Annotated in this window: 51 protein-coding genes and 1 pseudogene (1 of these 52 only partly in view); 27 read left to right on the top strand and 25 right to left on the bottom strand. The window is 61.4% G+C overall.

Annotated elements, in window-relative coordinates; translation table 11 throughout:
* The 9 genes from tssM to K0P33_RS00220 all read left to right on the top strand — a co-directional run.
* Positions 1-3,105 carry the 3' portion of a type VI secretion system membrane subunit TssM gene (gene tssM, locus K0P33_RS00260; protein WP_242153497.1) on the top strand. It extends 396 nt beyond the left edge of the window, so the window shows 3,105 of its 3,501 coding nt (coding positions 397-3,501); its start codon lies off the left edge, out of view; the stop codon is at positions 3,103-3,105.
* Entirely contained in the window at positions 3,102-3,755 is a 654-nt protein-coding gene (gene tagF / locus K0P33_RS00255; protein WP_094948690.1) for a type VI secretion system-associated protein TagF, read from the top strand. The genes tssM and tagF overlap by 4 nt, the downstream gene beginning before the upstream one ends.
* On the top strand, positions 3,756-4,475 hold the full coding sequence (locus K0P33_RS00250; RefSeq protein WP_242153494.1) for a protein phosphatase 2C domain-containing protein: 720 nt from the start codon (positions 3,756-3,758) through the stop codon (positions 4,473-4,475). It begins immediately after the preceding gene.
* Positions 4,472-7,456, top strand: a complete 2,985-nt coding sequence (locus K0P33_RS00245; RefSeq protein WP_242153491.1) for a serine/threonine-protein kinase — start codon at positions 4,472-4,474, stop codon at positions 7,454-7,456. Before K0P33_RS00250 ends, K0P33_RS00245 begins: the two co-directional genes overlap by 4 nt.
* Positions 7,456-8,160: an ABC transporter ATP-binding protein gene (locus K0P33_RS00240; RefSeq protein WP_094948693.1), complete on the top strand. Its 705-nt coding sequence runs from the start codon at positions 7,456-7,458 to the stop codon at positions 8,158-8,160. Before K0P33_RS00245 ends, K0P33_RS00240 begins: the two co-directional genes overlap by 1 nt.
* Entirely contained in the window at positions 8,160-9,344 is a 1,185-nt protein-coding gene (locus K0P33_RS00235; protein WP_094948694.1) for an ABC transporter permease, read from the top strand. The genes K0P33_RS00240 and K0P33_RS00235 overlap by 1 nt, the downstream gene beginning before the upstream one ends.
* On the top strand, positions 9,337-11,049 hold the full coding sequence (locus K0P33_RS00230) for an SUMF1/EgtB/PvdO family nonheme iron enzyme (RefSeq protein ID WP_094948695.1): 1,713 nt from the start codon (positions 9,337-9,339) through the stop codon (positions 11,047-11,049). The genes K0P33_RS00235 and K0P33_RS00230 overlap by 8 nt, the downstream gene beginning before the upstream one ends.
* Before the next feature lie 84 nt (positions 11,050-11,133).
* The gene (tagQ, locus tag K0P33_RS00225) at positions 11,134-12,057 is read left to right on the top strand and encodes a type VI secretion system-associated lipoprotein TagQ (protein ID WP_094948696.1); all 924 of its coding nucleotides are present in this window, start codon (positions 11,134-11,136) and stop codon (positions 12,055-12,057) included.
* A gap of 124 nt (positions 12,058-12,181) precedes the next feature.
* Positions 12,182-12,562, top strand: coding sequence for a helicase (locus tag K0P33_RS00220; RefSeq protein WP_094948697.1), 381 nt, complete (start codon positions 12,182-12,184; stop codon positions 12,560-12,562).
* A 141-nt stretch (positions 12,563-12,703) separates the two neighbouring features.
* On the opposite strand, the gene K0P33_RS00215 is transcribed toward K0P33_RS00220, so the two are convergent.
* From K0P33_RS00215 to exbB, 6 genes are all read right to left on the bottom strand, one after another.
* On the bottom strand, positions 12,704-14,098 hold the full coding sequence (locus K0P33_RS00215; protein WP_242153488.1) for an aminoacyl-tRNA deacylase and HDOD domain-containing protein: 1,395 nt from the start codon (positions 14,096-14,098) through the stop codon (positions 12,704-12,706).
* Between the two features lie 77 nt (positions 14,099-14,175).
* Entirely contained in the window at positions 14,176-16,251 is a 2,076-nt protein-coding gene (gene recG / locus K0P33_RS00210; protein WP_242153485.1) for an ATP-dependent DNA helicase RecG, read from the bottom strand.
* A gap of 8 nt (positions 16,252-16,259) precedes the next feature.
* A complete protein-coding gene (locus K0P33_RS00205; protein ID WP_094948699.1) occupies positions 16,260-17,180 on the bottom strand; it encodes a hydrogen peroxide-inducible genes activator in 921 nt (306 codons plus the stop codon).
* 142 nt (positions 17,181-17,322) lie between these two features.
* Complete coding sequence (locus K0P33_RS00200) at positions 17,323-18,072, bottom strand: energy transducer TonB (RefSeq protein ID WP_094948700.1); 750 nt, start codon at positions 18,070-18,072, stop codon at positions 17,323-17,325.
* A complete protein-coding gene (gene exbD, locus K0P33_RS00195) occupies positions 18,069-18,494 on the bottom strand; it encodes a TonB system transport protein ExbD (protein ID WP_094948701.1) in 426 nt (141 codons plus the stop codon). Before exbD ends, K0P33_RS00200 begins: the two co-directional genes overlap by 4 nt.
* A gap of 6 nt (positions 18,495-18,500) precedes the next feature.
* A complete protein-coding gene (exbB, locus tag K0P33_RS00190; RefSeq protein WP_094948702.1) occupies positions 18,501-19,481 on the bottom strand; it encodes a tonB-system energizer ExbB in 981 nt (326 codons plus the stop codon).
* A gap of 188 nt (positions 19,482-19,669) precedes the next feature.
* On the opposite strand from exbB, the gene K0P33_RS00185 reads away from it, so the two are divergent.
* Positions 19,670-20,521, top strand: a complete 852-nt coding sequence (locus K0P33_RS00185; protein ID WP_094948703.1) for an SDR family oxidoreductase — start codon at positions 19,670-19,672, stop codon at positions 20,519-20,521.
* A 123-nt stretch (positions 20,522-20,644) separates the two neighbouring features.
* Here the strand turns inward: K0P33_RS00185 and K0P33_RS00180 are convergent, their stop codons facing one another.
* The 6 genes from K0P33_RS00180 to K0P33_RS00155 form a co-directional block, all read right to left on the bottom strand.
* Entirely contained in the window at positions 20,645-21,388 is a 744-nt protein-coding gene (locus tag K0P33_RS00180) for a hypothetical protein (RefSeq protein ID WP_094948704.1), read from the bottom strand.
* Positions 21,389-21,444: 56 nt separating this feature from the next.
* Positions 21,445-21,825 (bottom strand): RidA family protein, encoded by a 381-nt coding sequence (locus tag K0P33_RS00175; RefSeq protein WP_003176922.1) that lies wholly within the window; start codon positions 21,823-21,825, stop codon positions 21,445-21,447.
* Positions 21,826-21,863: 38 nt separating this feature from the next.
* Positions 21,864-23,969, bottom strand: a complete 2,106-nt coding sequence (gene spoT / locus K0P33_RS00170; RefSeq protein ID WP_017735756.1) for a bifunctional GTP diphosphokinase/guanosine-3',5'-bis pyrophosphate 3'-pyrophosphohydrolase — start codon at positions 23,967-23,969, stop codon at positions 21,864-21,866.
* Positions 23,970-24,029: 60 nt separating this feature from the next.
* Positions 24,030-24,293 (bottom strand): DNA-directed RNA polymerase subunit omega, encoded by a 264-nt coding sequence (gene rpoZ / locus K0P33_RS00165; RefSeq protein ID WP_003176920.1) that lies wholly within the window; start codon positions 24,291-24,293, stop codon positions 24,030-24,032.
* 167 nt (positions 24,294-24,460) lie between these two features.
* Positions 24,461-25,081: a guanylate kinase gene (gene gmk / locus K0P33_RS00160; RefSeq protein WP_010168203.1), complete on the bottom strand. Its 621-nt coding sequence runs from the start codon at positions 25,079-25,081 to the stop codon at positions 24,461-24,463.
* 10 nt (positions 25,082-25,091) lie between these two features.
* Positions 25,092-25,955, bottom strand: coding sequence for a YicC/YloC family endoribonuclease (locus tag K0P33_RS00155; RefSeq protein WP_094948705.1), 864 nt, complete (start codon positions 25,953-25,955; stop codon positions 25,092-25,094).
* 217 nt (positions 25,956-26,172) lie between these two features.
* Here K0P33_RS00155 and rph point away from each other — a divergent pair, with 217 nt between their 5' ends.
* Together rph and K0P33_RS00145 are read left to right on the top strand one after the other, a co-directional pair.
* Positions 26,173-26,895, top strand: a complete 723-nt coding sequence (rph, locus tag K0P33_RS00150; protein WP_094948706.1) for a ribonuclease PH — start codon at positions 26,173-26,175, stop codon at positions 26,893-26,895.
* A gap of 22 nt (positions 26,896-26,917) precedes the next feature.
* Entirely contained in the window at positions 26,918-27,286 is a 369-nt protein-coding gene (locus K0P33_RS00145; protein WP_094948707.1) for a DUF4870 domain-containing protein, read from the top strand.
* A 58-nt stretch (positions 27,287-27,344) separates the two neighbouring features.
* On the opposite strand, the gene K0P33_RS00140 is transcribed toward K0P33_RS00145, so the two are convergent.
* Positions 27,345-28,124 carry an exodeoxyribonuclease III gene (locus K0P33_RS00140; protein WP_003195493.1) on the bottom strand — a complete coding sequence of 260 codons (780 nt, stop codon included), beginning with the start codon at positions 28,122-28,124 and terminating at the stop codon, positions 27,345-27,347.
* 82 nt (positions 28,125-28,206) lie between these two features.
* Here K0P33_RS00140 and pyrE point away from each other — a divergent pair, with 82 nt between their 5' ends.
* Complete coding sequence (pyrE, locus tag K0P33_RS00135) at positions 28,207-28,851, top strand: orotate phosphoribosyltransferase (RefSeq protein ID WP_063033848.1); 645 nt, start codon at positions 28,207-28,209, stop codon at positions 28,849-28,851.
* A 186-nt stretch (positions 28,852-29,037) separates the two neighbouring features.
* On the opposite strand, the gene argB is transcribed toward pyrE, so the two are convergent.
* The 4 genes and pseudogenes from argB to coaBC all read right to left on the bottom strand — a co-directional run bounded on the left by argB (position 29,038) and on the right by coaBC (position 33,294).
* Positions 29,038-29,943: an acetylglutamate kinase gene (argB, locus tag K0P33_RS00130; protein ID WP_015886532.1), complete on the bottom strand. Its 906-nt coding sequence runs from the start codon at positions 29,941-29,943 to the stop codon at positions 29,038-29,040.
* Between the two features lie 19 nt (positions 29,944-29,962).
* Positions 29,963-31,360, bottom strand: a pseudogene (locus K0P33_RS00125) (phosphomannomutase/phosphoglucomutase); the annotation flags it as partial.
* 264 nt (positions 31,361-31,624) lie between these two features.
* A complete protein-coding gene (dut, locus tag K0P33_RS00120; protein ID WP_016975923.1) occupies positions 31,625-32,080 on the bottom strand; it encodes a dUTP diphosphatase in 456 nt (151 codons plus the stop codon).
* 5 nt (positions 32,081-32,085) lie between these two features.
* Positions 32,086-33,294: a bifunctional phosphopantothenoylcysteine decarboxylase/phosphopantothenate--cysteine ligase CoaBC gene (gene coaBC, locus K0P33_RS00115; protein WP_048723622.1), complete on the bottom strand. Its 1,209-nt coding sequence runs from the start codon at positions 33,292-33,294 to the stop codon at positions 32,086-32,088.
* 129 nt (positions 33,295-33,423) lie between these two features.
* Here coaBC and radC point away from each other — a divergent pair, with 129 nt between their 5' ends.
* Positions 33,424-34,098, top strand: a complete 675-nt coding sequence (gene radC / locus K0P33_RS00110) for a DNA repair protein RadC (RefSeq protein WP_094948710.1) — start codon at positions 33,424-33,426, stop codon at positions 34,096-34,098.
* Between the two features lie 30 nt (positions 34,099-34,128).
* On the opposite strand, the gene K0P33_RS00105 is transcribed toward radC, so the two are convergent.
* Entirely contained in the window at positions 34,129-35,721 is a 1,593-nt protein-coding gene (locus K0P33_RS00105) for an ABC transporter substrate-binding protein (RefSeq protein WP_242153482.1), read from the bottom strand.
* 458 nt (positions 35,722-36,179) lie between these two features.
* Between K0P33_RS00105 and rpmB the strand changes: the two genes are divergently transcribed.
* Together rpmB and rpmG are read left to right on the top strand one after the other, a co-directional pair.
* On the top strand, positions 36,180-36,413 hold the full coding sequence (gene rpmB, locus K0P33_RS00100; protein WP_003176907.1) for a 50S ribosomal protein L28: 234 nt from the start codon (positions 36,180-36,182) through the stop codon (positions 36,411-36,413).
* Between the two features lie 11 nt (positions 36,414-36,424).
* Positions 36,425-36,580 (top strand): 50S ribosomal protein L33, encoded by a 156-nt coding sequence (gene rpmG / locus K0P33_RS00095; RefSeq protein ID WP_003176906.1) that lies wholly within the window; start codon positions 36,425-36,427, stop codon positions 36,578-36,580.
* A 106-nt stretch (positions 36,581-36,686) separates the two neighbouring features.
* Here rpmG and K0P33_RS00090 read toward each other — a convergent pair whose 3' ends face one another.
* Entirely contained in the window at positions 36,687-37,049 is a 363-nt protein-coding gene (locus tag K0P33_RS00090) for a cupin domain-containing protein (protein ID WP_094948712.1), read from the bottom strand.
* A gap of 230 nt (positions 37,050-37,279) precedes the next feature.
* On the opposite strand from K0P33_RS00090, the gene K0P33_RS00085 reads away from it, so the two are divergent.
* Both K0P33_RS00085 and K0P33_RS00080 read left to right on the top strand, forming a co-directional pair.
* Positions 37,280-38,773: an aldehyde dehydrogenase gene (locus K0P33_RS00085; RefSeq protein WP_242153479.1), complete on the top strand. Its 1,494-nt coding sequence runs from the start codon at positions 37,280-37,282 to the stop codon at positions 38,771-38,773.
* Positions 38,774-38,951: 178 nt separating this feature from the next.
* Positions 38,952-40,094 carry an MFS transporter gene (locus K0P33_RS00080; protein ID WP_094948714.1) on the top strand — a complete coding sequence of 381 codons (1,143 nt, stop codon included), beginning with the start codon at positions 38,952-38,954 and terminating at the stop codon, positions 40,092-40,094.
* 123 nt (positions 40,095-40,217) lie between these two features.
* Here K0P33_RS00080 and K0P33_RS00075 read toward each other — a convergent pair whose 3' ends face one another.
* Together K0P33_RS00075 and K0P33_RS00070 are read right to left on the bottom strand one after the other, a co-directional pair.
* Entirely contained in the window at positions 40,218-41,786 is a 1,569-nt protein-coding gene (locus K0P33_RS00075; protein WP_094948833.1) for a phospholipase D family protein, read from the bottom strand.
* A gap of 60 nt (positions 41,787-41,846) precedes the next feature.
* A complete protein-coding gene (locus K0P33_RS00070; RefSeq protein WP_094948715.1) occupies positions 41,847-43,271 on the bottom strand; it encodes a PLP-dependent aminotransferase family protein in 1,425 nt (474 codons plus the stop codon).
* A 166-nt stretch (positions 43,272-43,437) separates the two neighbouring features.
* Between K0P33_RS00070 and K0P33_RS00065 the strand changes: the two genes are divergently transcribed.
* A complete protein-coding gene (locus K0P33_RS00065; protein WP_094948716.1) occupies positions 43,438-43,662 on the top strand; it encodes a DUF1127 domain-containing protein in 225 nt (74 codons plus the stop codon).
* On the opposite strand, the gene K0P33_RS00060 is transcribed toward K0P33_RS00065, so the two are convergent.
* On the bottom strand, positions 43,663-44,955 hold the full coding sequence (locus tag K0P33_RS00060) for an FAD-binding oxidoreductase (protein ID WP_242153476.1): 1,293 nt from the start codon (positions 44,953-44,955) through the stop codon (positions 43,663-43,665).
* A 115-nt stretch (positions 44,956-45,070) separates the two neighbouring features.
* Here K0P33_RS00060 and K0P33_RS00055 point away from each other — a divergent pair, with 115 nt between their 5' ends.
* A complete protein-coding gene (locus tag K0P33_RS00055) occupies positions 45,071-45,424 on the top strand; it encodes a YkgJ family cysteine cluster protein (RefSeq protein WP_003176897.1) in 354 nt (117 codons plus the stop codon).
* 66 nt (positions 45,425-45,490) lie between these two features.
* Here the strand turns inward: K0P33_RS00055 and K0P33_RS00050 are convergent, their stop codons facing one another.
* A complete protein-coding gene (locus K0P33_RS00050; RefSeq protein WP_003176896.1) occupies positions 45,491-45,979 on the bottom strand; it encodes an Lrp/AsnC ligand binding domain-containing protein in 489 nt (162 codons plus the stop codon).
* A 156-nt stretch (positions 45,980-46,135) separates the two neighbouring features.
* Between K0P33_RS00050 and dadA the strand changes: the two genes are divergently transcribed.
* The 7 genes from dadA to K0P33_RS00015 all read left to right on the top strand — a co-directional run bounded on the left by dadA (position 46,136) and on the right by K0P33_RS00015 (position 53,398).
* On the top strand, positions 46,136-47,437 hold the full coding sequence (dadA, locus tag K0P33_RS00045) for a D-amino acid dehydrogenase (RefSeq protein WP_242153472.1): 1,302 nt from the start codon (positions 46,136-46,138) through the stop codon (positions 47,435-47,437).
* Complete coding sequence (locus K0P33_RS00040; protein WP_034116404.1) at positions 47,409-47,762, top strand: RidA family protein; 354 nt, start codon at positions 47,409-47,411, stop codon at positions 47,760-47,762. Before dadA ends, K0P33_RS00040 begins: the two co-directional genes overlap by 29 nt.
* 79 nt (positions 47,763-47,841) lie before the next feature.
* The gene (alr, locus tag K0P33_RS00035; RefSeq protein WP_242153469.1) at positions 47,842-48,915 is read left to right on the top strand and encodes an alanine racemase; all 1,074 of its coding nucleotides are present in this window, start codon (positions 47,842-47,844) and stop codon (positions 48,913-48,915) included.
* 116 nt (positions 48,916-49,031) lie between these two features.
* Complete coding sequence (locus K0P33_RS00030) at positions 49,032-49,580, top strand: cupin domain-containing protein (protein WP_094948720.1); 549 nt, start codon at positions 49,032-49,034, stop codon at positions 49,578-49,580.
* A 181-nt stretch (positions 49,581-49,761) separates the two neighbouring features.
* Complete coding sequence (locus tag K0P33_RS00025; protein WP_176462875.1) at positions 49,762-50,214, top strand: c-type cytochrome; 453 nt, start codon at positions 49,762-49,764, stop codon at positions 50,212-50,214.
* 136 nt (positions 50,215-50,350) lie between these two features.
* Positions 50,351-52,273 (top strand): acetyl-CoA hydrolase/transferase C-terminal domain-containing protein, encoded by a 1,923-nt coding sequence (locus K0P33_RS00020; protein WP_094948721.1) that lies wholly within the window; start codon positions 50,351-50,353, stop codon positions 52,271-52,273.
* A 96-nt stretch (positions 52,274-52,369) separates the two neighbouring features.
* Positions 52,370-53,398, top strand: coding sequence for an IS110 family transposase (locus K0P33_RS00015; RefSeq protein ID WP_242152133.1), 1,029 nt, complete (start codon positions 52,370-52,372; stop codon positions 53,396-53,398).
* A gap of 379 nt (positions 53,399-53,777) precedes the next feature.
* Here the strand turns inward: K0P33_RS00015 and K0P33_RS00010 are convergent, their stop codons facing one another.
* Both K0P33_RS00010 and rep read right to left on the bottom strand, forming a co-directional pair.
* Positions 53,778-54,350, bottom strand: a complete 573-nt coding sequence (locus K0P33_RS00010) for a xanthine phosphoribosyltransferase (protein ID WP_094948722.1) — start codon at positions 54,348-54,350, stop codon at positions 53,778-53,780.
* A gap of 58 nt (positions 54,351-54,408) precedes the next feature.
* A complete protein-coding gene (gene rep, locus K0P33_RS00005) occupies positions 54,409-56,418 on the bottom strand; it encodes a DNA helicase Rep (RefSeq protein ID WP_094948723.1) in 2,010 nt (669 codons plus the stop codon).

The raw sequence follows: 56,418 nt of genomic DNA, 5'->3' as shown, positions 1-56,418 counted from the left end.
GGCAAGACCACGGCGCTGGTCAATTCCGGCCTGCATTTCCCGCTGGCCGCACAGTTGGGCGCCGGAGCGGTGCGTGGCGTCGGCGGCACGCGCAACTGCGACTGGTGGTTTACCGATCAAGCCGTGTTGCTCGATACCGCCGGGCGCTACACCACCCAGGACAGCAACTCGACGGTGGATAAAGCCGCGTGGCTGGGCTTCCTCGACCTGCTGAAAAAGCAGCGCTCGCGCCGGCCCATCGATGGTGCTTTTATCGCCATCAGCCTGTCGGACCTGTTGCTGGGCAGTGATGCCGAACGTGCCGCCCATGCTGCGGCGATCCGCTTGCGTATCCAGGAGCTGTACACCCAGTTGGGCGTGCGTTTCCCGATCTACTTGATGCTGACCAAACTCGACCTGGTGCCGGGTTTCATGGAGTTCTTCGACAACCTGAGCAAGGAAGACCGTGCCCAGGTGTGGGGCATGACCTTTGCCCTGGATGACGGCAAAAACAGCGACAGCCCGTTGGCGGCGCTGCAAAGCGAATTTGCCGGGTTGGAACAGCGCCTCAACGAACGCTTGGTGGAGCGCTTGCAACAGGAGCGCGACCCCGCGCGGCGCGACCTGATCTACGGCTTCCCGCAGCAATTCGGCGCGTTGAAGGATTGCCTGCAAAGCTTCCTCGAAGGCGTATTCAAACCCAATGCCTTTGAAGAGCGCGTGCTGCTGCGCGGCGTGTACTTCACCAGTGGCACCCAGGAAGGCAGCCCGATTGATCGCTTGATCGGCGCCATGGCCCAGAGCATGAACCTGGACCGCCAGCACCTGGCGCGCCAGAGCGGCACCGGGCGCAGTTACTTCATCGAAAAGCTGTTCACTGCCGTAGCGTTTGCCGAACGTGGGCTGGTGGGGGTGAACCCGAAGGTCGAGCGTCGGCGCAAATGGATCGCACGGGGTGTGTTGGCGGCCACCATCGCTTTGGTGGTGGTGGTCAGTGGCCTGTGGTGGGTGAGTTACCGCGCCAACCAAGCCTATATCGCCCAAGTCGACCAGAAGGTCGCGCCACTGGGCCAGACGGTGCAGAACCTCAGCCCGGCGCAGCGTGAGGTTCTCGCTGTGCTGCCGTTGCTCAATGCGGTGAAGAACCTCGCCGGTGAGTCGCCAAGCTGGTCCGAAGGGCTGGGCTTGTATCAAGGCGACATGCTCGAAGCCGAGTCCGCCAGCGTCTACCGCAAGCTGTTGATCGCCGTCTTCGCGCCACGCCTGGTGACGCGCATCGAAGAGCAACTGCACGGTGGCGGCAGTTCCGACTTCCTGTACGAGGGCCTTAAGGCTTACCTGATGCTCGCCGACGCTGAGCATTACGACCCGGACTTCATCAAGGCCTGGATCGCCCTGGACTGGGACCGCAACCTGCCGCGCGACCTGCCGGCCGATCAGCGCCAGGCGTTGAGCGGGCACTTGCAGGCGCTGTTCGAGCGTCACCCGCCAAACGCGCGGCTTGACCCGCGGCTGATCGATGACTTGCGTCGGCAACTGCAACAACTGCCGGTGGCCCAGCGCGTGTATGACCGAGTTAAACGTCAGAAGCTGCCCGAAGGCATCCCGGACTTCCGGCTCAACGAAGCCGCTGGCCGCGATGCTGCGCTGGTGTTCAGCCGCAAAAGTGGCAAGCCGTTGGGTGAGCCGCTGAGTGGGTTCTTCACCGCCAAGGGCTATCGCCAGGCGTTCCTGCTGAGCAGCCTGAACCAGACCGGCACCCTCGCCGAAGAGCAATGGGTGCTCGGGCGTGAGCAGGCTGACCAGCAGAACGTGGTCAGCCTCGCCGCCGACGTGCGCCGCCTGTACTTCCAGGATTATCAGCGCCAATGGGACGCCTTGCTCGCGGACATCGACTTCGTGCCGATCACCAGCGTGGCCCAGGCCGCCGATGTGCTGCGGGTGATTTCCGGCCCGACCTCGCCGCTGAAAAAGCTGCTGGTGGCCGTTGCCAAGGAAACTGACCTGCAAGCCGAAGAGCGCCAATTGGCCGCCAAAGGCGTGCCGGTGGAAGGCGGCGTCGACAAGCTCAAGGAGCGCCTCGGCAGCCTGCTTGGCCAGGAGCAACCGACGGCCAATGCGCCGCAGGCAGCGGATGATCCGGTGACCGCGCACTTTGCCGAACTCAACAGCATCGTCAGCAAGAATGAAGGCGAGCCGGCCGCTATCGACGGCCTGTTGGCAGACATGAACGCGCTGTATGTGCAGGTCAGCGCCATGGTCGGCGCCAGTGGCGATGCCTTGCTTGGCGAGGCGAAGAACCAGGCGGCGGCAGCGGCCACGAGGGTCAGCCTGAATGCCGAACGCCAGCCGCCGCTGGTGCAGGGCATGGTCAAGTCGGTGGTCAACTCCACCACCAACAGCATGATGGGCGGCGTACGTAATCAACTGAACGCGGCCTGGGTCAGCGAAGTGGTCAACGTGTACCGCCAGTCGCTGGCCGGGCGTTACCCGATGTCGCCGGGCAGTGCTCGCGACGCGACGCTGGATGACTTCGGCCAGTTCTTCGGCGTGGGCGGGGTGATGGACAACTACTTCCGCAAATACCTGCAGCCTTACGTGGACACCTCCGCGCAGACCTGGCGCTGGCAGCCGGGTGCGGCGCAGAAGCTCGGGATTGCGCCGGGTGTGCTGCAAACCTTCCAGCGTGCAGCAACTATTCGTGACGCGTTCTTTAGATCGGGGGGCACCCAGCCGATTGTGCGTTTCGAGCTCAAACCGGTGTCGATGGACCCGACCATCACTCAGTTCCTGCTCGACCTCGACGGCCAGCAAATCAGCTACGACCACGGCCCAAGTCGCCCGGTGGCGATGCAATGGCCGAACCCCGGCAGCATCGGTGTGGTGCGCATTTCGATCATGCCGCCATCGGCCAGCGGCCGTTCGGGCGTGACCCTGGACGGCCCGTGGGCCTGGTTCCGCTTGCTGGAGCAATCAGACCTCACCGCCGGCAACTCGCCGGACCGCTTCAACCTGCGCTTGCGGGTGGACGGCGCGAGCATCGCCTACGAGCTGCGCGCCAACAGCGCCTTCAACCCGTTCAGGAGCCGCGTGCTCAGCGGCTTCAGCCTGCCGGAGCGGTTATGACCACGCTGGGTTTCTACGGCAAGTTGGCCAGCCGCGGTGACTTCGTCAGCCGCGCCTTGCCGCAGAGTTTTATCGGCCCGTGGGACAGCTGGCTGGCGGCGGGTTTGCTCGCCAGCCAGAACAGCTTGGGCGGCGACTGGCTCAACGTGTACCTGGTCAGCCCGCTGTGGCGCTTTGTGTTGGCGCCGGGTGTGTGCGGGCCGGATGCGGCGGCGGGCGTGGTGATGCCGAGCATCGACCGGGTCGGGCGGTACTTTCCGTTGGCGGTGGTGGCGTTGCTTGATCACGACACCAACCCTGCGTCGCTGGTCGGCGGGCCGGACACGTGGTTTGAGCAGGCTGAAGAATTGTTGCTCAGCACGCTGGATGCCGGCGCGACTTTCGAAAGCTTCAACGACAGCCTCGACAGCCTGGGAATGCCGGCCAGTGAACCGCGTGCGGTAGACAGCCGCTTTGCCGGCCTGCAACGCGTCGCCGCCACCGTGCCCCACAGCCGCATGACCGCGCTCGCCGAACAGGCCTGCGAGGGCGCGAGCCTGTGGTGGGGTCGTGGCTCGCAGGTGATTTCCCCAGGTTTATTGCGGTGTCAGGGCTTGCCTGCCGCCAGCGATTTTGCGCAGTTTTTGCTCGGACAAGAAGGTGTGGTGTAGATGGGGTCGACGTTCAAATCCGCGAGCAAAAGCCATGTGGGCATGGTCCGCCAGGTCAACGAAGACGCGTGCCTGGACCTGCCGGAGAACCGTCTGTGGGTGGTGGCCGATGGCATGGGCGGGCATGCGGCGGGGGACTACGTCAGCAGCCTGATCGTCGACAGCCTGCGCAATGTGCCGGCGGGGCGTTCCCTCGACGAATACTCGGCGGCCCTGCGTAATGACCTGCTGCGCATCAACGCCGCCGTGCGCGAAGAAACCGCCAACCGCGGTGTGACCATGATGGGCAGCACCGTGGTGGTGCTGGCCGCACGTGGTTTGCGCGGCGTGTGTTTGTGGGCCGGTGACAGTCGCCTGTACCGCCTGCGTGACGGCGTGCTCGAAGGCATCTCCCGCGACCACAGCTACGTGCAAGACCTGCAAGACAGCGGCCTGCTCAGCGAAGCCGATGCCCGCGTGCACCCGCGCGCCAATATCGTCACCCGCGCGATTGGCGTGGAGGCGCAGTTGGAACTGGCCGTGGTCGACCTGCTGATCGCCCCCGGCGACAGCTATCTGCTGTGCAGCGACGGCCTGAACAAGACCGTCGAAGATCACGAAATCCGCGACGTACTCAGCCATGACGCCCCGGATGAAATCGTGCGCAGCCTGGTGCACCTGGGGCTTAACCGGGGCGCGCCGGACAACATCACCGCCATTGTCGTGAAGGTTTCGCCATGAGCATCGTGATTCCGGGTTATGACATCGAAGGCGGGATCGGCGAGGGCGCCATGGCCAGCGTGTACCTGGCGACCCAGCGTTCGCTGGAGCGCAAGGTGGCGTTGAAGGTGATGGCGGCAGCGTTGGCGGCCGACCCGAGTTTTTGTGAGCGTTTCCTGCGCGAGGGCAAGACCCTGGCGCGCTTGTCGCACCCGCACACGGTGACCATCCACGACATCGGCAACGTCGGTGAGCTGTATTACATGGCCATGGAATACCTGCCCAACGGCACGCTGAAAGAGCGCATCGCCGCCGGCCTGACGCCGGAGCAGGGCGTGACGCTGATCCGCCAGATCGCCTCGGCGCTGGGTTATGCGCATGCCCAAGGCTTGGTGCACCGTGACGTCAAACCGGCGAACATTCTGTTTCGCGCTGACGGCACCGCCGTGTTGTCGGACTTCGGCATCGCCAAGTCCCTGGACGACCGCACCCAGTTTACTCAAGCCGGGTTTGCCGTGGGCACGCCGAGCTACATGAGCCCGGAACAGGCGCGGGGCCAGGAGATTGATGGTCGCGCCGACCTCTACGCGCTCGGCGTGGTGCTCTATGAAATCCTCGTCGGCAAGCTGCCTTACACCGGCACCGATGCGCTTTCCACGGCGCTGGCGCACCTGACCGAACCGCTGCCGGAATTGCCGGTGCACCACGGCCGTTATCAAGACGTGCTGCGCAAACTGTTGGCCAAGGACCCGGCGGAGCGTTTCCCGGATGCGGCGGCGTTGCTGCGCGCGCTGGACCAACTGCCGGCGGACTCGCCGGAAGCCACGCTGGTGCGCCCGTTGCCGATTCCGCTGAGCTTCGACTTGGCCGGTATGACGCCCGTGTCGATCGACATTCCGACCGACAAGCCCCAGCCGCAGCCGGTGCGCCAGCCGGTGGTGACGCCGACGCAACACCACGCCGTGTCCGAGCAGCGCCGTGGGCCGGTGCTGGCCCTGGCTGGCGTCGCGGTGGCTGTCGCGCTGGCCATCGGTGGCGCGAGCTACTGGTGGTTGAGCAGCGGCGATACGCCAGCGGCGCCGCCCACCGCTGTGGTACCGAAAACGCCACCGCCTCCTGAAGTAAAAACAGCCTTGGCTGATATGGACGGCGGCCAGCGACCCTTGCTGATGGCGGGTAAAAAGACCCTGTTCCAGCGTGTGCTCAGCAAGCCGGGCGCCAAGCTGTCCCATGACGCCGGTGGTGCAACTGACGAAGGGCTGCCTGCGTTTTCGGTGCTCTACGTGTACCAACGCAAAGACGTCGATGGCAGCCCGTGGCTGCGTGTGGGCGCTGCCACCGATGGGCGCAGCGATGGCTGGTTGCCGGCCGCCCAGGTCAGCGACTGGAAGCAAAGCCTGGTGCTCAAGTTCACCGAGCGCTCGGGCCGGGCGCCGGTGATGTTCCTGCGCCAATCCAGCGAGGTGGAAAAGCTGTTGGCTGATCCTGCTGCCGCCAAGGGCGCATTGGCCAAGGCGCAGAAGAACAGCGAAGACAATCAGCAGGTCCTGGCGCTGGAGCCGACCGCCAGTGCGGTCCCACAAGACCAGTTTTACCTGCTGCCGATCTTCGACTCCAAAGAGAGCTTCGACGAAAACGGCCAGCCGGTGCAGTTGCTCAATGTGGCGTCTATCGACCCTGGCAGCGCTGCCGCCAAACCGGCCGCCCGAGCGATCAACACCCACGCCGACGCCTTCCGCACTGCCGTGGTACTGGTGGTGGACACCACCGTGTCGATGCAGCCTTACATCGACCAAGTTCGCGACGTGGTGCACGAGCTGCAAACCCGCATCGCCGAACGTGGTGAGTTGGACAGCGTCAGCTTCGGCCTGGTGGGTTTTCGCAACAGCATCAAGAAAACCCCGGGCCTGGAATATGTGGCCAAAACCTTGATCACACTGGATCAAGGCCGCGACCCGCAACGCTTCCTCGACATGGCGCGGCAGGTCAAAGCGTCCACTGTGTCCAGCCACTCGTTCAACGAAGACGCGTTTGCCGGGGTGATGCAGGCCGTGGATGGCATGGATTGGTCCGGCTATGGCGGGCGCATTATTCTGCTGGTCACCGACGCCGGTGCGCTGCGCAAGAACGACCCGTTCGCCACCACCCAGATGAACGAGGCCGAAGTGCGCCAGGCGGCGCTGGGCAAGCAGATCAAGATCTACGCCCTGCACCTGCGCACCGACGCTGGCAAGAAAACCCATGCCGGTGCCGAAAGCCAATACCGCGTGCTCACCGCTGACGCCAACCCGCAGATCGGCGACCTCTATACACCGGTGCCGGGTGGCGATGTGCGCAAGCTGGGTGAGCGTGTCGATGAGATCGGCAGCGTGTTCGCCAACCTCGTGCACCAAGTGCGCAGCAACACCCCGCAACCGGTGCCGCTGCTGAGCGCCGCGCCGACCTTGGCCGACAAGTCCGCCGCCGTCGGCTACGCCATGCACATGGACTTCCTCGGCCGCAAAACCGCGAGCCAGGCGCCGCAACTGGTCAGCGCCTGGACCGCCGACCGCGACCTGACCAACCCGGCGCTGCCGGCGTTCCAGGTGTGCGTGATGCTGACCAAATTGCAGCTCAACGATCTGCAGCAGTCGCTGAAACTGATCGTGGATGCAGCGCGCAAAACTCAGACCTCGCCCAAGGGTTTCTTCCAGGAAATCGCCAGCGCCTCGGCCTACATGAGCCGCGACCCACAGGCCCTGCGCAAGGGCGGCAACTTGGCCGACGGCGGCATCCTCGGCGAATACCTGGAAGGCCTGCCGTACCGCAGCAAGTCGCTGAACATGACACAGGATTTGTGGTTGTCGTTGAGCGTGGCCGAGCAGGAAGACTTTATCGACGAGCTGGATTCGAAAATCCGTCTCTACGAAACCTTCCACAATGACGTGGCCAACTGGGTCCGTTTCGGCGATGCCGAGCCGGGCGATGCGTTGTACCGCGTGCCATTGTCGACGCTGCCGTAATGCTGAACCTGCGCGCAGTGCACAAAAGCCGCGGCGTCGGCAGCCAGCGCTACAGCCTGGTGATTCCGGCGCTGGCGCTGCGCGCGGGCGAGCAGTTGGCGATTGTCGGGCCGAGCGGCTGTGGCAAAAGCACCTTGCTCGATGTGCTGGCGCTGGTGTTGGCGCCGGATCAGGTTGGCCAGTTTGAATTTGATCAGACCGATATCGGCGCTCTGTGGCGTGCTGACCAGCAATCTGCCTTGGCCCAGCTGCGCAGCAAGCACCTGGGCTACGTGCTGCAAACCGGCGGGTTGCTGGGGTTTCTCGATGTGCGCAGCAATATTGCCTTGTCCCGGCAACTGCTGGGCCTGAAGGATGACGGCAGCGTCGCGCGTCTGGCCGAGCAGTTGGAGATTAGCGACCAGTTGGCGAAGAAACCGGCCGCGCTGTCGGTGGGCCAACGCCAGCGCGTGAGCTGCGCCCGTGCCCTGGCGCATGCGCCGCAACTGGTGCTGGCGGATGAACCGACCGCGTCGCTTGACCCGCTTAACGCTGAGCGCGTGATGCAGGCGCTGCTGGCTCAGGCCCGCGAACACCACGCGGCCTGCGTGATCGCCACCCATGACGAACCGCTGGCCCGTGCCAGTGGCTTGCAGGTGCGGCGCATCAGTTGTCGTCGTGATACTGACGGCGGCATCACGGCGACCCTTGGGGAGGCGTGCTGATGCGCATCGGCTTGGTGGCGTCTCTGGCCTGGCAGGATTACCGCAACGACGCCTGGCTGTCGGCCTGTTCGGTGTTGGCGCTGGTGGCGGTTATTGCGCCGTTGTTGGTGTTATTCGGGCTGAAATTTGGACTGGTTAGCAGTTTGACCGAACGCTTGGAGACCGACCCCGCCACCCGTGAAATTATTCCGTTGGGTGGTGGTCGATTCAACGCAGCGTTTATCCAGCAGCTTGCCCAGCGTAGCGATGTGGCCTTTGCCGTGCCGCGTACACGGCAGATTGCGGCAACGGCGCAGGTGGGCACGCTGACCCTGGAAATGCTGCCGACGGCACCGGGCGATCCGTTGCTCGGTGGTTTGCCGCTGCCCACGGGGCTGGAGCAGATCGTGCTGAGCCACACCGCCGCGGAAAAACTCGCGGCGCGGCCGGGGGATTGGTTGGAAACCAGCTTTGCGCGGCAAGTGGCCGGGCGCGTCGAAGCCCAGCACACGCGGCTGCAGGTGCTGGCGGTATTGCCATTGGACGCGTTTGCGCGTGACGGTTTGTTTGCCGATTTGGCCCTGTTGGAAGCGGCGGAAGATTACCGCGATGGCCGGGCAGTGCTGGCTTTGGGCTGGGAGGGTGATGCAGCCGGTGTGAGCGAGCAGCGGGTATATCCGGCGTTTCGCTTGTACGCCCGCAACCTCACCGATGTTGAGCCGCTGCGGGTGTTTTTTGCCGGGCAGAACCTGTTGGTGTCGACCCAGGCGCATACCATCGCCCAGGTGCAGTCGTTGAGCCGCAACCTGTCGATCGTATTCTGGATCATTGCCGGGCTGGCCTTGGCCGGTGCGTTTGCGGCGATCTTCGCCGGCGCACTGGCGGCCGTGGCGCGCAAGCATCGGGAATTGTCGGTGTTGCGCCTGTTGGGGTTTTCCACCGCCGGGCTATTGCTGTTTGTGGTACTGCAGGCGCTGTACAGCGCAGGCTTAGCCGCCGTGCTCAGTGCTGGGCTGTATGGCGTGGCCGAGGCAGGTTTGAATAAATTATTTGTGCAGGTGCCGGGCGAATACGCCAGTCACCTGCTGGCGCGTCACTACGGACTGGCCCTGGTTGCAATCCTCGGCGTCAGCGCCGTGGCGGCGGCCTGTGGTGGTTGGCGGGTGGCGCGTATCCAGGCTTCTGAAGGAATCAGAGATGTATAAGTTATTGGGCGCCTGTGTGGCGCTGAGCTTGGCCTCGCTGGCGTGGGCTGATGAGGCGAGTGACAAACTCGACAACCCCAAACCGTTGCCCGACGACGTGAGCCTGCCGCTGCCGTGTGAAGGCAATATGGTGTTCCGCTACGCCTACGTGCTGGCCCAGGGCACCTTGGATGACCGCGAGATCAGCCTCGGTTATCCCTTTGCCGAAGGTGAGGCGGGTTATCAGCAGTCGTTTATTTCCGGCTACCGCCGCGACTTTATCAACGGCCAATTCACCCTCAAGGACTTGCCCAAAGACTGGAACAAAGTCATCGCGCCGTTGATGCCTAAGACCGACGCCAAAACCCCGCTCAAACCGATGCTGTACTTCATTGGTAAGTACGAAGTGACCGCACGCCAATACGCCCAGGTGATGTCTCAGGCGCAGTCGTTGGCCAGCGGTGAGCCGGCACCTGCCTGCGATGCGCCTACCGGTATGGCCGCGCGGTTGCCCAAAGTGAAACTGTCGCGCTTTGAGGCTGAGCGTTTCTCGGCGGTGTACAGCGCCTGGCTGATGAAATATCACCGTGAGCTGCTGCCGGTCAGTGGTCGTGGTTCTTCGGCTGAAGACGGTGGCCTGGGTTTTGTGCGCTTGCCCACCGAAGTGGAATGGGAGTTTGCCGCACGCGGTGGCCAGGCGGTTAGCCGTCAGGACTTGGAAGGCCGGCTGTTTCCACGCCGTGTCGAAGGCAGCGAAAGCGACGGCCCGCTGGGTGATTACGCGGTGTTCAACCAAGTCGCCGGCGGCACCGGCCAGGCTGCACGCTTGATGCCCATCGGCACCAAACTGCCCAACCCGATTGGCCTGTTCGATGTGATCGGCAACGCGGCGGAAATGGTCCAGGAATCCTTCCAACTGGTGCACGCCGGGCGCCGCCAGGGCACGTACGGCGGCTTTGTGGTCAAGGGCGGCAACTACCTCGAAGGCGAGGGCACGCTGTTTACTGGCATGCGCCGCGAGTACCCATTGTTTGCCGCCGACGGAACCGAGCAAAGCAACGAGACCACCGGGTTTCGCGTGGCGATTGGCGCACTGTCGGCGCCGCGCTCGCGCTACAAGGAGCTGTTCGCCCAGTGGCAGAAAGAAGGGCGCCTGGCCGCGCTGACGGATGCCATCGACGACGCCCAGGACCCGACCAAACGCCTGGACAGCATCATCGCTGCCAGTGTCGACCCCAAGCTGCAAGCCGAGCTTGGGCTGGTCAACGAAGAGCTCAAGCGCAACGTCTCGCTGATCGCCCAACAACGCGAAGAGGCGGCGGGCAACTTGATTCAGTCGGCGGCGTTGGTGGCCGAGACCATCAGCAACTACAACATTCGCCTGGCCAACTTGCAGAAGAGTCGCCAGCAGGCGCTGGACAACAAGGACGCGGCCAGCGCGCAGCTGTTTGACATGGCCATCACCAATGGCCGCAGCGCCCTCGACGGCGCGGTGGCGATCTACATCGACAACTTGGCCACCGGCACGCGCTACACCGATGCGGTGATCCAGGCGCAGTTTCAACGAATCAAGGAAGAGTTGGATCGCAAGCCAGTGCTCGGTAAGAGCCTGGTGACGCGCGCGACACTGTTCGTTCGCCATGTCGGCAACTACCGCAAACAACAGCGGGCCGACCCGGCAACGATCTTGAAGGAATTGCTCGCAGCGAGCGGTCAGCGGTCTTGATCGCTGGTTGTATGGCGAGCTTGGAAGGGACTCAGGCGGCGGTGGGCCGTGCTGGGCAAGTCAAACTTAAAAGAGAACACACCTATGCTTTTTTCCCGTAAGGCGGTTTCCAAGCGTCACCTGCTGCTGATCGCGGCCGGTTTCAGCACCGTGTTAACTGGCTGCGCCACGTCGCCGTCCTCCAAGGTCGCGTCGAGCACCAAGGTCGAGTACTACCCGAACTGCTACGAGCCGGTGCAGCACCTGCGCGCGACGGATTCGGACATGACCAAATCGGTCGTCACCGGCGCGGCCCTCGGCGCGGCCGGCGGTGCACTGCTGGGCGCGCTGACTGGCGACTCCGAAAAGCGCGGCCGTAACGCTGCCATCGGTGCCGCGGGCGGCGCCTTGGCTGGCGGTGCGGCGGGTTACTACACCGAGCGTCAGAAGCAGATCAGCGATGACAACCAGCGCATTGCGTCGTACTCCGCGGACTTCAACAAGAGCGCTTCCGACATCGACCGCAGCACCGCGTACGCCAAGGCGTCCCAGCAGTGCTACCAGAGCGCGTTCACCAAGCTGGTTGCCGACCGCAAAGCCAAAGCCGTCAACGACACTGAAGGCCGCAAGCGCCTGGCGGAAATCGTAGCGGGCTTGAAGGAATCCAATGACCTGATCGTTGCGGTCAACGGCAAAGCCAGCGAAGACCTGAACAACTACACCCAAGCTTACGAGAAAGACCTGCAACAAGTGGGTGTGCAGCGCAACGACGTGGTGACGGTAGCGACCGCCGACACGACGCCGCCGGTGGTGCCGGCCAAAGGCAAAAAACCCGTAAAACCAGCCAAGAAGGCATCGCTGCCAACCGTGCCGAAAGAAGCGGTGACTACCGAGAAGAGCATTCGGACGGTCCAGGCCAAGCAAGCTGAAAGCAAGCAGGTCGCCAGCGCTGGTAAAGCGCAGATCGAAGGCACCTGCCGCGATCCAAACCTGGCCGACTGGGCGCCGGTACCTTGCCCTAACGTTTAAGCAAGATGCTGCTATAAGCGTTAAACGCCAGCCGATCTCCCGCTAAAGCGCGAGATCGGTGGCGTTCTATAGGCAAATTGTTACACTGCTGCGGCCACTTAATAATGATACCGAGGCCGCGTGCATGAAATTTCGTCTTCTGCTGTGGGTGCTTGGCCTGATGATGGGCAAAGCCAGCCGCACCAACCCTGCTTTCCAGCAACAGCTGGGTGACAAAGACCTGGCGTTCCAGTTGCAAACCCTCGACGGCAAAGTTGCCCGTCACTTCATCGTCAAAGACCAGCGCATCACCAGCCGCTCAGGTGTTCACCCGGAGCCTGCGTTTGCTATCGCCTTCAAAGATGCCGCCTACGGCTTCGCCACGATGCAGGCGAAGAACAAGCAATTGGCGTTCATGACGGGGATTCAAGACAAGTCGATCCAGATCAAGGGCAACCCGGCGCTGGTGATCTGGTTCCAGGGGCTGACCAAGTATTTGAAACCGAAGAAAAAGAAGAAGGCCTGAAGGGTTTCTTCAGTTGTACCGAGTTGAATTCATCGCGGGCAAGCCAGCTCCTACCGTTGACTGCATTCCACCGTTGGAACTCGGTCAAAGGTGGGCGCTGGCTGGCCTGCGATAGCGGTGTAACAGGCGACCGATTTACCCTTAGTTGAACTGCGATGCCAATTCGCGCAACAGCACCTCGGCATCCAACACCTTGGCGACCACTTCCTCAGCCTTCTCACGGCTCAACCCCAGACGCTCCAGCAGCGCATCGGGAATCGGCTCATCCGGCCCCGAGCCAATGCCACGGCTGCGTAGCAAGCGCACCGACAAGCACACCAGGTTCGGATATTCAGCATATTGCCCGTCATAGGTCGGGTCGTGCTGGAAGCGTAGGGCGGTGGACAGTTCGTCCGGCATGTCCCAGTAGCGCATCAGCCAGGCGCCGATCTGCTCGCGGCTGATGCCCAGCAAGTGTTGCTCGACATAGCTGTGGCACAGGTGCGGGTTGACCTCCAGGTGACGGCAGATCAGCGAGAAGTGCGGCGGGAATACGTGGGCCAGCAGCAGGTAACCGAAGTTGTGCAGCAAGCCGGCCAGGTACGTCAGGCCGGCTTCCGGGCGCTGGGCGCGCGGCATGGCGCGGGTCAGGCCTTCGATCACGGCGGCGGTGTAGATCGACTGGTGCCAATACGGCGTGGCTTGGTGCGGATGGTCTTTGGGCAGGCTCAGGGTTTTACCCAAGGCCAGGCCCAGCGCCAGGTTGATCACCAGATCAAAGCCCAGCACGCGCACGATGGCGTCTTCCACTGAGCGAATCTTGCCCGGTGAGGCGTAGTACGGCGACGCAGCCCAGCTCACCACTTGGGCGGCCAGGGCCGGGTCGGTTTCCACCACTCCGGTGATGTCATCGATGGTGGCGTTGGGATCGACGCGCAGCTTAATGATCTTCTGCGCTGTGTCGGCCAGCGGGGGAATCTCGATGGTGGCTTCCAGGCGCTGCTGGATGCGGCGGGCAGTGAATGCCTGCATCGCTTGGGTGATTTCCTCGCGGTCATCATTGGGGCGGTCGAGGTTGGGGCGGATGTTGCTCAACGGCTCGCCGAACTGCGCGGCGCTGGCCTTGGTGAGCATGGTCTTGAAGTCGCCGCTGGCGATTTCCAGCAGCAACCCGGCTTCGCCCGAATGCACCAGCAGGCTCGGCTCGCTGAGCAGGCTGCCTTCGTACAGGCAAGGCGAGCTGGTCAGCGCCGGCAGGCCCGGCAGCAGGTTCAGGTCATGCTTGGCCAGCATGCGCTCGACGCGGTCCGGCGACACGGCCGTGAGGCGGCGACCGGTGAGTTCGGCGAGACGGTTGAGGTCGAGCAACTGGCTCTGCGGGAACAGCACCATGAGTGCGCCAACGGCATCTTCCAACAGCACTGCCTGGATCTTTCGAGCGGGATTCAGGCCGGCGTGTTCCGTCACTTCCGTGTAGGGGATGGCGAGCTTTGCGAGCAGAGCCCGAATGACCGGCGGGGTGGTCAGTGGGGCTGTGGCGAGGGCTACTTCTGACATGGCCTGATCCAATTTCGTACAGTCACCGAAGTATAACCAGCTTGTTACATGTGTTGGTCGGATAAGTGAGGCAGGCGTCACACTTGGCCGTATTGCTGCCCATGCCGTAGCCAACGATCGAGCAACGGGCTGACGTGATCCGGCCAGCGCTCAAGCAGCGCCTGCGCCGCATCACGCACGGCGGGCAGCAGGTCGGCGTCACGCATCAGGTCGGCGACCTTGAATTGCAGCAGGCCGGTCTGGCGGGTGCCGAGCATTTCGCCAGGGCCGCGCAGTTCGAGGTCTTTTTCGGCGATGATAAAACCGTCGTTGGTTTCGCGCATGATGCCCAGTCGCTGACGACCGATCTGCGACAGCGGCGGATGGTAGAGCAGTACGCAATGGCTGGCGGCGCTGCCCCGGCCGACGCGGCCGCGCAATTGGTGCAGTTGCGCGAGGCCCAGACGCTCGGGGTTTTCGATGATCATCAGGCTCGCGTTGGGCACGTCCACGCCCACTTCGATCACTGTGGTGGCGACCAGCAGTTGCAGGTTACCGGCTTTGAATTCGGCCATCACTGCGGCTTTTTCCGCCGGCTTCATGCGGCCGTGGATCAGCCCGACCTTGAGTTCGCCCAAGGCACTGGTGAGGTCTTCAAACGTGGTTTCGGCAGCTTGGCAGGTTAGCTCTTCGGACTCTTCAATCAGCGTGCACACCCAGTACGCCTGACGGCCTTCGGCGCAGGCACCGCGCACGCGCTCGATCACTTCCACGCGGCGGGTGTCGGTGACCAGCACGGTGTTGACCGGCGTACGGCCGGGCGGCAGCTCATCGAGGATCGAGGTGTCGAGGTCGGCGTAGGCGCTCATGGCCAGGGTGCGAGGGATCGGCGTGGCGGTCATGATCAACTGGTGGGGGTTCATGCGCCCACCCACACCTTTCTGGCGCAAGGCCAGGCGCTGTTGCACGCCGAAGCGGTGCTGTTCGTCGATGATCACCAGCGCGAGGTTCTTGAACTGCACTTCGTCTTGGAACAGCGCGTGGGTGCCCACCACCATCGGTGCGCCATTGGCGATCTGTTCCAGCGCTGCTGCACGGACCTTGCCCTTGAGCTTGCCGGCCAGCCACGCCACTTCCAGGCCCAGCGGTTCAAGCCAGCGCTTGAAGGTGATGAAGTGCTGCTCGGCGAGAATTTCGGTAGGCGCCATCAGCGCCACTTGGTAACCGGCTTCCAGCGCCTGCAAGGCGGCGAGGGCGGCGACCACGGTTTTGCCGGCGCCCACGTCACCCTGGATCAGGCGCAGCATCGGTTCTTTCTGGCTGAGGTCGTAGGCGATTTCATTGCCGACCCGCTGCTGGGCACCGGTCGGCGCAAAGCCCAGGTTGGCCAGGTATCGCGCTGGCAGGCGCGTGGCCTTGGGCATCGCCGGCGCGCGCAGGGAACGCATGCTTTCGCGCAGGCGCTGCTGAGACAGTTGATGAGTCAGCAGTTCTTCGAAGGCCAGGCGATGCTGAGCCCAGTGATGACCCAAGGCCAGTTCGTCGACATCGGCGTCGGCGGGTGGGTTATGCAGGTAGCGGATTGCATCGTCCAGGGGCGCCAGTTGGTAGTCGCGGGCCAGTTCCACTGGCAGCCAGTCGGGCAGGCTTTTCGGGCCGAGCATCGTCAGGGTCTGCATGCACAGCTGGCGCAGGCGCTGCTGGGTCAGGCCTTCGGTCAGTGGGTAAATGGGCGTGAGCGTGGTGTCCACCGGCGGCGGCTCGTCGCCGGTGATGGCGCGGTACTCCGGGTGGTAGATTTCCAGGCCCGACGCGCCAGGTCGCGCTTCACCGTAGCAACGCACGCGGGTGCCACGCTTTAGGCCTTCCTTTTGCGCATTGCTGAAATGGTAAAAGCGCAGGCTCAGGCCACCGGTGCCGTCTTGCAGGCGCACCACCAAACTGCGGCGTTTGCCCATCACCACATCGGCGCCACTGACGGTGCCTTCGACCACCGCGTCCTGCCCAGGGCGCAGATGGCCGATGGGCACTACGCGCGTGCGGTCCTGATAGCGCAGGGGCAGGTGGAACAGCACGTCCTGGAGGTTCTCCAGGCCGACCTTGGCCAGCTTCTCGGCCATGGCTTCACCGACACCCTTGAGTGCGGTCACCGACACCTGCGACAACTCGGTCATACGTTTACTTAGCTCGCAGCGGGCGGCTTGGCCACCGAGCACAGGCGGATCGAGTCACCGAGGATCTCAATGGCTTTCGGGCGTGGAAAGCTGGCGCGCCAGGCAATCGCCACGGTACGGAACGGCACCGGGGGCGTGAGTGGGCGCACTTCGATCACGCCGGGGGCGTAGTGGTGGCTGTCCACTGCCGACAGCGGCAGGATCGAAATACCCAGGCCGGACGCGACCATGTGGCGAATGGTTTCCAGGGAGCTGGATTCCACCGTGGTGTGTTTGGCGCCGTCGTTGCCCTTGGTCAGGGTCGGGCAGGCTTCCAATACCTGGTCACGGAAGCAGTGACCTTCGCCGAGCAGCAGCAGGCTCTTGTCGTTGAGCAGGCCGGCGTCGATGGTGTCTTTTTGCGTCCACGGGTGGGAAGCCGGCATCAACACGTAAAACGGCTCGTCGTAGAGCGGCAGGGTCAGCACGTCTGCCTCGTTGAAGGGCAGGGCGATGATGATTGCGTCCAACTCACCGTTGCGCAGTTTGTCGCGCAGTACGTGGGTGAAGTTTTCTTCGATATACAGCGGCATCTGCGGCGCGACGCGGTGCAGTTGCGGGATCAGGTGCGGGAACAAGTACGGGCCGACGGTGTAGATGGCGCCGACTTTCAACGGTGCGGTCAGCTGGTTCTTGCCGGCCTGGGCCAGCTCGCGAATGCTTTGGGCTTGTTCCAGGACCTTCTGGGCCTGGGCAACGATGCCTTCGCCTACTGGCGTGAGGCGCACGGCGCTCTTGCTGCGCTCGAAAATCAGCACACCGAGTTCGTCTTCAAGCTTTTTCACACCCACCGACAGCGTCGGCTGGCTGACATGGCAACGCTCGGCCGCGTGGCCGAAGTGCTGCTCTTGGGCGAGGGTCACGATGTAGCGTAATTCTGTAAGAGTCATAGCGGGCGTCCATGAGGTTGCGAGCCAAGCATACCGGCTGCAATCGATAGACGCACGTTATCAGAACTTTGGTGGGGATTGAGCGGGGAGTGTGGGAGATTTTGCAGAAGGTGGTGAGGGTTGCCCCTCACCATTCTCATTTTTAGCGGCGGCGCTTCTCGATGTTGTAAACAAACGGCGCGACGATTTCGACGCTGCCGCCTTTCAACATGTCGGCCGGTGGCTTGGGCAATGGCTGGGCACGACGGATCATGTCCAGGGTTGCGCGGTCCAGGTCGGCGTTGCCGGAGCGGCCCACCAGCTCGTAGGACAGCACGTTGCCTTCTGCATCGACCACAAAGCGCAGGCGGTTCAGGCCTTCCTTGCCCCGCTGTTGGGCGCCTGGCGGGTACTTCTTGTACTTCGCCAAGTGCGCCAGCAGGGTGCCTTCCCAGGAAGCTTTGGCCGCGACCTGCGCCGGCGATGGGCCGGGCACGGGTTGGGCGGATTTTTCCGCCGGCGCGTTGGTCGGTGGGGTTTCGCTCGGTGGGTCCTCGGAAGGTTTTTCCTTGGGCGGCTCGGGCTTCTTCTCCACAGGCTTGGGCGGCTGCGGTTTGGGTTTGGGCTTGACCGGCTTGGGCACCTGGATCGTTGGTTTAGGCGCCTCGGCCATTTTCGGCAAAGGCAGCTCTTCCACCGGCGCGGGCGGCTGTGGCGGTGTGACCACCTTTGGCGGCGCTGGCGGCGGCGGTGCCGGCATCGGCGCCAGGTCGATGACCATGGCCGCTGGAGGCAACGTCACCTGATGCGGCGCGGACCATTGAAGCGCGATGATGATCGCGACGGCATGCACGCCCAGCACGACGGCGAGGCTGGTGCCATAACGCGTCAGTTTGTGGCGCGTCGTGATCATTTCTTGGCTGCCGTCTCAAGTCCGACCAGGCCGACCTTGAGGTAGCCGGCTGCCCGCAGGGCATCCATCACGCTCATCAGGTCGCCGTAGTCCACGCCCTTGTCGGCCTGGAAGAAGATAGTCGTGTCTTTCTTGCCTTGGGTCTTGGCGTCGAGCACCGGGCCCAGAGTTTCAGCTTTGACTTCTTCTTCGCCCAGGAACAGGCGTTGGTCCGCCTTGACGCTGAGGAAGATCGGTTTCTCCGGCCGCGGCGCAGGCTTGGCGCTGGACGCGGGCAGGTCGACTTTGATGTCCACGGTCGCCAGGGGCGCCGCCACCATGAAGATGATCAGCAGCACCAGCATCACGTCGATAAACGGCGTGACGTTGATTTCGTGGTTCTCGACGAGGTCGTCGTCGCTTTGATTCAAATGCAGGCCCATGGCCGATTACCCCACTTTCACCATGTGCGGTTGCGAGCTGCGCTCGGTAGGCAGGTGATCGAGGTCGCGGCTGACCAGCAGCAGGACTTCTGCCGACGCGTCCGATACCTGGGCTTTATAGCCGGCAATCGAACGGGCGAAGACGTTGTAGATCACCACCGCAGGAATCGCGGCAACCAGGCCCAGGGCGGTTGCCAGCAGGGCTTCGGCGATGCCTGGGGCAACGACGGCGAGGTTGGTGGTCTGGGTTTTGGCGATGCCGATAAAGCTGTTCATGATGCCCCACACGGTGCCGAACAGGCCGACGAACGGCGCGGTGGAACCGATGGTGGCCAGCACGCCGGTGCCGCTGCTCATGTTACGACCGCAGGCTGCAACCAGGCGCTCCAGGCGGAAGCTGACGCGTTCCTTGATGCCTTCTTTTTCGCGGGTGTTGGCCGACAGGCGCATTTCTTCAAGCGCGTCGTGTACCAGCAGGTTGGCCAGGGTGCCCTTCTTGGTCGCGGTGTCGCTGGCTTCCTTGAGGGTGGTGGCTTTTTTCAGGTGGACGATTTCAGTGCGCAGGCGACGTTTGGCGCCCAGCAGCTCGAAGCCTTTGCCGATCCAGATGGTCCAGGTAATGATCGAGGCGATAGCCAGGCCGATCATCACGGCTTTCACCACCACGTCGGCATTCTGATACATGCCCCATGGCGACAGGTCGTGTGCCATGCCCAGGCTGTTGTCTTCTTCCAGCACTACGCCGGATTCGTCAGCGGGTGCAGGATCAGCAGCCTGAGCCGGGTCGGTAGCAACCGGTGTGGCAGCAGGAGCCGCCGGGGTTGCAGCGTTCTGCTCGGCAGCAGCCGGAGCGGCTGGGGCGGTAGCGTCAGCGAATGCGGCGGTCGGTGCCAGCATTACGCTGAACAGCAGCGCAGCAATCGCACGCCAGGCGCGGGATGGGCTGTGAAGCTTGGTTGGCGAAGCGGGTTTTGTATGACGTGTCATGCTGGCCGGACCTAAGAGAAAAAATGAGTGATCGTCCTGCCAGACCCTGTTGGGTCGAGGACAAATGGGAGGTTATTATTGCAAGTAATTCTTGTTAACAAAAGTAATACAGTTACTTTATTTGTCCTTTGCCTGGCCGCAGGTCATCTGCGAAGGCTAATCTAGACCTTTGAGAACGGAGTTTTATGATGTCTGCGCCTTCTGTTGTAATTGCCGGTTGCGGCGATGTGGGTAGTCGGCTGGCTAGCCAATTACTGGCCTCGGAATGGGAGGTTCACGGGTTGCGGCGGGACATTTCGCGCCTGCCCGACGGCGTGATCGGCATCGCTGGCGACCTGTTCAAAAAGGATTGCCCTGACACCTGGCCGATTGGCGGGGTGGATTACCTGGTGTATTGCGCCGCCGCCACCGACCACGATGAGGCAGGCTATCGCGCGGCTTACGTGCAAGGGTTGCAGCATGTGTTGGAGTGGTTGAACGATTACGGTCAGGAACCCAAACATTTGCTGTTTGTGTCCAGCAGCAGTGTGTATGGCCAGCAGCATGGTGAGTGGGTCGATGAAACGTCCGACACCCAGGCGAAAGGCTATTCCGGCCAGGTGATGCTGGAAGCTGAGCAAGTGGCCCTCAACAGCGGCATTCCGGCGAGCATCGTGCGGTTGACCGGAATCTACGGCCCCGGCCGCGAATGGCTGTTGACCCAAGTGCGCCAAGGCTATCGCGTGGCGGTTGATCCACCTTTATACGGCAACCGGATTCACGCGGATGACGCAGCGGGCTTGCTGGCCTTTTTGCTGCGGCATGTGGAGCAGGGCGGTTCGCTGGATAAGGTCTACATCGGCGTGGACGATGCGCCTGCGCCATTGGCGGAGGTGGTGGGCTGGTTGCGCGACTACCTGGGCGTGACTGAGTGGGCTGACGACGCCAGCGTGCGTCGGGCGGGCAGTAAACAATGCAGCAATGCCCGAGCCAAAGCGTTGGGCTGGGTACCGACGTATCCGACCTATCGCGAAGGGTATGCGGCGATATTGAAAGGCTGAAACGCAGTTAAAAAATGTGGGAGCTGGCTTGCCTGCGATGACGGTGTCACATCCAACACGGTGTGACCGATACACCACTATCGCAGGCAAGCCAGCTCCCACATTCAGATCTGCGTCATGCGGTTATTTCTTTTCAAGCAACCACTGGCGTGGCCCCGGCGTAAACGAAGGCACTTCATCCGTTTGCGCGGTGTTCACCGCCTGGAAAATCTCCAGTTGCTTGCCTTTGCGGGCGAAGATCCACGGGTTGCCCTGACCGTTCAGTTGCAGCCAGATGCTGTCATAGCCGCCGCTCATGGAGGCGCAGTCACCCGCCAGGCACAGCGAGTACCGATCGACACTTGGCAAGCCGGCGACCTTGCCGTCAGCCTGGAACTGTACCGTGGCGCCGTCGCCGGTGCCGTCGGTGATCTTCCAGTCGCCGCCCAAGTAGGCTGCATACAGTGCGCGTTCGAAGTTCGCACCCAGCGGCGCGCCTTCGGGGGCTGGGTCTTTGGCGCGGGCAAACAGTTGCTCAGGCTCATTGTCGTTGGCCACTTGCAGCAGTTGCTTGCCTTTACGCTTGAGTTCAGTGGCGGAGCTGCCGTAGAAATCGACGCTCCAGGCGCCGGGCTTCTCACTCAGCAGCTTGCCTTCGGCGACTTCGAAACCGTTGTAGTAGCGCGCCTGCAAAGCCTTGGTGTTGACCTCCCACTCGAGGTTCGGGCCAAAGGTTTGCAACGCTTCACGCAAAGGGCCGCCCTTGGCTGCCGCGTTGATGGCGGCCTGGTTGATCCAGGTGCCGCTCACATCCAGGTCGGCGGGGTTGCTGGCGCAGCCACCGAGCAACAGGGCGAGCGTTGATAAGGCTACAAGCGCTTTGCGCATTACTAAATCCTTCTGAAACGAAGTCGGCGCAGCCTGTGAAAGCTGCGCCGGGTGTTTTACTCGATGACCAGAATCGCGTCCATCTCAACCTGTGCGCCCTTTGGCAGGGCGGCAACGCCGATGGCGGCGCGGGCTGGGTACGGCTGTTCGAAGTACTTGCCCATGATCTCGTTGACCTTGGCGAAGTGGCTCAGGTCGGTGAGGAAGATGTTTAGCTTGACGATGTCCTTGAACGAACCGCCGGCAGCTTCGGCAACCGACTTGAGGTTCTCGAAGACTTGTACGGTCTGTGCTTCAAAACCTTCAACCAGTTCCATGGTCTTTGGGTCCAGTGGAATCTGGCCGGACATGTAGACGGTGTTGCCCGCCTTAATCGCCTGGGAGTAAGTGCCGATGGCGGCCGGGGCCTTGTCGCTGGTGATAACAGTCTTGGTCATGTGTGACTCCTTGTAAGAGATGATGACTATTTGAAGCGCTACGCACGCATGCGGGTGATGCGAATCACCCCGGTCAGGGCGCGCAGCTTCTTGATCACGCGGGCCAGGTGCACGCGGTCGTGCACGCTGACGACCAGTTGGACTACGCTGATGCGGCCATCGCGCTCATCCATGCTGATTTTCTCGATATTGCCGTCGGCCGCGTTGACGCTGCTGGCCAGCAGGGCGATCAGGCCGCGCTGGTGCTCCAGCTCAACGCGCAGCTCGACGTTGAATTCGCCAGTCACATCCTTGGCCCAGGAGAGCTGGATGCATTTCTCTGGGTTGTGGCGGATTTCGGTGATATTGCGGCAGTTGTCCAAGTGCACGACCATGCCTTTGCCTGCGGACAGGTGGCCGACAATCGGGTCGCCCGGGATCGGCGTGCAACATTTGGCGTAGCTGAGCACCAGGCCTTCGGTGCCGCGAATTGCCAGCGGGCCTTCGGGGCTTGGCAGCTGTTCGCCTTCGCCAAGCAGGCGGCGGGCGACCACATAGGCCATGCGGTTGCCCAGGCCGATATCTTCCAGCAGGTCTTCGATGGTTTCCTGGCGATACTCGTGGAGCATCGCTTGCACACGCTCGGCCGGGATCTTATCCAGGGCGCTGTCGAAACCGTTGAGCACCTTGTTCAGCAGGCGTTCGCCGAGGCTGATGGATTCGGAGCGGCGTTGCAGCTTCAGGGCATGGCGGATGTGTGTGCGCGCTTTGCCGGTAACCACGAAGTTGAGCCAGGCCGGGTTCGGGCGCGCGCCAGGTGCGCTGACGATCTCGACCGTGGAGCCGCTTTGCAGCGGCTCGGACAGCGGCGCGAGACGACGGTTGATCCGACAGGCGATGCAGCTGTTGCCGACGTCGGTGTGCACGGCGTAGGCAAAGTCGACCGCCGTGGAGCCTTTGGGCAGCTCCATGATCCGGCCTTTGGGCGTGAACACGTAGACCTCGTCCGGGAACAGGTCGATCTTCACGCTTTCGATAAATTCCAGGGAGTTGCCGGCACGTTGCTGCATTTCCAGCACGCCTTTGACCCACTGGCGGGCGCGGGCATGGGTACCTTTTGGCTGCTCGTCGCCGCTGGATTTGTACAGCCAATGGGCAGCGATGCCGTTGTTGGCCATCTCTTCCATTTCCCGCGTGCGGATCTGGATCTCGATTGGCACCCCATGCATACCGAACAGCGTGGTATGCAGCGACTGATAGCCGTTGGCCTTGGGAATCGCGATGTAGTCCTTGAAGCGGCCCGGCAGGGGTTTGTACAAATTATGTACAGCGCCCAGCACGCGGTAGCAGGTATCGACCTTGTCGACGATGATCCGGAACGCGTACACGTCCATGATCTCGTTGAAGGCCCGGCGCTTGCCGCGCATCTTCTTGTAGATGCCGTAGATGTGTTTCTGCCGGCCGCTGACCTCGCCTTCGATCTCGTCGATCGCCAGGCAATGGCTCAGGGACTCTTCGATCTTGTTGACGATTTCCTTGCGGTTGCCCCGGGCGCGTTTGACCGCCTGGTAGATGCGCGCCGAGCGCATCGGGTGCATGGCTTTAAAGCCGAGGTCTTCGAATTCGATACGAATGGCATGCATGCCCAGCCGGTTGGCGATGGGCGCGTAGATTTCCAGGGTTTCCTTGGCGATGCGCCGGCGTTTTTCGCCGGACAGCACTTCCAGCGTGCGCATGTTGTGCAGCCGGTCGGCCAGCTTGACCAGGATCACCCGAATGTCTCGGGCCATGGCCATGGCCATCTTCTGGAAGTTTTCCGCCTGGGCTTCGGCCTTGGTCTCGAAGTTCATCTGGGTCAGTTTGCTGACCCCGTCGACCAGTTCGGCCACGGTTTCGCCAAACTGCGCGCTGAGCGCTTCCTTGGCGATGCCTGTGTCTTCGATCACGTCATGCAGCATCGCGGCCATCAAACTCTGATGGTCCATGTGCATGTCGGCAAGAATATTTGCCACCGCAAGAGGATGCGTGACATACGCCTCGCCACTGCGCCGGCGTTGGCCGTCGTGGGCTTGTTCGGCGTAGAAATACGCTCGGCGGACCAGGTTGACCTGGTCTGGGCCGAGGTAGGTCGATAAGCGATCGGCGAGGGCGTCTATGCTCGGCAAAGGATTAACTCCTGCCGTTGGCTGTGACCCCGCGCCGTGCTACGTCGACCAGGCATAGGCTTAGACGGCCTCGTTGGACTCGTCCTCGAACGCTGCAAACAGCGGTTCGTCTTCAACGATCTCGGCGTTGGCGATGAACTCGTAGCTCATCAGGCCTTCAGCGATTTCACGCAGGGCTACAACGGTAGGCTTGTCGTTTTCCCACTGGACCAGTGGCTCTTTGCCGCCAGTGGCCAGTTGACGGGCACGCTTGGTAGAGAGCATGACCAGCTCAAAGCGGTTATCCACGTGTTCTAGGCAGTCTTCAACGGTTACGCGGGCCATGGTATTCCTCGGAGCGAATGCAAGATGCGCGCTGCCCGGTTGGGCGAGCGGACTAAACAGTTTAAAAAATCACCAGCGTTTAGGGAAGCGCTGATTTTTCCCGTGCCCTCGAAAAACCGCTACAAGTGCCAATGTAAAGCCCTTGCAGCGGTTTTGGGAAGAGCCAATCAGCCGAGCAGTTCGGCGAGTAATTTGCCGAAACGCTGCTGTTGGCGCTTTTGCTGGAGCTGATTGGTGCGGAAAATCGCCTTCAAATCGTCCAAAGCGTGGGCAAAATCGTCATTGATGATCAGGTAGTCGTAGTCGACGTAGTGGCTCATTTCGCTGACGGCTTCACGCATGCGGCCTTCGATGATCTCGTCGCTGTCCTGGCCACGGTTGGTCAGGCGCTGGTGCAAGGCTTCGAGCGACGGCGGCAGGATGAAGATCGAGCGGGCTTTGGGCATCAGCTGACGCACTTGCTCGGCGCCCTGCCAGTCGATTTCCAGGATCAGGTCGTGGCCTTCGTCCAGGGTCTGCTGCAGATGGCTTTGCGAAGTGCCGTAGAGGTTGCCGAAGACTTCGGCGCGCTCGAGGAAGTCGCCGTGCTCGATCATCTTCACGAACTCGGTACGCTCGACGAAGTGATAGTGCACGCCGTTCACCTCACCCGGGCGCATGGCGCGGGTGGTGTGTGAGACCGAGATGCGGATCTGCTCGTCAGCGTCGGTCAGGGCCTTGACCAGGCTGCTCTTGCCCGCGCCCGAAGGGGCGGAAATGATGTAAAGGGTGCCGGTGCTGTGGGTCATGGAAGTTGCCTTACTCAATATTCTGTACTTGTTCGCGCATCTGCTCGATCAACACTTTGAGGTTGACCGCAGCTGTCGTGCTGCGCGGATCAAACGCCTTGGAGCCCAGTGTATTGGCTTCGCGGTTGAGTTCCTGCATCAGGAAGTCCAGGCGCCGACCGGCGGCACCGGCGGACTTGAGCACGCGGCGCACTTCGAGGATGTGGGTGCTCAGGCGGTCGAGCTCTTCGGCCACGTCACTCTTCTGCGCCAGCAGGACCATTTCCTGCTCCAGGCGCGTCGGGTCGAGGTCGGCCTTCATGTCGGTGAAGCGGTCCAGGACCTTCTGGCGCTGGGTAGCGAGCATCTGCGGCACCAGCTCGCGTAGGGTGACCACGTCATCTTCAATCGAGGTCAGGCGCTCGTTGATCAGGCGCGCCAGTTCGGCGCCTTCACGTTCGCGGCCGGCCTTGAGCTCCTTCAAACCCTGGGTGAACAGGGCGAGGGCTTCGGCGTTGAGGGCTTGCGGGTCGGTGGCGTCGGCTACCAGTACGCCGGGCCAGGCCAGCACTTCCAGCGGGTTCAGCGCGGCGGGCTGCTTGATCAGGCTGGCGATGGTTTCGGCGGCGGCGACCAATTGCGCAGCGCGGTCGCGGTCGACCTGCAGCGGTTTGCCGGTGGTTTCTTCGGTAAAGCGCAGGGTGCATTCCAGCTTGCCACGGGAGATACCCTGGCGCAGCGCTTCACGTACCGCACCTTCGAGGTCACGGAAAGATTCCGGCAGGCGCAGGTGCGGCTCCAGGTAACGGCTGTTGACCGAGCGCAGTTCCCAGCTCAGGGTGCCTTGGACGCCGGCTTTTTCGACGCGGGCGAAGGCGGTCATGCTGTGCACCATGGAGGTACCTCGCGATGCAGTCCCGAAAATACGGGCTGGTGGGTAAATTGAAGCCGACAGGCTGCGAAGGCGCAGGATTGTAGCGCAGTGAGGCGGACGCGCCCAAACAATGGGCGCCAGGCCAGCCATTCGTAACCGGATTTTTTAGAAGTGCCCCGAAACGGTTCGCGGCTCTATAATGCTCAGCAGTTTTTCGTCCTCCGTACAGGTATCCCCTATGAAACGTCCAAGTGGTCGCGCTGCCGATCAGCTCCGCTCGATCCGCATCACCCGCAACTACACCAAACACGCCGAGGGATCTGTACTGGTCGAGTTTGGCGATACCAAGGTGATCTGCACCGTCAGCGTCGAAAACGGCGTGCCGCGTTTCCTCAAGGGCCAGGGCCAGGGTTGGTTGACCGCCGAGTACGGCATGCTGCCACGCGCCACCGGCGAACGTAACCAGCGTGAAGCCAGCCGCGGCAAGCAAGGCGGCCGCACCCTGGAAATCCAGCGTCTGATCGGTCGCTCCCTGCGCGCAGCCCTGGACATGTCCAAGCTGGGCGACGTGACCCTGTACGTCGATTGCGACGTTATCCAGGCTGACGGCGGCACCCGCACTGCCTCCATCACCGGCGCCATGGTGGCCCTGGCTGACGCACTGAAGGTGATCAAGAAGCGTGGCGGCCTGAAAGCCGGCGACCCGCTCAAGCAGATGATCGCCGCCGTGTCGGTTGGCATGTACCAAGGCGAGCCTGTGCTGGACCTGGACTACCTGGAAGACTCGGCCGCCGAGACCGACCTGAACGTGGTGATGACCAGCACCGGTGGTTTCATCGAAGTGCAGGGCACCGCCGAAGGCGCGCCATTCCAGCCGGCCGACCTGAATGCCATGCTGGCCCTGGCCCAGAAAGGTATGACCGAAATCTTCGAACTGCAGAACGCCGCGCTGGCTGACTGAGCCGGCCTCAAGGAGAAACGCCATGAATGACAGTCAACTTCCCGTGCCCACGCCTTCCTACGAAGTGCGTCAGGGAGCAATGTTGTGTCACCTCGCGGCGTTTCTGGGGTTTGTGTTCCCCTTCGGCAGTGTCGTAGGGCCGCTGATCCTGTGGCAGATGAAGAAAGAAGTGGACCCGTTCATTGATGATCAGGGCAAGGAAGCCTTGAACTTCCAGATCACCGTAGCCATTGCCTGGCTGGTTTGCATCGTGTTGGCCTTCGCGGTTATCGGCTTTTTCCTGATGACTGCCTTGGCGATTGCGACCGTGGTGCTGACCATCATCGGTTCGATCAAGGCCAACAAGGGGATCGCCTATCGCTATCCCTTTACCTGGCGGCTGGTCAAATAATGAGCACCCACAAAAAAACCGACAGCGATGTCGGTTTTTTTGTGCCTGGAAAAAGACCTTAGATGGTCAGTGTCCAGTCGTAGTCCACGATCAGCGGCGCATGCTGCGAGAACCGTGGCTGACGCGGCAGGCGTGCGCTGCGAACAAAGCGGCGCAGGCCAGGTGTCAGCAGCTGATAGTCGAAACGCCAGCCCAGGTTGAGCATCTCAGCCTGTTCGTTATCCGGCCACCAGCTGTACTGGTCGCCTTCGCGGCTGACTTCGCGCAGGGCATCGACATAACCCATGTTGCCGACAATCTCGTCCATCCAGGCACGTTCCGGCGCCAGGAAGCCCGGGGATTGCTGGCTGTCGCGCCAGTTCTTGATATCCAGCTTTTGTTGCGCCACGTACAGCGAGCCACAGTAAATGTACTCGCGACGTTTGCGTCGCTGTTTATCCAGATAACGGGCGAAATCGTCCATTAGCTTGAACTTCTGGTTCAAGTCTTCATCGCCGTTCTGCCCCGAAGGGAGCAGCAAGGTCGCGATGCTGACCTTGTCGAAATCGGCTTGCAGGTAGCGCCCGTAGCGGTCGGCTGTCTCGAAGCCGAGGCCGCTGATGACCGCCTTGGGTTGCAACCGCGAGTACAAAGCCACGCCACCTTGGGTGGGCACTTCGGCATCGCAGGCATAAAGGAAGTAGCCATCCAGTTGGAAGGCTGGGTCGTCCAGTTCAAAGGCGGAGGCGCGGGTGTCCTGCAGGCAGATGACGTCGGCATTCTGTGCTTGCAGCCAACTGAGCAAACCACGCTCGACTGCAGCCTGAATACCATTGACGTTCACACTGATGATCCGCATAAATGGCCCCAAAAATCGCGTGCGTGTATGATACACGCCGTCTACCTAATTAGCTAAATCCGTGGTATCTGAGGCTTTTTTCATGCAGGCGTATCAACGCGATTTCATTCGTTTTGCCATCGATCGCGGCGTTTTACGCTTCGGTGAGTTCACTTTGAAGTCCGGGCGCACCAGCCCTTACTTCTTCAATGCAGGCTTGTTCAACTCGGGTTCGGCCCTGGCTCAGCTGGGTCGTTTCTACGCGGCAGCCATCGTTGAAAGCGGTATTTCCTTCGACGTACTGTTCGGCCCAGCCTACAAGGGCATCCCTCTGGCGGCCGCGACTGCCGTGGCGTTGGCGGAACATCATGGGCTGGATTTGCCGTGGTGCTTCAACCGCAAAGAGGCCAAGGCTCATGGCGAAGGCGGCAGCCTGGTCGGGGCTCCACTCAAAGGCGACGTGCTGATCATCGACGACGTGATCACGGCCGGCACCGCCATCCGTGAAGTGATGCAGATCATCGCTTCCCAGGACGGTGCCAAGGCTGCCGGTGTGTTGATCGCACTGAACCGCCAGGAGCGCGGCAATGGCGAATTGTCGGCGATCCAGGAAGTGGAGCGTGATTTTGGCATTCCGGTAGTGAGCATTGTGTCGTTGAACCAGGTGCTGCAGTTCCTGGAAGACGATCCGCAGCTCAAGCAGCATTTGCCGGCGGTCAAGGCGTACCGCGAGCAGTTCGGCGTCTGACACCGAAACCCATCCGGCACGCGGACCCGTGTGGGAGCTGGCTTGCCTGCGATAGCATCACCTTGGTACAACTGATTTACCGAGGTGCCGGCATCGCAGGCAAGCCAGCTCCCACATTTGGATCGAGTGCAAACAAAAAAGGCCCCGCTCAATTTGATTGAGCGGGGCCTTTTTGTTTTCTGCCGATTAAGGACGCTTGCGGTTGCTGATCAGCGTGCCCACACCGGTATCGGTGAAGATTTCCAGCAGGATTGCATTTGGCACGCGGCCATCCAGAATCAGCGAGCTACCCACGCCGCCTTGCACTGCTTCCAGTGCGCAACGGATCTTCGGCAGCATGCCGCCGTAGATGGTGCCGTCGGCGATCAACTCGTCCACTTGCTGGGTAGTCAGGCCGGTCAGCACCTTGCCTTCCTTGTCCATCAAGCCGGCGATGTTGGTCAGCAGCATCAGCTTTTCAGCTTTCAGCGCCTCAGCCACCTTACCGGCTACCAGATCGGCGTTGATGTTGTAAGACTCACCATTGGCACCCACGCCGATTGGCGCGATCACCGGGATGAAGTCGCCTTTGACCAGCAGGTTCAGCAGGTCGGTGTTGATGCCGATCACTTCGCCTACCTGGCCGATGTCGATGATTTCCGGCTGGGTCATCTCCGGCGTCTGACGGGTAACGGTCAGTTTTTTTGCGCGGATCAACTCCGCGTCCTTGCCGGTCAGGCCGATGGCGCTGCCGCCATGACGGTTGATCAGGTTGACGATGTCTTTGTTGACCTGGCCGCCGAGGACCATCTCCACCACGTCCATGGTCTGCGCGTCAGTGACGCGCATGCCATCGATGAAGTGACTCTCGATCGACAAGCGCTTGAGCAGGTCGCCGATTTGCGGGCCACCACCGTGCACCACCACCGGGTTGATCCCGACGGCTTTCATCAACACGATGTCGCGGGCAAAGCCGGTTTTCAGCTCGTCGCTTTCCATGGCATTGCCGCCGTACTTGATCACCAGCGTCTTGCCGACGTAGCGTCGAATGTAAGGCAACGCTTCGGACAGGACCTTGGCGGTATTGGCAGCGGCTTCGCGTTCGAGGGTCATTCAGGGCTCCGGTAAAAAATCAGAACGGTAATTGGAGATCAGGGGCAACACGTTTCAACTGGGCGTGGAACACGTCCTTGATGCGCTGCAACTCAGCCTCGGTATCCGCCTCGAAACGCAGGACCAGCACCGGTGTGGTGTTGGACGCGCGAACCAGGCCCCAGCCTTTGGCGTAATCGACTCGCACACCATCAATGGTGGTCAGGTTGGCGCCTTCACCCCATTGCGCATCGTGCAGTGCGTCAATGATGCTGAATTTGCTCTCCTCGGTCACATGGATATTGATCTCTGGCGTAGAAATATCATTCGGAAAGGTCTGAAACAGCTCCTGCGCCGTAGATTTTTCCTTGCTGAGGATCTCCAGCAGACGGGCGGCGCTGTAAATTCCGTCGTCAAACCCGAACCAGCGCTCTTTGAAGAACACGTGGCCGCTCATTTCACCGGCCAACAGCGCGCCGGTTTCCTTCATTTTCTTTTTGATCAACGAGTGGCCAGTCTTCCACATGAGTGGGCGACCGCCGTATTCCTTGATCAGCGGGGTGAGGCGGCGGGTGCATTTCACGTCGAAGATGATTTCGGCGTTGGGGTTGCGGGCCACCACGTCGCGGGCAAACAGCATCAGCAGGCGGTCGGCGAACACGTTCTCGCCGGTGTTGGTCACCACGCCGACTCGGTCGCCATCACCGTCGAAGGCCAGGCCTACATCGGCGCCGGTTTCCTTGACCTTGGCGATCAGGTCCACCAGGTTTTCAGGCTTGCCCGGGTCCGGGTGGTGGTTAGGGAAGTTGCCGTCGACGTCGCAGAACAACGGGACCACTTCGCAGTTCAGAGCTTCGAGCAGTTGCGGGGCGATCACGCCGGCCGCGCCATTGCCGCAGTCCACTACCACTTTCAGGCGACGCGCGAGTTTGACGTCGCCGGTGATTTCGTCGGAGTAGCGCTGAAGAATGTCGACCTTGGTGATACTGCCGGTGCCGCTGGTCAGATCGTTGGTCTTCAGGCGGTCGTGCAACGCCTGGATTTGCTCGTTGGCGAGGGTGTCACCGGCGATGACGATCTTGAAACCGTTGTAGTCCGACGGGTTATGGCTGCCGGTGAGCATGACACCGGACTTGCCGGCCAGTACGTTGGCTGCGTAGTACAGCGCAGGCGTCGGCACCAGGCCGACGTCGCTGACGTGGCAGCCGCTGTCGGCCAGGCCCTGGATCAGTTGTTCTACCAGCTCCGGGCCGGACAAGCGGCCATCACGGCCAACCGAGACGTTAGGCTCGCCCTGGGCCAGGCTCTGGGAGCCGATGGCGCGGCCGATCCAGTAAGCGGTTTCGGCGGTCAGGGTCTTGGGCACCACGCCACGAATGTCGTAGGCGCGAAAGATGCTGTCGGGGAATGTCGGGGCTACTCGGGCTGCGGTACTCATCGCGAGGTGAAACTCCATCTGAAGGGGGCAAAGCTGGCCTGAATGTGGCTGACCGGCGGGCTCAAACTGAAGGGTATGACGACTTTTTTGGCAGAGAGTTCGTGGTGCAAAAATGCCATCGGCGCTCGCGCTTCATGCTTTATTCCACGTAATGCATTGATTCTAATGGGGAAATATTGCTCATTAGGTCCGCGCATTCTTCGTCCTGAAAAGCCTTGCGGTGGCGTCGGGCCGGACAAGGGTGCCCGGCCTGTTTCAGCTTAGTCAGTGACTGCCGGAATGCCCAAAACCGCCTGCGCCGCGCTGGGTCTCGTCGAACTCCTGAACCAGCTCGAAGTGCGCCTGCACCACCGGCACCAGTACCAGTTGGGCGATGCGTTCGCCGACAGCAATGTTGAAGGCGGTTTGGCCACGGTTCCAGCACGATACCATCAGCTCGCCCTGGTAATCGGAGTCGATCAGGCCAACGAGGTTGCCCAGCACGATACCGTGTTTGTGGCCCAGGCCGGAGCGCGGCAGGATCAGTGCCGCCAAGCCCGGGTCGCCCACATAGATCGACAGGCCGGTGGGAATCAGAATGGTCTGGCCCGGCTCGAGGACCGTGTCTTCCTTGAGCATGGCGCGCAGGTCCAGCCCGGCGGAGCCTGGGGTGGCGTAGGCCGGCAGTGGGAATTCGTTGCCGATGCGGGGGTCGAGAATCTTGGCTTGCAAAGCGTGCATGTAAATTAAACCTGGTTCAGCCGTTGGGCGATAAATGAGATCAGTTGGCGGGCAATCTTGCCCTTGCTGGTCTGGGCGAAAACGGTGGCGTGCAACTCGCGGTCGATCACGCTGATGGCATTTTCCTCACTGTTGAAGCCGATGCTCGGGTTGGCGACATCATTGGCAACGATCAGGTCGAGGTTTTTATCTTTCAATTTGCGTGCGGCGTAGTCCAGCAGATGTTCGGTTTCGGCGGCAAAGCCGACGCTGAACGGGCGGTCTGGACGCGTGGCGATAGTTGCCAGAATGTCCGGGTTGCGCACCATTTGCAGGAGCAGGCCGTCGCCACTTGTAGGGTCTTTCTTAAGCTTTTGCGGGGCGACGACTTCCGGGCGGTAGTCCGCGACCGCTGCCGACGCGATAAACAGATCGCAGGGAATCGCTGCCTCACAGGCCGCCAGCATGTCTCGGGCGCTGACTACGTCGATGCGCGTGACCCGATCAGGCGTCGGCAAATGCACCGGACCGGTGATCAAGGTGACGCGCGCGCCTGCCTCGACCGCCGCTTCCGCCAAGGCAAAGCCCATTTTTCCTGAGCTATGGTTGGTGATGTAGCGCACCGGGTCGATGTTTTCCTGGGTCGGGCCGGCAGTGATCAGCACGTGCTTGCCGGTCAGGGCCAGGTGCTGGAAGCACTCGGCGGCGCACAGCGCCAGGTCGGTGGCTTCGAGCATGCGGCCCATGCCGACATCGCCGCAGGCCTGGCTGCCGGACGCGGGGCCGAACACTTTGAGGCCTCGGCTTTGCAGGAGTTGGGTGTTCGCCTGGGTGGCCGGGTCGCGCCACATGGCCTGGTTCATGGCCGGGGCAATGGCGACGGTGGCGTCGGTTGCCAGAACCAAAGTGGTCAGCAGGTCATCGGCGATGCCTTGGGCGAGGCGGGCGATCAGGTCGGCGGTTGCCGGGGCGATGAGTACCAGGTCGGCCCATTTGGCCAGCTCGATATGGCCCATCGCGGCTTCTGCCGCCGGGTCCAGCAGGTCGAGGTGAACCGGGTGGCCGGACAGGGCTTGCATGGTCAGCGGGGTGATGAATTCACTGCCACCGCGGGTCATGACCACGCGCACTTCGGCGCCTTGGTCCAGGAGCCTGCGAACCAGCTCTGCGCTCTTGTAGGCGGCAATGCCGCCGCCGACGCCGAGAACGATGCGTTTCCGATACAGACGCTGCATTGGTTTGCCTTTCCAGTTCAGTGACGCCTGCGATGCCCCCTCCCCAGGGGAAATCGCACGCAAAAAAGAGGGCTTAAGATAACACAGCGTCCGCGAGGCAACAGCGGCGCACACGCACACGGAGGTGGGATGAGTATTCGCGATTGGCCTGTGGCGGAACGTCCACGGGAGAAACTTTTGGAATGGGGCGCGGCAAGCCTGTCGGATGCCGAGCTGTTGGCGATCTTCCTGCGTACCGGGGTTTCCGGCAAAAGCGCGGTCGACTTGGCACGCCATTTGTTGGCGCAATTCGGTGGCCTTCGCCCATTGTTGGAGGCCAGCCAGACGCTGTTCAGCAGGCATTTGGGGCTGGGGCCGGCGAAATTTGCTCAGTTGCAGGCCGTGCTGGAAATGTCCCGGCGCCATATGGCCGAAAGCCTGCGCAAGGAGTCGGTGCTGGAAAGCCCCTTGGCCGTGCGCGATTACCTCAAGGCGTTGTTGCGTCATGAGCCCCACGAGATCTTCGGCTGCCTGTTTCTCGACTCAAAGCACCGGGTGCTGGGCTTCGAGGCGTTGTTCCAGGGCACCATTGATGCTGCCGTGGTTTATCCCCGGCAAGTGGTCAAGCGCGCACTTGAGTACAACGCGGCAGCATTGATCCTGTGCCACAACCATCCTTCGGGGAGCGTCGAGCCGAGTGCGGCTGATCGAAAATTGACCAAGTTGCTGCAAAAGGCCTTGGAAGTCGTGGATGTGCGGGTGCTGGATCACATCATCGTGGGCGATGGCGACCCGCTGTCGATGGCGGAATACGGGTGGCTGTAGCCCCGCCCCTCATTGGGGCGGGGCGGGTGCTTAAGGCTTGATGCTGACCTTGGAGTAATCCTGGCGCCCGAACGGGCTTACCTGATACCCCTCGACATTCTTGCGGGCCAGGGCGAACGCGGTCGGGTGCGCCAGCGGCAGCCACAAGGCCTGCTGCTGGATCTGCGCCTGAGCCTGTTGGTACAGCTTGCTACGCACGCCTTGCTCGCTGGTGGTCTTGCCGGCGCTGATCAGTTTGTCCAGCGCGGGGTCGCAGTAGCGCGCGAAGTTGGTACCGGATTTTACTGCCGCGCAGGAGAACTGTGGGGTGAGGAAGTTATCCGGGTCACCGTTGTCGCCGGCCCAGCCCATGAACAGCAGGTCATGTTCACCGGCCTTGGCGCGGCGAATCAGTTCGCCCCACTCGATCACGCGAATCTCGGCCTGGATGCCGATCTTGGCCAGGTCTGCCTGCAACAGCTGTGCACCGAGGTTGGGGTTGGGGTTCAGCAGGCTGCCGGTTGGGCGGGTCCAGAGGGTGGTTTTGAAGCCGTCCTTGAGCCCGGCGCGGTCTAGCAGCGTCTTGGCCTTGGCGATGTCGTGTGGATAACCCGGCAAGTCCTTGGCATAGCTCCAGGTATTGGGTGGGTAAATGCCATTGGCCGCTTCGGCGGTGCCTTCAAACACGGCTTTGAGGTAGCTGTTCTTGTCGAATGCCAGGTTGATTGCCTGGCGCACTTCGGGCTTGTCCAGTGGTGGGTGCTGGCTGTTGATGGCCACGAAGGCAGTCATGAAGGCGGCGGTTTTTTCCACCTTCAATGCCGGGTCTTTCTCGGCTTCGCCTACGTCTAAAGGCTTAGGCGATAGGGCGATCTGGCATTCGTCACGGTGCAGTTTCTGCAGCCGCACGTTGGCATCCGGGGTAATGGCAAAGATTAAGTTATCCACAGCCGGTTTGCCGGCGAAGTACTCCGGGTTGGCTTTGTAGCGAACCACCGCATCTTTCTGAAAGCGTACGAACACAAACGGACCGGTGCCGATCGGCTGGCTATTGAGCTTTTCAGGCCTGCCGGCCTTGAGCAGCTTGTCGGCGTATTCGGCCGGGTAGATCGAAGCAAAGCCCATGCTCAGGGCGGCGAGGAAGGTCGAATCGGCGTGATCGAGAGTGAAGCGCACGGTCAGCGGGTCGAGGGCGTCGATTTTCTTGACCAGTGTCGGCAATTGCAGCGACTGCGCATGCGGGAAACCGCTCTGGGCGATCTTGTGCCACGGGTTGGCCGGGTCGAGCATGCGTTCAAAGCTGAAACGCACGTCTTCGGCGGTCAGGCTGCGGCTTGGGGTGAAGTATTCGGTGCGGTGGAATTTCACGCCTGGGTGCAGCTTGAACGTGTATGTCAGGCCATCCGGCGAGACTTCCCAGCTGTCCGCGAGGCTCGGCACCAGCTTGCCGTGGGTGGCGTCGTAGTCCACCAGGCGGTTCATCAGTACGTCGGCCGAGGCATTGGTGGTGGTCAGCGAGTTGTATTGCACCACATCGAACCCTTCGGGGCTGGCCTCGGTGCAAACGCTCAAACTGGTAGCCGCCAGGGCCGTCGGCGCGATAAATAGAGGGGCTAGCAATAGCGGTAGGGCTGCGAGGCGCATATTTGGTTTCCTTTGCAGATCGAAGGCCCATCTGCGAGTGCAGTCTGGAAAAAGCCTACCGTAGTGGTCTGATTGATAAATGACTAGCCCATTTTTGCCTGTGCTTTTGGCCCAAATGCTGTTTTGATGGCGCCTCAGCGCGTTTCGCCGTGCACTTCACCGTGCGTGCGGGCGCTGTAAATCATTCTGTGCGACGAGCGGTCGGCTTTCACTGCGGCCCCTCCTGGCAACGGTTCAGGCGTCTGTCGCCGAGATTTACGCCGGTAAAAACACACGGGCTGTTGTTGCATTGGGGTCTTTCTGGTATAAAGCAGCGCTCTTTTCTAGGGGCCCGGTTCCTTCACTGTAGGTGTAGCCGGTAAGACCCTTAAAGAAACGCGGCGCCTGGCGCCAAATGACTGAGAGATTAAGCGGCCAACCCATGCCGGGTTGGGCATGTGGTTTTAGAGGGCTGAGGCATGTCGAGAGTCTGTCAAGTTACCGGTAAGGGTCCGGTGACTGGGAATAACATTTCCCACGCAAATAACAAAACCCGTCGTCGTTTCCTGCCGAACCTGCAGCATCACCGCTTCTGGGTTGAAGAAGAGAAACGTTTTGTTCGCCTGCGTGTATCTGCCAAAGGCATGCGTATCATCGACAAGCGTGGCATCACTGTCGTGCTGGCCGAAATCCGCGCCGCTGGCAAGATCTAAGGAGCTCTATCATGCGTGAATTGATTCGAATGATCTCTAGCGCCGGTACTGGTCACTTCTACACTACCGACAAGAACAAGCGTACTACCCCGGACAAGCTCGAAAAGAAAATGTTCGACCCGCGCGTTCGCAAGCACGTGATCTACAAAGAAGGCAAAATCAAGTAATTGATTTTCTTCCTTGTGAAAAAAAGCCCGCATCTCACGATGCGGGCTTTTTTTTGCCTGCGCGTTCCCACGCACTGCGTGGGAACGCCGCCTGTGACGCTCCGCGTCAGGCTTTCTGTTCGAACACCACGTAGATCTTGCGGCACGGCTCCAGCACTTCCCAGGTGCCGCTGAACCCGGCGGGGATCACGAAGCGGTCGCCGGCACGCAAGGTCTTGGCGTTGCCATCGGCATCGCGCAGTACCGATACGCCCTGCACGATCTCGCAGTACTCATGCTCGGTGTAATTGACCTTCCACTGCCCGACTTCGCCTTCCCAAACCCCGGCACTCATCTGGCCGCACGGGCTGTTGTAGTGGTTGTAGAGCGTTTGCTCGGGGTCGCCCTTGAGGATTTTTTCGGCGGCAGGCCGGTAGCGTTCGGGGGCGGTGTTGGCTTGGTTGAAGTCGACGATGTCCTGGATGCTCATGTGCGTGTCCCGTCTGGCCTGCGGTTGGAGAGCCCAAAGTCTATGTTTATTAAAATGAACATCGCAAGGGTGTTTACCGCCGTTGTGTCAAATATATTGAAACACCCCCAGCCGCTGGTTTAGGGTGGCAGCTGCCTTGAGCCGAACAGCAGGCTGGCCGGGCAAGAATTCTTTGAGGCTGCCGGGGGACATCACCTGGCCCTTGTATTCAATAAGAGGAGGACACTCGCATGACCACCCTGACCCGTGCCGACTGGGAACAACGCGCCAAGGATCTGAAGATCGAAGGCCGCGCCTATATCAATGGCGAATACACCGCCGCCGTTTCCGGTGACACGTTCGAATGCATCAGCCCGGTCGATGGCCGCCTACTGGCCACCGTTGCCAGTTGCGACGCCGCCGACGCCCAGCGCGCTGTAGAAAATGCCCGCGCCACCTTCAATTCCGGTGTCTGGTCGCGCCTGGCGCCGGCCAAACGCAAGGCCGCCATGATCCGTTTCGCCGCGTTGCTCAAGGCCAATGCCGAAGAGCTGGCGCTGCTTGAAACCCTGGACATGGGCAAGCCGATCAGTGATTCGCTCGGTATCGACGTCCCAGGTGCAGCCAATGCCCTGAGCTGGAGCGGCGAGGCGATCGACAAGATCTACGACGAAGTTGCCGCCACCCCGCATGATCAACTCGGCCTGGTAACCCGCGAGCCAGTCGGCGTGGTTGGCGCCATCGTGCCGTGGAACTTCCCGCTGATGATGGCCTGCTGGAAACTCGGCCCAGCGCTGTCGACCGGTAACTCGGTCATCCTCAAGCCGTCCGAAAAGTCCCCGCTGACCGCCATCCGCATCGCGGCCCTGGCCGTTGAGGCCGGTATTCCAAAAGGCGTATTCAACGTGCTGCCGGGCTACGGCCACACTGTGGGTAACGCACTGGCGCTGCACATGGACGTCGACACGCTGGTGTTCACCGGCTCCACCAAGATTGCCAAGCAACTGTTGATCCGCTCCGGCGAGTCGAACATGAAGCGCGTGTGGCTGGAAGCCGGCGGCAAGAGCCCGAACATCGTGTTTGCCGATGCGCCAGACCTGCAAGCGGCTGCCGAATCCGCCGCGGGCGCCATCGCCTTCAACCAGGGCGAAGTCTGCACCGCCGGTTCGCGACTGCTCGTCGAGCGTTCAATCAAGGATAAATTCCTGCCGCTGGTGATCGAGGCCCTCAAGGGCTGGAAGCCAGGAAACCCGCTGGACCCGGCAACAACCGTCGGCGCGCTGGTGGACACCCAGCAGATGAACACCGTGCTGTCGTACATCGAGGCCGGCCACGCCGACGGCGCCAAGCTGGTCGCGGGCGGCAAGCGCACCCTGGAAGAAACCGGTGGCACGTACGTTGAGCCGACGATTTTCGACGGGGTGACCAATGCCATGAGGATCGCCCAGGAGGAGATCTTCGGCCCTGTGCTGTCGGTCATCACCTTCGACAGCGCCGAAGAAGCCATCGCCATTGCCAACGACACCCAATACGGCCTGGCCGCGGCGGTGTGGACGGCGGATATCTCCAAGGCACACCTGACCGCTAAGGCCTTGCGCGCTGGCAGCGTATGGGTCAACCAGTACGATGGCGGCGACATGACCGCACCGTTTGGTGGCTTCAAGCAGTCGGGCAATGGTCGCGACAAGTCGCTGCACGCGTTCGACAAGTACACCGAGCTGAAGGCGACCTGGATCAAGCTCTAAGCAATACTGCTGATCCCCTGTAGGAGCAAGCTGGTGTGGGAGCTGGCTTGCCTGCGGTAGCAGCACCAAGGTGTGACTGACACACCGAGGCGTCTGCATCGCGGGCAAGCCCGGCTCCCACATAAGTTCGCTCCTACAGTTCGTTTGAAACCCAGAAATTATCCACAGGAGCGTGGAAATGCGTTGGGCGACTTATTTCGCCGTCCTGGCCTCGGTACTCAGCGTTGGCCTGGCCCTGGGCGTCAGCATGCCGCTGGTGTCCCTGCGCCTGGAAAGCTGGGGCTACGGCAGTTTCGCCATTGGGGTGATGGCCGCCATGCCGGCCTTCGGCGTGCTACTGGGCGCGAAGGTCTCCAGCCGCATGGCTTCATGGCTGGGCACCGCCAACCTGATGCGCTTGTGCCTGTGGGCCGGTGCAGTGTCCATCGGCCTGCTGGCAATCCTGCCCAGCTACCCGGTCTGGCTGGTGCTGCGGCTGATGATCGGGGTGATCCTGACCATCGTGTTTATCCTCGGTGAAAGCTGGATCAACCAGTTGGTGGTGGAGCAGTGGCGTGGCCGCTTGGTCGCGCTGTATGGCTGCACGTATGCCTTGAGCCAATTGTCGGGGCCATTGCTGCTGGGCGTGCTCGGCACCGATCATGATTACGGCTTCTGGGTGGGCGTGGGCCTGTTGATGGTCGCGCCGCTGCTGTTGCTCGGGCGTTCCGGTGCGCCGACGGCCGAATCCTTCAGCGTCACCTTCGGCGATCTGTGGCGTTTTTGCCGGGGCCTGCCGGCGATTGCCTGGGCGGTGGCGTTGTTCGCTGCATTCGAGGCGATGATTCTGACGCTGCTGCCGGTGTATTGCCTGCAGCAAGGTTTCACGGCCGAGATTGCTTTGGCCATGGTCAGTACGGTGGTGGTCGGCGATGCGTTGCTGCAATTGCCCATTGGCGCATTGGCCGACTATCTGCCGCGACGCACGCTGTTCTTGAGCTGTGCGCTGCTGTTGCTGGCCTCCAGCCTGGCGATTCCGCTGTTACTGCACACGCCGCTGATCTGGCCGGTGTGGGTGGTCTTCGGCGCCAGTGCCGGTGGGTTGTTCACCTTGTCGCTGATCCTGATCGGCGAGCGTTACCGCGACGATGCGCTGGTGCGCGCCAATGCCCACGTGGCGCAGTTGTGGGGCATCGGTTGCCTGATCGGGCCGCTGGTGGCCGGTGCGGGCAGCCAGTGGATCAGCGGGCATGCATTGCCGTGGCTGATGGCAGCCGGGGCGTTGGGGCTGGTGGTGTTGTTGTTGCGCCAGGGCGCGTTTGGCGTCGCGCAACCGGCCTGACCCGAAATGCAATCAACCGTGGGAGCTGGCTTGCCTGCGATAGCGGTGTGCCAGCTGCCAATACAGTACCTGACACTCCGCCATCGCGGGCAAGCCCGGCGCCCACAGGGATCTACTCTGTCCTTAAAGCATCCGTTCCAGGCCGACTGACGTGGCGAACCAGGCATTGAACCGGCGCCACCAACTGCCGGGTTCATCGGTCAGTGTGTGCAATTGGCCGTTATCTTCGGTCACCCACACCACTTGCCCGTCCTGCAGTTTCGCCTGGTAGCTCAAGGCCGGTGCCATGCCTTGCAACGCCAGGTTGCGAACGTGCTCCGCCAGTTCGGGGCTGTCCACCAGCACGCCGACTTCGGTGTTCCACAGCACTGAACGTGGGTCGAAGTTGAATGAGCCGATAAACGACTTCTCCCGATCAAAGATCATCGCCTTGCTGTGCAGGCTGGAGTCCGAGCCGTGGAAGGCGCCTCGGCGAAACAAGTGCGGGCCGCTGCCGGCGCTGGGGTCGCCGGGTTGGCGGCGCAGCTCATAAAGTTTTACGCCGTGCTCCAGCAGCGCCTTGCGATACGGCGCATAGCCGCCGTGCACGGCCGGTACGTCGGTGGCCTCCAGTGAGTTGGTCAGCAGGCTCACCGACACCCCCGCATCGGCGCGGCCGGTCAGGTACACCAGCCCAGGCTGGCCGGGCACGAAGTACGCCGAAATCATGATCAGCTCGTGGTTGACGCCTTCCAGCTCCGGCGCCAGTTGGGTGGTGAGCAGCAAGCGCGGGTCGGGGTCGGCCTTGGCCAACACCTTGCTCGGCGCGTCCCACAACGCCTGGTTCCAGGCCCAGATCAGCTCGCGGCGCCAGATGTCCATGCGTGGCTGGGTCTGGTAGGTGCGCAAGCGGTTATACAGGGTGTGATTCTGCTGGCGTGATTCGGCCAGCGAGTCGTGCAGGCGCACACGTGCGGCGGCCAGGTCGCGTTTGGACGGGGCGTTGGAGACGAAGTCATCAATCGGCTTGCTCAGCGCGCTGTTCCAGTACTGATCAAAACTGTGGCCGAGCTGCTCAGCCACCGGGCCGACGCTGAGCATGTCGATATCGGTGAAGTTCAGGTTGGGCTCGGCGTCGAAATACTCGTCGCCCAGGTTGCGCCCGCCGACAATCGCCACGCTGTTGTCCGCCAGCCACAGCTTGTTGTGCATGCGCCGGTGTTGCAGCGACAGGTTGAACAATCGGCCCATGGCCCGCGTCACGCCGGTGCTGCGGCCCAGGTGCAGCGGGTTGAACAGGCGGATTTCAATCTGTGGGTGGGCGGCGAGGGTGGCGATGATCTGGTCGAGGCCATCGCTGGTGGTGTCGTCCAGCAGGATGCGCACGCGCACGCCACGGTCGGCGGCCTTGAGCAGTTCATCCACCAGCATGCGCGTGCTGATGCCGTCGTGGACGATGTAGTACTGCAGGTCGAGGCTGCTTTGGGCGTTACGGATCAGTTCGGCGCGGGCCATGAAGGCTTCACTGCTGTTGGGCAGCAGGCGAAAGCCTGAGCGGCCCTGATACGGCGCCGCCTGCGCCTGGATCGAGCGGCCGAACGACGATTGGGCGGCGGGCAGGGCGTCGCTGGGCACGCGCGGCGTATCGACCGTAGCGCAGCCGCCCAGGGCCAGGGCGCCCAGCAGGAAAAACGGTAAAAGCCGTCGAGTCATCAAGGGCGCTGCTTCCAGGTCAGGGCGGTTGGGCATATGACGGCCAATTCCGGCGAAAGGTCAGTCTGACGCCTCGGCAAGCATCTTGATCGCGGCGGCGCCGACCTTGCGCACCGCTTCTTCGATCTGCGCGGTTGGCTTGGCAGCGTAGTTCATGCGCAGGCAGTTACGGTACTTGCCGGAAGCGGAAAAAATGCTGCCCACCGCCACCTGTACGCCTTGTTCCACTAGCACGCGGTTGAGCTTGAGGGTGTCGAAGCCTTCTGGCAGCTCGATCCACAGCATGAAGCTGCCCTGGGGCCGACTGGCGCGTGTGCCTGCCGGGAAATAGCGGCTGACCCAGTCGAGCATCAGGTCGCGATTGCGCTGGTATTGGGTGCGCATCCGCCGCAAATGTGGCTCGAAGTGGCCGTTTTTGAGGAATTCGGCGATGGCGATCTGCGGTTGGGTCGCAGTGGAACCGGTGCTGATGTATTTCATGTGCAGCACCCGCTCCAGGTATCGCCCGGGCGCAACCCAGCCGATACGCAAGCCAGGCGCCAGGGTTTTCGAGAACGAGCTGCACAGCAGCACGCGGCCGTCCTCGTCGAAGGATTTGATCGTGCGTGGGCGTGGGTAGCTGTAGGCCAACTCGCCATACACATCGTCTTCGATGATCGCCACGTCAAAGCGCTGGGCCAGGGTCAGCAACGCGCGTTTGCGCGCCTCCGGCATGATGTAGCCCAAGGGGTTATTGCAGTTGGGCGTCAGCTGGATGACCTTGATCGGCCACTGTTCCAGGGCAAGCTCCAGTGCTTCGAGGCTGATGCCGGTGACCGGGTCCGTCGGGATTTCCAAGGCTTTCATGCCCAGGCCCTTGAGGGTCTGCATGGCGCCATGGAAGCTCGGCGAGTCCACGGCAACGATATCGCCCGGCTCGCAAATGGCGTGGATGCTGGCGGACAGCGCCTCGTGGCAACCTGTGGTGATCACAATGTCTTCGGCCGTCAGTTGGCAGCCGGAATCCAATGACAGTCGCGCAATCTGTTCGCGTAATTCCATACAGCCGAGGATGTTGTCGTAATACAGCCCCGGCAGATCCTGGCGGCGACTCACCCGTGCAAGGCTGCGCAGCAAGGGTTTCAGGGTCGGCGACAATACATCCGGCATGCCCCGGCCCATCTGTATGACGTCTTTGCGGGGCACCGCGCGAATCAGTTCCAGCACCTGATCCCACTGGGAAATCTCCACCGGGCGCTGGGCCGGGCGGCCTACCTCGGGCAGCGCCGGCAGCTCGCGCCCAACGGGTACAAAGTAGCCGGACTTGGGCTTGGGCATTGCCAGGCCGTTGTCTTCCAGCAAGCGATAGGCTTGTTGCACGGTGCTCAGGCTGACCCCGTGTTCCACGCTCAAGGCTCGTACAGAGGGCAAACGATCGCCGGGGCGGTAGAAGCCCTGTTCGATGCGAGTGCCCAGCAATTCGGCGAGGTTGACGTAAAGGGTCATGGCGGTCACTCCCGAGGGACCAGTACAGATACCGGGAAAATACAGGATTCAGGCACCCTTGGGCAGCATCTGTATGGATTTAATAAAGATGGGTTGAATCTGTAATGGTTTGGCGTGCGCGCTCACTCTGGTCACTCATGGCAACAAGCAAATGAGGGGCAGCAAAATGAGCGGCATAAGCGATGTGCGTCTGATGCTACACAGTCAGGAGTTGCAGGCAGGGCAGGAGCGGGGGACGGCGCCGCGCGATATCAGCCGATGGAGCCTGTTCTGGCACCGCCGCCACACGCGCAAAGCCTTGCTGCATTTGACCCGCGAGCAACTGCGCGACGTTGGGCTGACCGCCGAACAAGCGCGCCAGGAAGGCCTGAAACCGTTCTGGCGCGATTGATCAGATCAGCTCTTTGAACCGGTGCCAGAGCATCCCCAGCGTCAGCAGCGGCGAACGCAAATGTTTACCGCCGGGGAAGGTGATGTGCGGCACCTGGGCGAACAAATCAAAACGGCCCTGCTGCTGGCCGCTGATCGCCTCGGCCAGCAGCTTGCCGGCCAGGTGCGTGGCGTTGAGGCCGTGGCCAGCGTAGGCCTGGGCGTAATACACGTTAGGCTGGTCGGCCAGCCGGCCAATCTGCGGCAGGCGGTTGGCGCCGATGCCGATCATGCCGCCCCACTGGTAGTCGATCTTCACGTCGGCCAGTTGTGGAAACACCTTGAGCATCTTCGGGCGCATGTAGGCGCCGATGTCCTGAGGGTCGCGTCCGGAATAGTGGCAGGCACCGCCAAACAACAGACGGCGGTCGGCGGATAACCGGAAGTAATCCACCGTCACCCGCTGATCACACACAGCCATGTTCTGCGGCAACAGGTTGGCGGCTTGTGCTTCGCTCAACGGCTCGGTGGCGATGATGTAACTGCCGGCGGGCAGCACTTTGCCGCTCAGGTGTGGGTTCAAGCCATTGAGGTAAGCGTTACAGGCCAGCACCAGGGTCTTGGCGCGCACATTGCCAAGGGCGGTGTGCACGTTGACCTCGGGGCCGTAGTCGATGCGCGTCACTTCGGACTGCTCGAACAGCTTCACGCCCAACTGCTGCGCGGCGGCGGCTTCACCGAGGGCCAGGTTCAGCGGGTGCAGGTGGCCGGAGCCCATGTCGATCATGCCGCCCACGTAGCGGTCGGAGCCGACCACGCTGCTCATCTCGTTGGCTTGCAGCAGGCGCACTTCATGGCGATAGCCGAGGCTGCGCAATTCTTCGGCGTCCTCGGCCAGGTCGTGCAGATGCTGAGGTTTGTTCGCCAGGTCGCAATAGCCCCACGTCAGGTCGCAGGGGATCTGATAGCGCTCGACGCGTTCGCGCACGATCTCCACGGCTTCCAGGCCCATCAGCTTCATCTGGCGTACGCCGTCGCTGCCGATCACATTGGCGAACTGGTCCAGGCCATGGCCGACGCCACGAATCAGCTGGCCGCCATTACGGCCACTGGCGCCCCAGCCGATTTTGCGCGCCTCCAGCAACACCACGCTAAAACCGCGCTCGGCCAGCTCCAGCGCCGTGTTAAGCCCGGAATAACCACCGCCAATCACGCACACATCGGCGCTGACTTCGCCCGCCAACGCTGGGCAGTCGGGTTGTGGGACGCTGCTGGCGGCGTAGTAGGAAGCGGTGTGCCGGGCGCTGGCGGTCATGGGGAGCATCCCTGTTTGGAAAATTTGACGCAGGATACAGCGGTCGGACGAAGCTGTCTGCGCAGGGCGTTTTGCGTCAGAATCAACGCCTATTCGCCGTTCGGTACGTGTTTCGATGAGTTGCAACAGCCAGAAAATCAGCGCGCTGCGCCGACAGATTCCTTCGTTCGAGTGCGTCCCCGGCTGCCACGACTGCTGTGGGCCGGTGACCACATCGCCCGAAGAAATGTCGCGACTGCCACGTAAGACCGCTGCTGAGCAGGACGCGGCCATGGATGAGCTGAACTGCGTACACCTCGGGCCAAATGGCTGCACGGTGTATGACGAGCGGCCGTTGATCTGTCGGTTGTTTGGTACCACCAAGACCTTGCCGTGCCCCAATGGGCGGGGGCCGGTGGAGCTGATTCATCCGCGAGTAGAAAAGCAGATCCATGAATACATGGCGAGCACCCGGCAGGTGCTGGTCTAGCGGATGTACTCGGGCAAAAGGTGGGCGCAGGCAAGCCAGCTCCCACCTTTGATCGCGGCGTATCCGTTAATCCGGGATCGGCAGGTTCAGGCTCTCTTTCACCTCTTCCATCACGATATAACTCTTGGATTCCCGCACATGGGGCAACTTGAGCAAGATATCGCCCAGCAATTTGCGGTACGAGGCCATCTCGGAAATCCGCGCTTTCACCAAGTAGTCGAAGTCGCCTGACACCAGGTGGCACTCCAGCACATGCGGCAGTTTCAACACCGCACGGCGGAACTCTTCAAAAGTGTCGCCGGACTTGTAATCGAGGCTGATCTCGACAAATACCAGCAAACTCCCCTTCAAATGCTGCGGGTTGAGCCGCGCGTTGTAGCCCATGATGATCCCTTCGCGCTCCAGGCGGCGTACGCGTTCGGTGCACGGCGTGGTCGACAGCCCGACTTTTTCACCCAGCTCCGTGAACGAAATACGCCCGTCGGTTTGCAGGATGCGCAGGATATTGCGGTCGATCTTGTCCAGCTCCCGCTTGGTCTGGGTGTTGGTACGCATAGGGGATACGCCTCTGTGAAAAGGGTTTTTGCCGAGAATTGTCGCCAAATATAGGCATTTATATAGTGAAATGCACTGGTCATTGTTTTTTACACTGCGCTCATCATTGCTCGAATAACACACGTCAGCGGCTAAGCCCGTGATGAGGATATAAAAATGCGCGTTCTGGTCTTGGGTAGCGGCGTCATTGGGGTGACCAGTGCCTACTATTTGGCGCGGGCCGGCTTCGAAGTCGTTGTGGTCGACCGTCAGCCTGCTGCTGCCATGGAAACCAGTTTTGCCAACGCCGGCCAAGTGTCTCCAGGGTATGCCTCGCCATGGGCCGCGCCGGGCGTGCCGCTCAAGGCGATCAAGTGGTTGCTGCAACGCCACGCCCCGCTGGCGATCAAGGCCACCACCGATATCGATCAATACCTGTGGATGGCGCAGATGCTGCGCAACTGCACGGCCAGCCGCTATGCGGTGAACAAGGAACGTATGGTCCGCCTGTCCGAGTACAGCCGCGACTGCCTCGACGAGCTGCGCGCTGAAACCGGCATTGCCTACGAAGGCCGCAGCCTCGGTACGACTCAACTGTTCCGCACCCAGGCCCAACTGGATGGCGCGGCCAAAGACATCGCCGTGCTGAAAGAATCCGGCGTGCCGTTCGAGTTGCTCGACCGGGCCGGTATCGCCCGCGTTGAGCCAGCATTGGCCAGTGTCACCGACATCCTCGCTGGCGCCCTGCGCCTGCCGAATGACCAGACGGGCGACTGCCAGATGTTCACCACGCGCCTGGTGGAGATGTGCAAACAGCTGGGCGTGGAATTTCGCTTCGATCAGGACATCCAGCGCCTCGACTACGCAGGCGACCGTATCAACGGCGTGTGGGTCGACGGCAAGCTGGAAACCGCCGACCGCTACGTGCTGGCTCTGGGCAGCTACTCGCCGAAACTGCTCAAGCCGCTGGGGATCAAGGCGCCGGTGTACCCGCTCAAGGGTTACTCGCTGACCGTGCCGATCACCAACCCGGCGATGGCGCCGACTTCGACCATTCTCGACGAGACCTACAAGGTCGCGATCACCCGTTTCGACAACCGCATCCGCGTCGGCGGCATGGCTGAAATAGCCGGTTTTGACCTGTCGCTTAACCCGCGTCGACGCGAAACCCTGGAGATGATCGTCAACGACCTTTATCCTCAGGGCGGCGATTTGACCGAAGCCACGTTCTGGACCGGCCTGCGCCCGACCACACCCGACGGCACGCCGATTGTCGGTGCCACGCCCTTCAAGAACCTGTTCCTGAATACCGGCCACGGCACGCTCGGCTGGACCATGGCCTGTGGCTCTGGTCGTTTGTTGGCCGACCTGATGGCTTCGAGGACGCCACAGATCAGCGCCGAAGGCCTCGATATTTCCCGTTACGGCAACCACCAGGAGTCCGCAAAACATGTCCATCCAGCGCCAGCTCACCAATGAGCGCATGAGCCAGATCGTTGTTCACAGCGGTACCGTGTATCTGGCAGGGCAAGTCGGCGACGACATGAGTGCCGGGATTGAACAGCAGACCCGTGAAACCCTGGCCAATATCGAGCGTTTGCTGGACTTGGCCGGCACCGACAAAACCAAGTTGCTGTCGGTGACGATCTACCTGAAAGACATCGACGCCGACTTCGCCGGTATGAACGCGGTGTGGGACAAGTGGCTGCCTAAAGGCGTCGCCCCGGCCCGTGCCACGGTCGAAGCCAAACTGTGCGAACCGGAAATTCTGGTAGAGCTGTCCGTCGTGGCCGCGCTGCCTTAAACCCAGATCCCTCTCCCGGCGCCTACGTTGTTGGTCGGTGCCGGTTTTTCTTCACTCTGCCGCCTAGAAGCCTGCCGCCATGCGTCCTGCCCGTGCCCTGATCGACCTCCAAGCCCTGCGCCACAACTACCAATTGGCCCGTGAAGTCACGGGGGCCAAGGCCCTCGCCGTGGTCAAGGCCGATGCCTATGGCCATGGCGCCGTGCGCGTGGCCCAGGCGCTCGAAGCCGAAGCCGACGGGTTTGCCGTGGCGTGCATCGAAGAGGCGTTGGAACTGCGGGCCGCCGGGATTCGCGCGCCGGTACTGCTGCTGGAAGGTTTCTTCGAAGCCGACGAGCTGCCTCTGATCATCGAGCATGATTTATGGTGCGTGGTGCATTCGCTGTGGCAGTTGGACGCGATCGAGCAAGCCCGGCTGAGCAAGCCGCTTACTATCTGGCTCAAGCTGGATTCGGGCATGCACCGTGTTGGCCTGCACCCCAAGGATTACCACGAGGCTTATCAGCGCCTGCTGGCCAGCGGTAAAGTGGCAAAAATCGTATTGATGAGCCACTTCGCCCGCGCCGACGAGCTCGACTGTGTACGCAGCAATGAACAAGTCGAAGTATTTGAGGCGGCGCGCCAAGGCTTGTCGGCGGAGGTCAGCCTGCGCAACTCGCCGTCGGTGATGGGTTGGCCGAGCATGTCCAGCGACTGGGTGCGCCCGGGCATCATGCTCTACGGCGCCACGCCGTTTGGTGAAGACCAGGCCATCGCCGCGCGTTTGCAGCCGGTGATGACCCTGGAGTCCAAAGTCATCTGCGTGCGGGAACTGCCGGCCGGTGAGCCGGTGGGCTACGGCGCCAAGTTCATCACGCCAAAGCCGATGCGCATTGGCGTGGTTGCCATGGGCTATGCCGACGGTTACCCACGCCACGCGCCGACCGGCACGCCGGTGCTGGTGGCGGGGCAGCGCAGCCAATTGCTGGGCCGCGTGTCCATGGACATGCTGTGTGTCGACCTGACCGACGTGCCCCAGGCCGGGCTTGGCTCCACGGTAGAGCTGTGGGGCAAAAATATCCTCGCCAGTGACGTCGCGGCTGCCGCCGAGACCATTCCCTACCAGATCTTCTGCAACCTGCGCCGCGTGCCAAGGCTCTATTCCGGGGCTTGAACGCCGCCGACGAGTGGGGCCGGCCAGGATTTAGGTCCAAGTGTTGTAAATACTGAACGCTGTCGCCATGATAACGCTCAATTACAACAACGCCTGAATCCTAGGAGGCTCCCGCATTGGACGTCGGCGAACGACTGCAATCCATCCGTAAACTGAAGGGTCTTTCCCAGCGCGAGCTCGCCAAGCGTGCGGGTGTCACCAACAGCACCATTTCGATGATCGAAAAAAACAGTGTCAGCCCCTCGATCAGCTCCTTGCGCAAGGTGCTGGGCGGCATCCCCATGTCCATGGTCGAGTTCTTTTCCGAGGAGATCCTCCAGGAAAAACCGACCCAAATCGTCTATAAAGCCAATGAGCTGATCGACATCTCTGACGGCGCCGTCACCATGAAACTGGTCGGTCGCGCGCACCCGAGCCGGGCGATTGCGTTTCTCAATGAGATTTACCCGCCGGGCGCCGACACCGGCGAAGAAATGCTCACCCACGAAGGTGAAGAAACCGGGATTCTGGTGGAAGGTCGCCTTGAATTAGTGGTCGGTATTGAAACTTTTGTGCTCGAAGCCGGCGATAGCTACTACTTTGAAAGCACCAAGCCGCATCGTTTTCGCAACCCGTTCGATGTGCCGGCGCGACTAATCAGCGCAGCCACACCCGCGAACTTTTAACAAAAGAGGCGTCCTGCCAGCGTTGCAGAGGCACCCGAGCAGTATTCCGTATGACTGAATCTCCCTTTAGTTAATGGGGTTGTTTCAGCCGGACGGGCTAACCGTTATACTTTCGCCGCCTGCGAAACCGTGGCCGCAGGCGTGAATAGCCACCATTGAGGGTGAACGCGTGAACCTAATTATGAAAATGCTGGCTGCACCAGCAACCGTACTGGCCCTATGGGCTGTCAGCGCCCAAGCTGCGACCAATGATGAAATTGCCAAGCGCCTGGAGCCTGTCGGCCAAGTCTGTGTTCAGGGCCAGGAATGCAAAGGCATGGAAGTGGCGGTGGCAGTCGGTGGCGGCGGCGGTGCAAAAACGCCGGATGACGTAGTCGCCAAGCACTGCAACGCATGCCACGGCACCGGCCTGCTGAATGCTCCGAAGATCGGTGATACCGCTGCCTGGAAGGAGCGGTTAGGTCATTTGGATACTGTATTGGCGGAGCTCAAAATTGAGGATCCGCAGAAAGGGACCAAGGGGTTGGCCCAGGTCGCCAAGCATGGCTTGAACGCTATGCCTCCGATGGGGACTTGTGCTGACTGCAGCCTTGAGGACCTTGAGGGTGCGATCAAGAAGATGTCAGGGCTGTAAATTGCCGATCTTCGCCAAAAAGCCGCTGACCAGCGGCTTTTTTGTGCTTGGGATTTGTACTTAGAGGCTGTTCATTGCAGCAAAGACCCGGCAAGCTCGGTCCAACCCCTAATCATGGAATGTTCAGGAGGGTCGGATGGTGCAGTTGTGTTCAATCGAGCAAGCAGTTGACGACGTACTGGCGCGTTTGCCCGCGCATATCCACATGGGCATGCCCCTTGGCTTGGGCAAGCCCAACCTGTTCGTCAACGCGCTGTACCGGCGCATCGCTACGTTGCCGGAGCGGGCGCTGACGATCTACACCGCGCTGGCCTTGGGCCGCCCAACCATGGGCGATGGTTTGCAAAAACGCTTTCTCGAACCCTTTATCGAGCGGGTGTTCGGTGATTACCCTGAACTGGATTTTCTCGCTGACCTGCACAAGGACAGCCTGCCGAACAACATCCGCGTGCAGCAGTTCTTCATGCAGCCCGGCAGCCTGCTTCACAGCGCATCGGCGCAGCAGGATTACGTCAGCAGCAATTACAGCCATGCCGCCCGCGACATCAACGCCGCTGGCCTCAATCTGGTGGCGCAGCTGGTGGCCAGCAGCACTGAGCATCCTGATCGCCTGAGCCTGAGCTGCAATCCCGATATCACCCTCGACCTGCTGCCCATGATCGAGAAGCGCCGCCAAGCTGGCGAAACCATCCTGATCGTTGGCCAAGTTCACAGCGATTTACCCTACATGCCCGGCGATGCCGAACTGGGCATGGATGCGTTCGACTACCTGATCGACGAAAAGGACAGCACCACGTTGTTCTCCACACCGAACATGCCCGTGGGTTTTCAGGACCACTTTATCGGTCTGCATGCCAGTACCTTGGTGCGCGATGGCGGCACCTTGCAGATCGGCATCGGCTCCATGGGCGATGCGCTGACCGCCGCCTTGCTGGCGCGTCAGGCCGATAACGACGCCTATCGGCTGCTGTTGACCGACCTCGATGTGTACCAATGGGCGCCGCTGATCAGCCATGAAGGCGGCGTCGCGCCGTTCGCCCATGGCTTGTACGGTTGCAGCGAAATGTTCGTCAACGGCCTGCTGGTACTGGCCGATGCCGGGATTATCCGTCGCAAGGTCTACCCGGATGTGGCGACTCAGGAGCAAGCCAACGCCGGCACCCTGGACGATGCGGCGCAGCCCGACGGCGTCTCGATTCACGGTGGCTTCTTCCTCGGGCCGCGCAGTTTTTACCAGCGCTTGCAGGAAATGACTCACGCCAAGCGCCTGGAATTCAACATGACCCGCATCAGCTACATCAACGAGCTCTACGGTCAGGAAGAGCTCAAGCGCCTGCAGCGCCTGGACGCGCGGTTTATCAACAGCGCGATCGTGGTGACGCTGCTCGGTGCAGGTGTGGCGGATCAGCTGGAAGGTGGCCGTGTGCTCAGCGGCGTCGGTGGGCAGTACAACTTTGTTGCCCAGGGCCATGCCCTGGAAGGCGCGCGTTCGATCCTGATCCTGCGCAGTTGGCGCGAGTCGGCGGGGGAGGTCAGTTCCACTATTGTCTGGGAATACGGCCACTGCACCATTCCTCGTCACCTGCGCGATATCGTCATCACCGAGTACGGGATTGCCGATTTGCGTGGGCAGACGGATGCCAAAGTGATTGAGGCGCTGCTGAATATCACCGACTCCAGGTTCCAGGGCGATTTGATCGAACAGGCGCAGAAGGCCGGCAAGTTGCCCAAGGATTTCCAGCTGGACCCGCGCTTTGCTGACAACACGCCGCAGCGGCTCCAGGATATTCAGGCGCGGCATCGCCGTTTGTTTCCGGAGTATCCGTTGGGCACCGATTTCACGGATGAGGAAAAGGATCTGTTGCGGGCGCTGAACTGGCTCAAGAGCAAATTTAAGCTGACGGAGATTCTGGAGCTGGGCAAGGCGGCGCTGGACGCACCGGAGCCGCAGGTGTTTCCCAAGCATCTGGAGCGGATGCGGTTGGATAAGCCGGACGGGCTGAAAGAGGATCTTTACCAGCGTTTGCTGCTCGCCGGCCTGCAGGCCACCGCGCACTGACAGGCACCACAAATCAAATAATGAGATGGCTACCCCCGCCGCCCCCTGTGAACGCCCACTAAGCTTTCACAGGGGGATCTATCGGAGACCGCAGCCATGAGCAAAGTAGACATCACCGCCGTTGACCTTGGTAAGCACAGCTATCACGCTCACGAACAAGATGAGCGTGGCCATGTACTGCTGCGCAAAAAGTTTAATCGAGCAGGATTGCTCCAGCATTTAGCTTCCATCGAGCCTTGTACTGTTGTGATGGAAGCCTGCGGCGGCGCCCACTTCATGGCGCAACAAGTCGCCATGCTGGGACACACCCCCAAACTTATTGCTCCTCATCTCGTGCGCCCTTACGTAAAAAGCAATAAAAACGACTTCGCTGATGCCGAAGCGATTTGTGAGGCAGCTAGTCGCCCAACGATGCGTTTCGTACCAGTAAAAACCCAAGCTCAGCAAGCGTTGGCCATGCTCAACTCGGTCCGCGACTCGCTTATCAAGGAACGCACAGCCGCCGTTAATCGAATTCATGCAGGGCTTTTGGAGGTGGGTGTCAGCTTGGCACCGGGCTTTAAATCAGTCAAAGAGGTGCCCGCGTTACTCGAAACAGCCTCATTTCATGGGCTGATCAAAAAGCTGCTGCAAGGGCTGTATGACCACTACGTCTACCTGGATCGTCAGGTTAAGGTTCTCGACAAAGAAGTTGAGAGCCAAGTCGCTGAAGATGATCTGGCTTCTCGTTTGATGACAATTCCCTGCGTTGGCCCGATCACCTCCAGCGTCTTGGCTGCGGAGTTGGGCGATGGCAAGCAGTTCAAATGTGGTCGAGGCTATTCAGCCTCGATAGGACTTGTGCCAAAGCAGCATTCTACTGGCGGTAAAACCGTACTTTTGGGCATCAGCAAGCGCGGAGATCGAAACCAGCGACGCTTGTTTGTTCAATGTGCCCGTATCTACTTGATGCACTTGGATAAGCAAAAAGGGAGTTTGGCCGATTGGGTTCGCAAGCTGCTGGCAGGCCATCGGCACTCCAATTTAGTGGTCTGCGCGCTAGCCAACAAGCTGGCAAGAATCGCTTGGTCGATCGCGGCAAACCACACTGAATTTGATGCAGGGCCAAGCGCGATGAACGCTTGACCCTGCTGTCACCCAAGCACCACCCACCTGGTTTTGCGATGCTGGATAACAGATGACGTGAACGGCCAACCGGCCTGACGACAACCCTGAGCTCCCACACGGCTGAAAGGCCGTCCAAATAATTAGGGTCGTTGGGCATCAATTCTCATCGAGGCGCGGGGCCAATACCCCACTCAGACGCCGAATAGATGAAAGCAAGCCATACACGCCATCAAAGACAGTATTGCAGAAAAGGGGGTAACCATAGATGTGGGAGCTGGCTTGCCTGCGATAGCGAGGTGTCAGGCGACAGAGATGTCGACTGTCGGGCCCTCATCGCAGGCAAGCCAGCTCCCACATTTTGACTTGTGCCCACCCCAATTATTTGGGGTGTTATCGATTACTCGATAAAGGTCACAACGCCGCCAGCCAGCGACTTCACCCGTGCCAGCGACTCAACCCGATAACCCTGCGCATCCAGCTCCGCACGGCCACCCTGGAACGACTTCTCGATCACAATCCCCAAGCCCGCGACAGTCGCGCCGGCTTGCTTGATGATCGAGATCAGCGCCTGGGACGCCTTGCCGTTGGCCAGGAAGTCATCGATCACCAGCACGCGGTCGCTGCTGGTCAGGTGGCGCGGGGAGATCGCCACGGTGCTTTCGACCTTCTTGGTGAAGGAATACACGGTCGCCGACAGCAGGTTTTCCGTCAGCGTCAGGGATTGCTGCTTGCGGGCAAAAATCACCGGTACGCCAAGGTTCAGGCCAGTCATGATCGCCGGCGCGATGCCCGAGGCTTCGATGGTGACGATCTTGGTGATGCCCGAGTCCTTGAACCGCTCGGCGAATTCGTCGCCGATCAGTTTCATCAGCGCCGGGTCGATCTGGTGGTTCAAAAAGGCGTCGACCTTGAGTACCTGATCGGAAAGCACGATGCCTTCTTCGCGAATTTTCTTGTGCAGTGCTTCCACGGAAAGCTTCCTCTAATGGCGCGGTGTGCGCCGAAAGTAGATTAAAAAGTAGTCGATTCTAGCGCTTTAACATCGCGCGTATATCCGCCAAGGCGGTGTTGCCGCGAACGGCCTTCACCTCGGTCGGGGTGTCGTCATTGCCTTCCCAGGCCAGGTCGTCCGGCGGTAGCTCGTCAAGGAACCGGCTGGGGGCACAATCGATGATTTCGCCGTATTGCTTGCGCTTGGCGGCAAAGGTGAAGGCCAGCGTCTGACGTGCGCGGGTAATGCCCACGTAGGCCAGGCGCCTTTCTTCTTCGATGGTGTCGGCTTCGATGCTGGAACGGTGCGGGAGGATTTCCTCTTCCATGCCCATGATGAACACGTAGGGGAATTCCAAGCCCTTGGAGGCATGCAAGGTCATCATCTGCACGCCTTCGGCACCGTCTTCCTCTTCTTGCTGGCGCTCGAGCATGTCGCGCAGCACCAGCTTGCCGATGGCGTCTTCGACAGTCATCTCGCCTTCTTCGTCCTTCTCCAGCGTGTTTTTCAACGCTTCGATCAGGAACCAGACGTTGCCCATGCGGTAATCGGCGGCTTTGTCGCTGGAACTGTTGGTGCGCAGCCAGTTTTCATAGTCGATGTCCATGACCATGCTGCGCAGCGCGCTGATCGGATCTTCGCCGGCGCACTGCTCGCGCACCTTGTCCATGAAGCGTTTGAAGCGCGACAGGCGGTCGGTGAAGCGCGTGTCCAGGTGTTCGCCCAGGCCGATTTCGTCGGTGGCGGCGTACATCGAGATCTTGCGTTCGGTGGCGTAGTTACCGAGCTTTTCCAGGGTGGTGGAGCCGATCTCCCGACGCGGCACGTTGATCACGCGCAGGAAGGCGTTGTCGTCGTCTGGGTTCACGATCAGGCGGAAGTAGGCCATCAGGTCTTTTACTTCCTGGCGTCCGAAAAAGCTGTTGCCACCCGAAAGCCGATAGGGAATCTGGTGGTGCTGCAGCTTCAGCTCGATCAGCTTGGCCTGGTAGTTGCCGCGATACAGGATCGCAAAGTCGCTGTAGGGGCGATCGGTACGCAGGTGCAGCGTCAGCAATTCGACGGCTACGCGCTCGGCTTCGGCGTCTTCGTTGCGGCAGCGGATCACGCGAATCTCGTCGCCATGGCCCATCTCGCTCCACAGTTGTTTTTCAAACTCGTGGGGGTTGTTGGAGATGAGCACGTTGGCGCAACGCAGGATGCGGCTGGTGGAGCGGTAGTTCTGCTCCAGCATCACCACTTTCAGGGACGGGTAGTCGTCCTTGAGCAGCATCAGGTTTTCCGGGCGCGCGCCACGCCAAGCGTAGATCGACTGGTCGTCGTCGCCTACCACGGTGAACTGGTTGCGCTTGCCGATCAGCATTTTCACCAGCAGGTATTGGCTGGCGTTGGTGTCCTGGTACTCGTCCACCAGCAGGTAGCGGACTTTGTTCTGCCATTTTTCGAGGATGTCGGCGTGTTCCTCGAACAGTTTCACCGGCAGCAGGATCAGGTCGTCGAAGTCCACTGCGTTGAACGCCTTGAGCGTGCGCTGATAGTGGGTGTAGACAATGGCGGCGGTCTGTTCCTTGGGGTTGCGTGCGTTTTCCAGGGCCTGGGGCGGCAGGATCAGGTCGTTTTTCCAGGCGCCGATCATGTTCTTGATCTCATCTACGCCGTCGTCGCCTGCGTATTCCTTTTGCATGATGTCAGTCATCAGCGACTTCACATCGGTCTCATCGAAGATCGAGAAGCCCGGCTTGTAGCCCAGCCGCGCATGCTCCTTGCGGATGATGTTCAGGCCCAGGTTGTGGAACGTGCACACCGTGAGGCCACGGCCTTCGCCGCCCTTGAGCAGCGTGCCGACACGCTCTTTCATTTCGCGCGCCGCCTTGTTGGTAAAGGTCATGGCGACGATGTACTGGGCGCGGATGCCGCAGTTCTGGATCAGGTGCGCGATCTTGCGGGTGATCACGCTGGTCTTGCCGGAGCCAGCACCGGCGAGCACCAATAGAGGGCCGCCGACGTAGTTCACGGCTTCTTGCTGCCGGGGATTGAGTCGGGACAT

This window comes from Pseudomonas sp. ArH3a, assembly GCF_022648765.1.
In the GTDB taxonomy this organism is placed as follows: Bacteria; Pseudomonadota; Gammaproteobacteria; order Pseudomonadales; family Pseudomonadaceae; genus Aquipseudomonas.
Note: the sequence above shows the minus strand (reverse complement) of the source record. Positions and strands in the feature narration are given on the sequence as shown.

Bases quoted from the DNA above. Each gene is read 5' to 3' on its own strand.
- tagF (WP_094948690.1), top strand. From the start codon at position 3,102: ATGACCACGCTGGGTTTCTACGGCAAGTTGGCCAGCCGCGGTGACTTC.
- K0P33_RS00250 (WP_242153494.1), top strand. From the start codon at position 3,756: ATGGGGTCGACGTTCAAATCCGCGAGCAAAAGCCATGTGGGCATGGTC.
- K0P33_RS00245 (WP_242153491.1), top strand. From the start codon at position 4,472: ATGAGCATCGTGATTCCGGGTTATGACATCGAAGGCGGGATCGGCGAG.
- K0P33_RS00240 (WP_094948693.1), top strand. From the start codon at position 7,456: ATGCTGAACCTGCGCGCAGTGCACAAAAGCCGCGGCGTCGGCAGCCAG.
- K0P33_RS00235 (WP_094948694.1), top strand. From the start codon at position 8,160: ATGCGCATCGGCTTGGTGGCGTCTCTGGCCTGGCAGGATTACCGCAAC.
- K0P33_RS00230 (WP_094948695.1), top strand. From the start codon at position 9,337: ATGTATAAGTTATTGGGCGCCTGTGTGGCGCTGAGCTTGGCCTCGCTG.
- tagQ (WP_094948696.1), top strand. From the start codon at position 11,134: ATGCTTTTTTCCCGTAAGGCGGTTTCCAAGCGTCACCTGCTGCTGATC.
- K0P33_RS00220 (WP_094948697.1), top strand. From the start codon at position 12,182: ATGAAATTTCGTCTTCTGCTGTGGGTGCTTGGCCTGATGATGGGCAAA.
- K0P33_RS00215 (WP_242153488.1), bottom strand. From the start codon at position 14,098: ATGTCAGAAGTAGCCCTCGCCACAGCCCCACTGACCACCCCGCCGGTC.
- recG (WP_242153485.1), bottom strand. From the start codon at position 16,251: ATGACCGAGTTGTCGCAGGTGTCGGTGACCGCACTCAAGGGTGTCGGT.
- K0P33_RS00205 (WP_094948699.1), bottom strand. From the start codon at position 17,180: ATGACTCTTACAGAATTACGCTACATCGTGACCCTCGCCCAAGAGCAG.
- K0P33_RS00200 (WP_094948700.1), bottom strand. From the start codon at position 18,072: ATGATCACGACGCGCCACAAACTGACGCGTTATGGCACCAGCCTCGCC.
- exbD (WP_094948701.1), bottom strand. From the start codon at position 18,494: ATGGGCCTGCATTTGAATCAAAGCGACGACGACCTCGTCGAGAACCAC.
- exbB (WP_094948702.1), bottom strand. From the start codon at position 19,481: ATGACACGTCATACAAAACCCGCTTCGCCAACCAAGCTTCACAGCCCA.
- K0P33_RS00185 (WP_094948703.1), top strand. From the start codon at position 19,670: ATGTCTGCGCCTTCTGTTGTAATTGCCGGTTGCGGCGATGTGGGTAGT.
- K0P33_RS00180 (WP_094948704.1), bottom strand. From the start codon at position 21,388: ATGCGCAAAGCGCTTGTAGCCTTATCAACGCTCGCCCTGTTGCTCGGT.
- K0P33_RS00175 (WP_003176922.1), bottom strand. From the start codon at position 21,825: ATGACCAAGACTGTTATCACCAGCGACAAGGCCCCGGCCGCCATCGGC.
- rpoZ (WP_003176920.1), bottom strand. From the start codon at position 24,293: ATGGCCCGCGTAACCGTTGAAGACTGCCTAGAACACGTGGATAACCGC.
- gmk (WP_010168203.1), bottom strand. From the start codon at position 25,081: ATGACCCACAGCACCGGCACCCTTTACATCATTTCCGCCCCTTCGGGC.
- K0P33_RS00155 (WP_094948705.1), bottom strand. From the start codon at position 25,955: ATGGTGCACAGCATGACCGCCTTCGCCCGCGTCGAAAAAGCCGGCGTC.
- rph (WP_094948706.1), top strand. From the start codon at position 26,173: ATGAAACGTCCAAGTGGTCGCGCTGCCGATCAGCTCCGCTCGATCCGC.
- K0P33_RS00145 (WP_094948707.1), top strand. From the start codon at position 26,918: ATGAATGACAGTCAACTTCCCGTGCCCACGCCTTCCTACGAAGTGCGT.
- K0P33_RS00140 (WP_003195493.1), bottom strand. From the start codon at position 28,124: ATGCGGATCATCAGTGTGAACGTCAATGGTATTCAGGCTGCAGTCGAG.
- pyrE (WP_063033848.1), top strand. From the start codon at position 28,207: ATGCAGGCGTATCAACGCGATTTCATTCGTTTTGCCATCGATCGCGGC.
- argB (WP_015886532.1), bottom strand. From the start codon at position 29,943: ATGACCCTCGAACGCGAAGCCGCTGCCAATACCGCCAAGGTCCTGTCC.
- dut (WP_016975923.1), bottom strand. From the start codon at position 32,080: ATGCACGCTTTGCAAGCCAAGATTCTCGACCCCCGCATCGGCAACGAA.
- coaBC (WP_048723622.1), bottom strand. From the start codon at position 33,294: ATGCAGCGTCTGTATCGGAAACGCATCGTTCTCGGCGTCGGCGGCGGC.
- radC (WP_094948710.1), top strand. From the start codon at position 33,424: ATGAGTATTCGCGATTGGCCTGTGGCGGAACGTCCACGGGAGAAACTT.
- K0P33_RS00105 (WP_242153482.1), bottom strand. From the start codon at position 35,721: ATGCGCCTCGCAGCCCTACCGCTATTGCTAGCCCCTCTATTTATCGCG.
- rpmB (WP_003176907.1), top strand. From the start codon at position 36,180: ATGTCGAGAGTCTGTCAAGTTACCGGTAAGGGTCCGGTGACTGGGAAT.
- rpmG (WP_003176906.1), top strand. From the start codon at position 36,425: ATGCGTGAATTGATTCGAATGATCTCTAGCGCCGGTACTGGTCACTTC.
- K0P33_RS00090 (WP_094948712.1), bottom strand. From the start codon at position 37,049: ATGAGCATCCAGGACATCGTCGACTTCAACCAAGCCAACACCGCCCCC.
- K0P33_RS00085 (WP_242153479.1), top strand. From the start codon at position 37,280: ATGACCACCCTGACCCGTGCCGACTGGGAACAACGCGCCAAGGATCTG.
- K0P33_RS00080 (WP_094948714.1), top strand. From the start codon at position 38,952: ATGCGTTGGGCGACTTATTTCGCCGTCCTGGCCTCGGTACTCAGCGTT.
- K0P33_RS00075 (WP_094948833.1), bottom strand. From the start codon at position 41,786: ATGACTCGACGGCTTTTACCGTTTTTCCTGCTGGGCGCCCTGGCCCTG.
- K0P33_RS00070 (WP_094948715.1), bottom strand. From the start codon at position 43,271: ATGACCCTTTACGTCAACCTCGCCGAATTGCTGGGCACTCGCATCGAA.
- K0P33_RS00065 (WP_094948716.1), top strand. From the start codon at position 43,438: ATGAGCGGCATAAGCGATGTGCGTCTGATGCTACACAGTCAGGAGTTG.
- K0P33_RS00060 (WP_242153476.1), bottom strand. From the start codon at position 44,955: ATGACCGCCAGCGCCCGGCACACCGCTTCCTACTACGCCGCCAGCAGC.
- K0P33_RS00055 (WP_003176897.1), top strand. From the start codon at position 45,071: ATGAGTTGCAACAGCCAGAAAATCAGCGCGCTGCGCCGACAGATTCCT.
- K0P33_RS00050 (WP_003176896.1), bottom strand. From the start codon at position 45,979: ATGCGTACCAACACCCAGACCAAGCGGGAGCTGGACAAGATCGACCGC.
- dadA (WP_242153472.1), top strand. From the start codon at position 46,136: ATGCGCGTTCTGGTCTTGGGTAGCGGCGTCATTGGGGTGACCAGTGCC.
- K0P33_RS00040 (WP_034116404.1), top strand. From the start codon at position 47,409: ATGTCCATCCAGCGCCAGCTCACCAATGAGCGCATGAGCCAGATCGTT.
- alr (WP_242153469.1), top strand. From the start codon at position 47,842: ATGCGTCCTGCCCGTGCCCTGATCGACCTCCAAGCCCTGCGCCACAAC.
- K0P33_RS00025 (WP_176462875.1), top strand. From the start codon at position 49,762: ATGAAAATGCTGGCTGCACCAGCAACCGTACTGGCCCTATGGGCTGTC.
- K0P33_RS00020 (WP_094948721.1), top strand. From the start codon at position 50,351: ATGGTGCAGTTGTGTTCAATCGAGCAAGCAGTTGACGACGTACTGGCG.
- K0P33_RS00015 (WP_242152133.1), top strand. From the start codon at position 52,370: ATGAGCAAAGTAGACATCACCGCCGTTGACCTTGGTAAGCACAGCTAT.
- rep (WP_094948723.1), bottom strand. From the start codon at position 56,418: ATGTCCCGACTCAATCCCCGGCAGCAAGAAGCCGTGAACTACGTCGGC.